Source organism: Deltaproteobacteria bacterium (assembly GCA_019308905.1).
Classification (GTDB): domain Bacteria; phylum Desulfobacterota; class BSN033; order WVXP01; family WVXP01; genus JAFDHF01.
This window is the reverse complement of sequence record JAFDHF010000032.1, coordinates 1-57,671: the sequence shown is the minus strand read 5'-3', so window position 1 is coordinate 57,671 and position 57,671 is coordinate 1. Positions and strand designations below refer to the sequence as shown.

The 57,671-nt window shown below is 56.8% G+C and carries 47 protein-coding genes, 1 other RNA gene and 1 pseudogene (1 of these 49 running past the window's edge); 30 read left to right on the top strand and 19 right to left on the bottom strand.

All coding sequences use genetic code 11. From position 1 onward, the window contains the following. From JRJ26_11685 to JRJ26_11670, 4 genes are all read left to right on the top strand, one after another. Nucleotides 1-281: part of a hypothetical protein coding region (locus JRJ26_11685; protein MBW2058145.1), annotated on the top strand (this coding region is incomplete at its 5' end). Its footprint begins 34 nt before the window's first position; the window shows 281 of its 315 annotated nt. Between the two features lie 5 nt (nt 282-286). Further along, on the top strand, nt 287-820 hold the full coding sequence (locus JRJ26_11680; GenBank protein ID MBW2058144.1) for a hypothetical protein: 534 nt from the start codon (nt 287-289) through the stop codon (nt 818-820). 407 nt (nt 821-1,227) lie between these two features. Then, complete coding sequence (locus tag JRJ26_11675; protein MBW2058143.1) at nt 1,228-3,972, top strand: PAS domain S-box protein; 2,745 nt, start codon at nt 1,228-1,230, stop codon at nt 3,970-3,972. Further along, nucleotides 3,969-4,964, top strand: coding sequence for an ADP-ribosylglycohydrolase family protein (locus JRJ26_11670; GenBank protein MBW2058142.1), 996 nt, complete (start codon nt 3,969-3,971; stop codon nt 4,962-4,964). Before JRJ26_11675 ends, JRJ26_11670 begins: the two co-directional genes overlap by 4 nt. Here JRJ26_11670 and JRJ26_11665 read toward each other — a convergent pair. From JRJ26_11665 to JRJ26_11620, 10 genes and pseudogenes are all read right to left on the bottom strand, one after another. After that, nucleotides 4,954-5,583, bottom strand: coding sequence for a DUF3786 domain-containing protein (locus tag JRJ26_11665; GenBank protein MBW2058141.1), 630 nt, complete (start codon nt 5,581-5,583; stop codon nt 4,954-4,956). The genes JRJ26_11670 and JRJ26_11665 overlap by 11 nt on opposite strands. A gap of 94 nt (nt 5,584-5,677) precedes the next feature. Beyond that, nucleotides 5,678-6,226, bottom strand: a complete 549-nt coding sequence (locus JRJ26_11660; GenBank protein MBW2058140.1) for a cytochrome c3 family protein — start codon at nt 6,224-6,226, stop codon at nt 5,678-5,680. Between the two features lie 798 nt (nt 6,227-7,024). Then, nucleotides 7,025-7,846 (bottom strand): TIM barrel protein, encoded by an 822-nt coding sequence (locus tag JRJ26_11655; protein MBW2058139.1) that lies wholly within the window; start codon nt 7,844-7,846, stop codon nt 7,025-7,027. Between the two features lie 136 nt (nt 7,847-7,982). Continuing rightward, complete coding sequence (locus JRJ26_11650) at nt 7,983-9,017, bottom strand: LacI family DNA-binding transcriptional regulator (GenBank protein ID MBW2058138.1); 1,035 nt, start codon at nt 9,015-9,017, stop codon at nt 7,983-7,985. Nucleotides 9,018-9,119: 102 nt separating this feature from the next. Further along, on the bottom strand, nt 9,120-9,527 hold the full coding sequence (locus tag JRJ26_11645; protein ID MBW2058137.1) for a cupin domain-containing protein: 408 nt from the start codon (nt 9,525-9,527) through the stop codon (nt 9,120-9,122). Between the two features lie 57 nt (nt 9,528-9,584). After that, complete coding sequence (locus JRJ26_11640) at nt 9,585-10,520, bottom strand: beta-lactamase family protein (GenBank protein ID MBW2058136.1); 936 nt, start codon at nt 10,518-10,520, stop codon at nt 9,585-9,587. 218 nt (nt 10,521-10,738) lie between these two features. After that, nucleotides 10,739-11,146: a hypothetical protein gene (locus tag JRJ26_11635; GenBank protein ID MBW2058135.1), complete on the bottom strand. Its 408-nt coding sequence runs from the start codon at nt 11,144-11,146 to the stop codon at nt 10,739-10,741. A gap of 17 nt (nt 11,147-11,163) precedes the next feature. Beyond that, on the bottom strand, nt 11,164-12,072 hold the full coding sequence (locus JRJ26_11630; protein ID MBW2058134.1) for a sugar ABC transporter permease: 909 nt from the start codon (nt 12,070-12,072) through the stop codon (nt 11,164-11,166). 160 nt (nt 12,073-12,232) lie between these two features. Continuing rightward, complete coding sequence (locus tag JRJ26_11625) at nt 12,233-13,207, bottom strand: extracellular solute-binding protein (protein ID MBW2058133.1); 975 nt, start codon at nt 13,205-13,207, stop codon at nt 12,233-12,235. A gap of 875 nt (nt 13,208-14,082) precedes the next feature. After that, a pseudogene (locus tag JRJ26_11620) lies at nt 14,083-15,616 on the bottom strand (hypothetical protein). A 202-nt stretch (nt 15,617-15,818) separates the two neighbouring features. Here JRJ26_11620 and recC point away from each other — a divergent pair. The 3 genes from recC to recD are packed head-to-tail and all read left to right on the top strand — an operon-like array spanning nt 15,819 to nt 24,650. After that, the gene (gene recC, locus JRJ26_11615) at nt 15,819-19,085 is read left to right on the top strand and encodes an exodeoxyribonuclease V subunit gamma (protein MBW2058132.1); all 3,267 of its coding nucleotides are present in this window, start codon (nt 15,819-15,821) and stop codon (nt 19,083-19,085) included. Continuing rightward, nucleotides 19,072-22,764, top strand: coding sequence for an exodeoxyribonuclease V subunit beta (gene recB, locus JRJ26_11610; GenBank protein ID MBW2058131.1), 3,693 nt, complete (start codon nt 19,072-19,074; stop codon nt 22,762-22,764). The genes recC and recB overlap by 14 nt, the downstream gene beginning before the upstream one ends. A gap of 29 nt (nt 22,765-22,793) precedes the next feature. Beyond that, nucleotides 22,794-24,650, top strand: a complete 1,857-nt coding sequence (gene recD, locus JRJ26_11605) for an exodeoxyribonuclease V subunit alpha (protein MBW2058130.1) — start codon at nt 22,794-22,796, stop codon at nt 24,648-24,650. Between the two features lie 39 nt (nt 24,651-24,689). On the opposite strand, the gene JRJ26_11600 is transcribed toward recD, so the two are convergent. Beyond that, nucleotides 24,690-24,962, bottom strand: coding sequence for a hypothetical protein (locus tag JRJ26_11600; protein ID MBW2058129.1), 273 nt, complete (start codon nt 24,960-24,962; stop codon nt 24,690-24,692). Between the two features lie 271 nt (nt 24,963-25,233). Here JRJ26_11600 and JRJ26_11595 point away from each other — a divergent pair, with 271 nt between their 5' ends. The 3 genes from JRJ26_11595 to JRJ26_11585 all read left to right on the top strand — a co-directional run bounded on the left by JRJ26_11595 (nt 25,234) and on the right by JRJ26_11585 (nt 27,794). Further along, nucleotides 25,234-26,082: a transporter substrate-binding domain-containing protein gene (locus JRJ26_11595; protein ID MBW2058128.1), complete on the top strand. Its 849-nt coding sequence runs from the start codon at nt 25,234-25,236 to the stop codon at nt 26,080-26,082. A 4-nt stretch (nt 26,083-26,086) separates the two neighbouring features. Beyond that, complete coding sequence (locus tag JRJ26_11590) at nt 26,087-26,959, top strand: amino acid ABC transporter permease (protein MBW2058127.1); 873 nt, start codon at nt 26,087-26,089, stop codon at nt 26,957-26,959. 91 nt (nt 26,960-27,050) lie between these two features. Beyond that, nucleotides 27,051-27,794 carry an amino acid ABC transporter ATP-binding protein gene (locus JRJ26_11585; protein ID MBW2058126.1) on the top strand — a complete coding sequence of 248 codons (744 nt, stop codon included), beginning with the start codon at nt 27,051-27,053 and terminating at the stop codon, nt 27,792-27,794. Nucleotides 27,795-27,953: 159 nt separating this feature from the next. Here the strand turns inward: JRJ26_11585 and JRJ26_11580 are convergent, their stop codons facing one another. From JRJ26_11580 to JRJ26_11550, 7 genes are all read right to left on the bottom strand, one after another. Continuing rightward, nucleotides 27,954-28,715 carry an amino acid ABC transporter ATP-binding protein gene (locus JRJ26_11580; GenBank protein MBW2058125.1) on the bottom strand — a complete coding sequence of 254 codons (762 nt, stop codon included), beginning with the start codon at nt 28,713-28,715 and terminating at the stop codon, nt 27,954-27,956. After that, the gene (locus JRJ26_11575) at nt 28,684-29,385 is read right to left on the bottom strand and encodes an amino acid ABC transporter permease (protein MBW2058124.1); all 702 of its coding nucleotides are present in this window, start codon (nt 29,383-29,385) and stop codon (nt 28,684-28,686) included. Before JRJ26_11575 ends, JRJ26_11580 begins: the two co-directional genes overlap by 32 nt. A 153-nt stretch (nt 29,386-29,538) precedes the next feature. Beyond that, nucleotides 29,539-30,384: a transporter substrate-binding domain-containing protein gene (locus JRJ26_11570; protein ID MBW2058123.1), complete on the bottom strand. Its 846-nt coding sequence runs from the start codon at nt 30,382-30,384 to the stop codon at nt 29,539-29,541. Nucleotides 30,385-31,061: 677 nt separating this feature from the next. Beyond that, nucleotides 31,062-32,354 (bottom strand): IMP cyclohydrolase, encoded by a 1,293-nt coding sequence (locus JRJ26_11565; protein ID MBW2058122.1) that lies wholly within the window; start codon nt 32,352-32,354, stop codon nt 31,062-31,064. 13 nt (nt 32,355-32,367) lie between these two features. Next, entirely contained in the window at nt 32,368-32,931 is a 564-nt protein-coding gene (locus JRJ26_11560; GenBank protein MBW2058121.1) for a LemA family protein, read from the bottom strand. A gap of 3 nt (nt 32,932-32,934) precedes the next feature. Continuing rightward, nucleotides 32,935-33,678, bottom strand: a complete 744-nt coding sequence (locus tag JRJ26_11555) for a hypothetical protein (GenBank protein ID MBW2058120.1) — start codon at nt 33,676-33,678, stop codon at nt 32,935-32,937. A gap of 143 nt (nt 33,679-33,821) precedes the next feature. Then, complete coding sequence (locus JRJ26_11550) at nt 33,822-34,577, bottom strand: TPM domain-containing protein (GenBank protein MBW2058119.1); 756 nt, start codon at nt 34,575-34,577, stop codon at nt 33,822-33,824. Between the two features lie 445 nt (nt 34,578-35,022). Here JRJ26_11550 and JRJ26_11545 point away from each other — a divergent pair, with 445 nt between their 5' ends. The 11 genes from JRJ26_11545 (at nt 35,023) to JRJ26_11495 (ending at nt 47,843) form a co-directional block, all read left to right on the top strand. Then, nucleotides 35,023-37,218 (top strand): ATP-dependent RecD-like DNA helicase, encoded by a 2,196-nt coding sequence (locus JRJ26_11545; GenBank protein MBW2058118.1) that lies wholly within the window; start codon nt 35,023-35,025, stop codon nt 37,216-37,218. A 138-nt stretch (nt 37,219-37,356) separates the two neighbouring features. Beyond that, a complete protein-coding gene (locus tag JRJ26_11540; GenBank protein ID MBW2058117.1) occupies nt 37,357-37,989 on the top strand; it encodes a nucleotidyltransferase family protein in 633 nt (210 codons plus the stop codon). Continuing rightward, the gene (locus tag JRJ26_11535) at nt 37,970-38,995 is read left to right on the top strand and encodes a molybdopterin-binding protein (protein ID MBW2058116.1); all 1,026 of its coding nucleotides are present in this window, start codon (nt 37,970-37,972) and stop codon (nt 38,993-38,995) included. Before JRJ26_11540 ends, JRJ26_11535 begins: the two co-directional genes overlap by 20 nt. Before the next feature lie 46 nt (nt 38,996-39,041). Continuing rightward, on the top strand, nt 39,042-39,851 hold the full coding sequence (locus tag JRJ26_11530) for an EF2563 family selenium-dependent molybdenum hydroxylase system protein (protein MBW2058115.1): 810 nt from the start codon (nt 39,042-39,044) through the stop codon (nt 39,849-39,851). Between the two features lie 18 nt (nt 39,852-39,869). Continuing rightward, the gene (locus JRJ26_11525; protein MBW2058114.1) at nt 39,870-41,153 is read left to right on the top strand and encodes a bifunctional folylpolyglutamate synthase/dihydrofolate synthase; all 1,284 of its coding nucleotides are present in this window, start codon (nt 39,870-39,872) and stop codon (nt 41,151-41,153) included. 46 nt (nt 41,154-41,199) lie between these two features. Further along, nucleotides 41,200-43,320: an LPS-assembly protein LptD gene (locus JRJ26_11520; protein MBW2058113.1), complete on the top strand. Its 2,121-nt coding sequence runs from the start codon at nt 41,200-41,202 to the stop codon at nt 43,318-43,320. Between the two features lie 49 nt (nt 43,321-43,369). After that, nucleotides 43,370-44,098: an NTP transferase domain-containing protein gene (locus JRJ26_11515; protein ID MBW2058112.1), complete on the top strand. Its 729-nt coding sequence runs from the start codon at nt 43,370-43,372 to the stop codon at nt 44,096-44,098. 87 nt (nt 44,099-44,185) lie between these two features. After that, nucleotides 44,186-44,641, top strand: a complete 456-nt coding sequence (locus JRJ26_11510) for a dTDP-4-dehydrorhamnose 3,5-epimerase family protein (protein ID MBW2058111.1) — start codon at nt 44,186-44,188, stop codon at nt 44,639-44,641. Nucleotides 44,642-44,743: 102 nt separating this feature from the next. Further along, a complete protein-coding gene (rfbB, locus tag JRJ26_11505; GenBank protein MBW2058110.1) occupies nt 44,744-45,751 on the top strand; it encodes a dTDP-glucose 4,6-dehydratase in 1,008 nt (335 codons plus the stop codon). A gap of 62 nt (nt 45,752-45,813) precedes the next feature. Beyond that, nucleotides 45,814-47,112 (top strand): UDP-glucose/GDP-mannose dehydrogenase family protein, encoded by a 1,299-nt coding sequence (locus JRJ26_11500; GenBank protein MBW2058109.1) that lies wholly within the window; start codon nt 45,814-45,816, stop codon nt 47,110-47,112. Further along, nucleotides 47,112-47,843 carry a UDP-2,3-diacylglucosamine diphosphatase gene (locus JRJ26_11495; protein ID MBW2058108.1) on the top strand — a complete coding sequence of 244 codons (732 nt, stop codon included), beginning with the start codon at nt 47,112-47,114 and terminating at the stop codon, nt 47,841-47,843. The genes JRJ26_11500 and JRJ26_11495 overlap by 1 nt, the downstream gene beginning before the upstream one ends. On the opposite strand, the gene JRJ26_11490 is transcribed toward JRJ26_11495, so the two are convergent. Beyond that, nucleotides 47,840-48,451: a YihA family ribosome biogenesis GTP-binding protein gene (locus JRJ26_11490; GenBank protein ID MBW2058107.1), complete on the bottom strand. Its 612-nt coding sequence runs from the start codon at nt 48,449-48,451 to the stop codon at nt 47,840-47,842. The genes JRJ26_11495 and JRJ26_11490 overlap by 4 nt on opposite strands. Before the next feature lie 214 nt (nt 48,452-48,665). Here JRJ26_11490 and JRJ26_11485 point away from each other — a divergent pair, with 214 nt between their 5' ends. The 9 genes from JRJ26_11485 to JRJ26_11445 all read left to right on the top strand — a co-directional run. Next, the gene (locus JRJ26_11485; GenBank protein MBW2058106.1) at nt 48,666-49,409 is read left to right on the top strand and encodes a DUF481 domain-containing protein; all 744 of its coding nucleotides are present in this window, start codon (nt 48,666-48,668) and stop codon (nt 49,407-49,409) included. A 50-nt stretch (nt 49,410-49,459) separates the two neighbouring features. Beyond that, an RNA gene (rnpB, locus tag JRJ26_11480) (RNase P RNA component class A) lies at nt 49,460-49,848 on the top strand. Between the two features lie 261 nt (nt 49,849-50,109). After that, complete coding sequence (locus tag JRJ26_11475) at nt 50,110-51,039, top strand: UDP-3-O-acyl-N-acetylglucosamine deacetylase (GenBank protein MBW2058105.1); 930 nt, start codon at nt 50,110-50,112, stop codon at nt 51,037-51,039. A 135-nt stretch (nt 51,040-51,174) separates the two neighbouring features. Then, nucleotides 51,175-51,777, top strand: a complete 603-nt coding sequence (locus JRJ26_11470) for a DUF4390 domain-containing protein (GenBank protein MBW2058104.1) — start codon at nt 51,175-51,177, stop codon at nt 51,775-51,777. Beyond that, nucleotides 51,774-54,008, top strand: coding sequence for a PAS domain S-box protein (locus JRJ26_11465; protein ID MBW2058103.1), 2,235 nt, complete (start codon nt 51,774-51,776; stop codon nt 54,006-54,008). The genes JRJ26_11470 and JRJ26_11465 overlap by 4 nt, the downstream gene beginning before the upstream one ends. 16 nt (nt 54,009-54,024) lie before the next feature. Then, entirely contained in the window at nt 54,025-55,404 is a 1,380-nt protein-coding gene (locus JRJ26_11460) for a sigma-54-dependent Fis family transcriptional regulator (GenBank protein MBW2058102.1), read from the top strand. A gap of 5 nt (nt 55,405-55,409) precedes the next feature. Continuing rightward, entirely contained in the window at nt 55,410-55,862 is a 453-nt protein-coding gene (smpB, locus tag JRJ26_11455) for an SsrA-binding protein SmpB (GenBank protein MBW2058101.1), read from the top strand. Between the two features lie 306 nt (nt 55,863-56,168). Continuing rightward, nucleotides 56,169-56,930, top strand: a complete 762-nt coding sequence (locus JRJ26_11450; GenBank protein ID MBW2058100.1) for an HD domain-containing protein — start codon at nt 56,169-56,171, stop codon at nt 56,928-56,930. A 39-nt stretch (nt 56,931-56,969) separates the two neighbouring features. Then, nucleotides 56,970-57,671 (top strand): 4Fe-4S binding protein (locus JRJ26_11445; protein MBW2058099.1); only part of this gene is annotated, 702 nt, incomplete at its 3' end.

The window sequence follows — 57,671 nt, the reverse complement described above, 5'->3', positions numbered from 1 at the left end:
TTTGCGCGGCCATCGTCGTGCCGCTGATGATGAATGCCAGGGCGGTTACAGGGAAGTTGGATATCAGCAAGAAGACGGTAAGTGCACGGATCTTGATCGAATCCATCCTTTTCGATAAGACGGTGAATCTGGGCGGAGGTGAGAAAGGGGCTTTCAGGCTGCTGAGGAGAATCATAAAGGTCTACCACCCTTTTGTTTTTTTCTTTCTCCTTGCCTTGTCAGGAGAAAGACGGTCGCCAGGGATCTCTCCAAGGAGATATTCGTATTTTCCTTTATCATAGCATATATGAGTGTCATCGGATTGATGATGTGGTCGAGCCAGAGATACCTCTTTTTCCCGATCTTCCTCTCCTATCTGTGGGCCGGTGTGGGAGTGGTGGAGATTCAGGAGAGAGTGACGAGGCGTTTGAATCTCTCTCCGCAGAGAGTGGCTCTTGGGCTGTTCGTTCTGATTTTCATGGTGTTTCTGCCTGTTCTTTTGAGGCCTCAGCGGGTGGAAAAGCTGGAGCGGAAGGTCATCGGCCTCTGGATAAGGAGCCGGGAGATCGGGGTGCCTCTGATCCTGACCGACTCGCCCCGGGTGGCCTACTACGCCGGGGGGGATCTCTTGATCTTGGATCCGGGCAGGTATGAACGGGATATTTCCAGAGCTTCACAAAAGGGGATCGACTATATTGTGGTGAAGGAGAAAGATGTCGCCGAGAAGTATCCCCGCTTGATGGAACTTGCCAGGGATCATTTCCTTCTCCAGAAGATACCTCAAACCGAGGGGAGAAAAGAGGGAAAGTACCTGGTGTTTGGATCGAGGGGGCGGGAATGAACCTGGTGGTATTTCGCGGTAGTCTTTTCTGCACGCGCAACGCCTCAACCTTTCCGGCATAGCTTCGCATCCTGTCCGGTTGGTAGGAGCGGCTTCCGGTTTGAGCCGGGAGCCGCTTTTGCACTTGGGGTCCGAGTGGCAGGCGCAGTCCCCCATCAGCCGGTCCTGTTTTCCGAGGTGGTGTGGCCGGAAGCACTGTTTGACAAGGTAGTGTGTTTGCTATAATTTCATAATCGAGTAGGCCTCGATTTGTAGAGAAAGATGGTAAGGAGTGGGGTTTTGTCCGGCCTTGTTCTGAGACTGCGGGCAACCGGTACGAGCCCGGAGGAAGAAGCAGGTGCTTTTTGCGTCATCGGCACGCACGGCAGAGAGAGGTTCGTGAAGACTGCCGGCGAGGGAATGACTCCATGAGTGCACCGGGTAAACCCATGGATCGGGACATATCCTGTATCAATTTTGCGGCTCTCATCGACTATGTTTCTGCCAGGTTGGGCAGGGATGCCGTAGATTCGCTTCTCCATGGGCTTGTCGATGGCGACGAGTTCCTCATAGAAGACAAGTATGAACCTGGAAGGATCGTCCCTGTCGGTCTGGAGCATCTGCAAGATCCCGACTACTGGGTCTCCAATGAGTTCTCCATCAGGTTCTTCCAAAACGCCTCGAGGATTCTCCCTGGAAATCGGCCTCTCTACCGGGCGGGCATAGAGACCGTGTTGCAGCACGCCTCCCTGAAGAAGTTCTCGGCACTGGCTAGGATTCTGCCGGCCGATCGGCTCCTGGCACGTGTTCCAAGGGAGAACCGGAAGTACAACCGTACCAAGACGGTGAGGATCGTCGAGCAAGGTCGAGGCCGCGCGGTATTTGAACTTCGCTACCGGCCGGGCAAAGAACCGACAAAGGAGATCTGTGAGTGGAACCTCGGGATCTATGCGGGTTACGGCTTGGTCAGCGGGGCAAAGAACATTCGTCTCACCGAGACGAACTGCGTCACAGAGGGAGCGCCGGCATGTATCTTTGAGGCCGTATGGACCGGGCTTCCACTGATAAAGAGGATTCAGGGCTTCTTCTTCTATGTGATGGGACCGGATTTTGTGGAGGCATACGAAAAGGAGCGCCTTGAAAAGGAGGATCTCGTCTTCAACCTGGAGCAGAAGATCGAGGAGCGGACAGAGGACCTGAGAAAATCCGAGGAGAGGTACCGGTCGCTCGCCGCCAACCTCGAGAGGATAGTCGAGTCACGAACCAAGGCGTTGAGGGATTCGGAGGAGAGGTATCGAACCCTGATCGAGAACTCCGAGGATGTCATCTTGGTCCTTCAGGATTGGCAGATCAGATTTGCCAATGCCAAGGCTTTTCAACTGCTCGGTTACTCAGGGGAAGAGATCGTGGGGAAAAAGCTGGCCGGTCTGGTTTTGCCGGAGGACAGGGGAGTAATCGACCGGCTCCGGCGTGACAACAGATCCGGAAGGAGGCTTGGAAACGTCTATGACTTCAGACTGGTCGGAAAGGACGGTAGTACTCATCGAGCCGAGATGACCGTCGTCGGGTGCGAGTGGGAGGGGAGTCCGGCCGTTCTCAGCTTTCTTCGCGATGTGACCGAGAAAAGGGAATTGGAGGAGAAGGTCAGAGAGTCTGAGGCTCTCTATAGGAGCCTGGTGGAAGGTTCGGGTGATATCATAGTCCAGCTGGATTACAACCGGGTATTCACCTTTGTCAATCCATCGGGGCTTGCATTCTTCGGGAAGAGGCAGGAGGACCTGGTGGGAAGGTGTCTCGACGACCACGTCGTGGCCGATGATCTAAGAAAGACCCGGCGTCAGATTAACATGGTCTTTCACGGCAAGAACCTCGTCAGCTTTGAAAATCGTCTCTTGAACGCCAAGGGCGAGATTCGCCATGTAAGCTGGACAATGAATTCCGTTAGGGGAGCAGACGGGCAGGTAACGGGTGTACAGGCCGTTGCGCGGGATGTCACCGAGGCCAAGAGGCGGGAGGAGCAAGCCATCCAGATGGAGAAACTCACGGCTCTGGGAGAGATGGCAGGAGGCGTTGCCCACGACTTCAACAATATTCTGGCGGCGATCCTTGGACGGGCCCAATTGCTGAAACTCTACCTCGAGCGGCAGGCCGCCGACCGGGGAGTGGAACCCGATGTCCAAATAGCCGAAGGGTTGGACATCATCGAGACGGCTGCTTCGGATGCGGCCGAAACCGTTCGAAGAATCCAGGAATTCACAAGGGTTCGTTCTGACAGGAGCTTCGTCAATGTCAACCTCCATGAAGTGGTCAAAGATGTCATCGAGCTGACCCGGCCCCGGTGGAAAGACCAGGCAGAGTCAAGAGGAGTGAAAATAACCGTAAGCGAGAGCCTGGGCGAGGTCCATCCTGTTTTGGGAAATCCCTCAGAACTGAGGGAGGTCCTTATCAACCTGGTGGTCAATGCCGTCAACGCCATGCCCGAGGGAGGGGATATTCTCATAGAAACCGGAACCGAAGACGATACCAGTTGGGTCTCTGTGACAGATACCGGGGTTGGGATGAGCAGGGAGGTCCAGAAGCGGGTCTTTGATCCTTTCTTCACCACCAGGGGGCCCCAAAGCTCTGGCTTAGGACTCAGCGTCTCCTATGGGATTGCCAAGCGACACGGAGGAGAGATCTTGATCAAGAGTAAGAGACACAAAGGAACGACCTTTACCCTCAAACTCCCGGCGGCCATGGGAGGATCTCCCGTTGAGGAGAGGGAGGCCCGCGATAGAACCGTGGTGCCCGCCTCGATCCTGGTGGTGGATGACGAGGAGGCGATTCGGAAAAACCTGTATGACATTCTCACTCTTGAGGGCCATCGAGTGACCCTGGCCTCAGGAGGGGAAGAGGGAATAAAGATCTTCAAGGAGGGAGAGTTCGATCTGGTTTTCACCGATCTCGGAATGCCCGAGATTTCCGGGTGGCAGGTGGCAAAGGCGATAAAGGAGATCAATTCCAAGACACCCGTGATCATAATCACGGGGTGGGGGGCGACCCTGGACAAGCAGAAGGTAAGGGAGAGCGGGATAGATCTTCAGATTTCCAAACCCTTCCGGATCCATCAACTGCTGGAGCTGGTTTCGGAGGGTCTGGAACTGAGAAAGAGGATGGAAGAGGGAGGGCCGTGACTCCGGAGCAGAGGAAAGCCGGCAGCCCCGGAGTTCTGGAGCATTTGAAGGCGCGGTTCAAGGGATCGGCTCTCGGCACTTTTGTGGGAGACGCTCTCGGCCGGCCGGTCGAAGGCTGGAGCTCCCAGATGATCCGGGCGGCCTATGGGCTTCTCGGCAGGATGAAAGAAGGTGTTTACACGGACGACACGGAGATGATGATAGGCATCATGGAGAGCCTGGTGGAATCTCCGCGGTTTGATCCGGAGTTGACAAGCAGGAGGTTTCTGGCCAACTTCGATCCGCATCGGGGCTATGGGGGGCGGATCTTCGGAGTTATGGAGCGGCTGCGTTGCGGTGTAGCATGGAATGAGGCAGGCACGGACAGCTGGGGCAACGGGGGGGCCATGCGGATTGCCCCGATCGGGTTTTTCTACTACGATCTTCCAGGCCGATTGCGAGAAGCGGCGCACGCCTGTACCTGGATTACTCACCAGCATCCCCTGGGGCTCGCAGGTGGGCTCGCCCAGGCAAAGGCCGTGGCTCTGGCGACACTGAAGGGGATCTCGCGGGAGGCGCTCGAAAGAGCGGAATTTGTCGATACCCTTTCGGAGACGGTACGTTCCGTAAGCGAGGATATGGCCAGGGCCATTGAAAGGGTGAAGGAGATTCGCCGGGGGCGGGATCTGAGGGAGACGATTGAGAGGATCGCATCACGCTTTCCTTGCGATATAAGTGCCCTTGGCGCGGTTCCACCGGCATTGGCCTCGTTTCTTCTCGCCGAAAGCTTCAGAGATACTCTGGTCGTGGCTGTGAACTGCGGCGGGGATACAGATACCATCGGGGCCATGGCAGGTGCTCTTGCCGGGGCGTATTACGGATACGGCGAGATCCCCTGTGAGTGGCTTGGCTCACTTGAGAACGGTCCCAAGGGGAGGGATTACGTCGCTTCTCTGGCGGAAAAGTTGGCAGAGATCAAGAGCCGGGAAGCCGGGCAAGAGGCTAGATCTTGAGACTCACCAGGCGGCGGTTGACCTCCGAGACGGCACACCAGATGACATCCAGGGGGAAGTGCTCCTGGATGGTCTGGTCGAAGAGTACCTGCACCCGCGAGGAGAATTCCTCATCACCCTTCCACAGGATGTAGACGAGCAGTATCTTGGGGAAGACGTCCAGTCCAAAGGCCATGTCCCCGTAAAGCATCTTCACACCGCCCAGCCGCTTGCCCGCCTCAAGAAAAGCCTCCGGATCGTCCCCGTATTTCTCGGTTACCTCCGTTAGCGGCAAGGCATGAGGGCCGCGGAAGAACATTTCGCCGCCTCTCAGATCCTTTTCGCTGATCCAACGCCTTGCGGGCTGCACCTTTTTTGCGTCCGTGAGATAGAATAGAGACATGAGATAGAAGCCCATACTCACGGGCTCACTCTCCAAGGTCTCGTCGGGTCTGATCCTCATGATCTTCCGCTGGTTGGGAATGACGAGGTATCGTTGATTGAGAAAGGGCAGAAAGTATCCGTTCTTGTCATAGCGATAGACGGCTTCCGTCCTTTCGCACACCTCGATGGGGTGGAGTCCCTCGAGTTTGTCCCAGTAAGCGGCAAAGGTCTGCTCCAGGTTTTTCTCGTCTGTCATGAGAATGGTTCCTCTTTTTCGGGTGCAGAAGGAAGAGGGGACTTGTTGTCGGTCTTTCCCAGGGTGTCGCCTGGGTGGCGGTGCGGTACGCTTCTCACGAGGCCTTTTTGATGTGGCACTCCCTGCACTTGACCGGTCCTGTGTCTTTGCCTTGGGCCTTGAGTTTCTTATGGCATCCCAAGCAGTTCTTGTGGAGGGCTTTCTTGGGAGGCTCATGGCAGTTGATACACTTGGTCATCCCGCCTTCCAGGTCTTCGTGATGGCAGTCGCCACAGTCGAGTCCGTAGTCCTCGAAATGCATCGTATGGGTGAAGATCACCCGGCCGTAGCTGGGTGTAAACTCGACCGTTTCCGGTGGTTCTTCCGATTCGGGCTCCTTGATTGCCGGTTTTGGTTTCTCCTCTGATGGTTTTTCTTTTTCGGCGGGGGGCTGGGTCTCTCCTTTGGGTACCTCGGCCTCTTCCTTTTCAGGGGCCTTTACAGCAACGGCGACGGGCGCCGCCCTTTGCGGGACAGCAGCCACCGGTTCAAAGAGGCCCGAGGTGGTTCCTGAGGGTCCCGCCTTGGGGATTTCCGCTATCATGAAGACGATTCCAACGACAAAAAGAACACAGATGATAGCTCCGAGACTCCGCCCGTTCATCTCTTCCAGCCCCTTTCCCTGCTGAGCTCACAAATGAAAGTTTTCACGAGGATTTCAATATATCCCAAGACCACCCCGGAAGTCAACAGCCCTGACCGGGCCGTGGAAGGAGAGAAAGGACCGGCAGGGGCTGGGTTTTCTCTCGACCAGCCGTGGCGAGGGCTCAGCCCTTGGGCGAGATGCTTTGGAAAATCTCCGTGATCACTCTGCCTTGCCAGATCTTCTGTATAGGAAGCCGGAGCAGCTTGGCGACCGTTGGAGCCGTGTCGCAGATGTTGACATCCTCCTTTATCTCGTATCCCCTCCTGATTCAAGGACCTGAGACCATCCATGGAATGGTCAGTTCGTCAGCTGTCTCCATCACGTGGTCGTTGCCGGCGCCGCCATGATCTGCCAAAACGACGAAATAGTAATGATCCGGGCCGTGTTCGTGATTCGTGAGTCGTGTTCCTGGGGAAGGGGCAGGAACTGTCCACCCGCGAACCTTGATAGGTTCACCGCGTGAGCTCAGGAGCGAGGGAACAAGGGTGTTCTCCTGCCAAAACAGAAAAAATCGTGAAGTCATATACTTGTAAGGATCCTCGGCCGAAAATTCGGGAAACTCCACTTTTTTGGCAGGTCGTCCAGGGATCGTGAATATGACTCTCAATTGGAGAGAGACTGACGGTTCCGGCGAACAGTCCCGGCTCCACCCTTCGCGACGGCGCGAGGGCATTTCTGTCGGTAAAGTTGATTTGAGACGGTGACCAAGGGAGAGACAGGTCCTGTCCTGTCAAGATTCTGAAAGGGGGAAAGAGGTCACAGGAGATTGGCTCTTGCATATCGAAGGCTCTTGGCGACACACTCCTCTTCCCAGTGTCTGGTAGCCCTCTCGTTTTCTTTCCTGTCCACGTAGAGTTCTATGTGAACACTCGGATCCAACCCGCTCTCCTTGAGGATCCTCATGATCTGTGGAAAGTCGACAAGCCCTTCACCCAGGGGAACACCCACGATCCTGTAGTACCCCGGTTGCTTCTCGATCTTGAAGTCCTTTAGGTGTACGGTGACGGCGTGAGGAGCAAGCGCTCGAGCAGTCTGGAGGGGATGCTCCATCAATGCAACGGAGTTCATGGTGTCCAGGCAGACCTTTAGGAAACCGCTGCCGATGGATCGTACGATGGCGAGGATCTCTTCGGATGATAGGGTTGCATGGTTTTCTAATGCTAACCTGATGTCGAGATCCTCGGCCAGGTTCAGTACTTCTCCGATTTCTCGGACAAGGGTGTCGATCTGCTTTGCCACGTATTCTTTGCCGCCCTTACGATCGATCTCCGCAACAACCCTCAGTATCTTGGATCCGAGCTGGTTCGACAGGTTGAGCATCTTCCTCAGATACTGGGGCTTGGAACCCCTGGCCCCTGTTTCGATGAACATCCCCCTGGTTTCGATTTTTCTTCTGATCTCTCGGATCTCAACCGGAGAGAGGTTTTGATACCTCAAATTGTCGCAGATCTGGACCCCGCTTACGTTAAGATCGATCGCACGATCGACAAATTGATGAACGTCCATGGGACTCGAGGGAAGAGAACTCCCTACGCCGATGCTCCAACGGTATGCGTAACTACTCAACCCCAATTTCATCGTGCCCCCGGGACCTCCGGTAGGTTTCCAGCCGCGAGCGGCATTGAGAAGATTTGGAGAAGCAGGGGCAGGTCCCTTACACACCCGCAGCCTCCCGGCTCCATTTGTTGTCCCTGGGATTCGGCGGGCAAGGAGCTCAGTCGGATTGTGAATGCAGGCGTTTCACGGATTTCCGAACAACAAGCTCTGTGGGTATGGTTCGAAGACGCCCGGGCCCTGCGTAGCCTCCATGAATTCGATCAAAAAGCAGACCGGCGGCGGTCTTGCAAAAGCTCTCAGTGTCGGGTCTTATGGCGGTTAAGGGGGGATCGACGAATGAACTCCATTCCGTATCGTCAAAACAAATCAAGGAAACCTCCTCCGGTATGCGGATATTCTTCTCCTTGAGGGCCCTCAGGGTCCCTAGCAACTGGAAGTTGCTGCCCACGAAGATGGCTGACGGTGGACTGGCCAGGTTCAGCAGCCTGTTCGTTATGTTGTAGCCGCTGTCGAGATTGAGCTCGCCCATGTGGACCAGCTCACGGTCGTAGGGAATCTTGAATTCCTCCAAGGCTTGCAAGTATCCTTCGATTCGCTCGGGACCTGCTGAGGTCTGTATGGAACTGGAGATCATCCCTATTGCCCTGTGGCCACTCTCTATCAGGTGTCGGGTAGCCTGATAGGCTCCGGCTCTGTTTTCAAGCTGGACCGTATCGAGATCGGTATTCGGAAGCCTCCTGGCGATCAGAACGACCGGTATGTTCAGGGCGTGATAGGTTTCAATTTCCCCCCTGATCTTTGGCTCCTGCATCCTGCCGACAGAAGCCAGGATGAGCCCGTCAACCCGCATATTGGCAAAGGTCCTCAGACAGTTCAGCTCTCTTTCGAGATCGTCTTCCGTGTTGCCGAGAATGAGCGTATAGTTCCAATTGTGGACCTCTTTCTCTATCAATTCTATGACCTGGACATAGAAGGTATTTATGATCCTGGGGATAATCAGGCCGATGGTCAGCGTTCTCCTGATTTTCATTCCTCTTGCCAGGGCACTCGGCCGGTAGTTGAGTTTTTCGATAACCGCCTGGACTCTGAAACGAAGGTCTTCCCCAACATTCTCGGGGCTGTTCAGCACCTTGGAAACCGTACCGACTGAGACACCGGCGTAGTGCGCTATATCCTTGATGGTCACCGACATACAGCCTTCCAATTCAGCTCAAGGCATTTGACCAGCAATCCTCATCGAGCTCCGAGCCGCTTTCAAAAACCGGGGCGGCTCCCGAATGTGGGACGCCTTTTGCTAGGCTTCTTGAATCCTGTCTTTGGCCCGTTTGAAGTATTCTTCCCGGCTCACATGCTCCGGCAGGGGCGGGCAATAGACGAACACGAACTTGAGAGGTCCCTTACCCGTATTGCGAATACTGTGTCTTGTCCCGGGTGGAGCCAACATGACCGAATCGGGGAGGATCTCGTAGTCCACACCGTCTATGGTGGCAACGCCGGTCCCTTCGTAGAAGAACATCGCCTCCTGTTCATTTTCATGGGTATGCTCGGGCGCTCCACCGCCCGGATCCATGGTATGGCAACCCACAATGAAGTTCTTCGCTCCCATGTCTTGTGGGGTGACAATCAGAGTGGAATGGCGGCCATTGGTCTTATGAACAACATACTTCATGTCTTTTGCATACGCAAACAGTTCTTTCTCCATTCTTTTCCCCCTTGGGTCGTATTCTCTTTTTTTCCGGATTGTCTCCTGTTTCTTCATTCATGTGACCAGAGCGGCCAGCACGGAGTCTACGAATCCCCGGCTTTCATCACTGAGGCGCGTATCACCGCTCTGGATGCTCACGAATCCCGTACCGCCGCGAACAGCCACGAGTTCAAGGCTTGGGACGACGAGGATAAATGTTCTAGAGGCACCGATTGCCATGAAGGCATCGGCCGGGACACGGGGTGTGAAAATCGGGTTGATTTTGAAACCGTAACGGTCATAAGGTTCGGGCTGGCCGTGGGAGTTTACCCACCAGAGATAGCCGTAGGCTTTCATCAGATCGGGATTGGAAGCGCGGGTAGCCAGATTGGCATTGGCCTCAGAGAATAGCCTTTCACCGTCCCAGTCCCCCTTACGGAGCCAAAGACGGCCGTAGCGAGCCATGTCCCGGACCGTCATGTGGAGCCCGGCGCTGAATCTCCCATCCCAAAGCCAATCATCGGCTTCGATGGGTGCCAGAATACGATCTCTCAGCAGAACCCCGATATCCTCCACTCCGAATGCGTCGATGATAACATCCCGCAAGATGTTCGTCCCGCCATCGCTGTATGCGAAGTCGGCTCCGGGCTGGAAAAGGAGTTCTGCATCGCAGGTGATATCGCTTGGCTTAGGGAAGCCTGCGGTCATGGAAGCCAGATGGTGGACGGTCATATCCGTCCTGCCGCAGACATTGTCGGCAAGTCTTATCGCACCGCTGTCCAAGGCGAGCACAAGAAGAGCCGCACCGAAGGACTTGGTCGTAGAGTATGTATTCCATTTCGTGGTTTCAGATGATGCTGAATAGCGTTCGAGCAGGACCCGGTCGTGACTCAGTAGGAGGAGGCCGTTCTCATGGGAAAGAGAGTCCGAATACGCGATAAGATCTCCGAGACCCGCCGGGGAGATCCCGAGGCTCTCGGGTTCAGCGTTCTCAAAGATGAAGGTTTTCATAGGCACCTGCTTCCGGCGATTCCTTGATTCTATCACTACGGAACATGCACAAGGGCGGCTTGATTCCTTTTTCCGGCCAAGGCAGCATTCGGATCTGCCCGGGAAGAATTCCGCCTTCTCTGTTTTCTCTTCCTAGATTCGTAATCCCCTGACCACGTACTTTTGACCGAACAGCGTGACCACCAGGGCGGGTATCATGGCCATGACCGCCGTGGCACTCATAAGGTGCCATTCGATGCCCAACTCGTGAACAAACTGTGCCGGGGTAGCACCCAGGTGATGTAAGGGACGGTGCGGAAAAGATAGAGTACGACAAAGACGGTCTTGCTCGCCGCCCCCCTGAAGCGGGAAAGCATATAGCCGCTCATTACGGTCACCTGAATGGAGAAAATTGTGGCCAGTGTGGCGACAACCGCGCTGTTGATGAAAGACTCCTGTATCATCGGATAGCGCCAAGCTTCCCAAAAATTCGCCAGGGTAATGTGGGTTCCTCTGTGTACATAGAATACCTCGGACTCCGGGCGGAGAGCAGTCAATGTCATCCAAAAGACCGGGAAGACAATCAGCGAACAGATTGCAACCATGGTGAGCCCGAAAAAGACCCTTTCCCATCCCCTGGCAAGCATAGGATCACCCCTTTGTTCTACAATTCTGAAAGGTAGTAGAGTCCGAAATAGAGAACTACACCTATAACCATGATGATAAGTGCTCCGATGATCGAAGAAGCCGCTCCAACTCCGAAATCCAAAAACACGAATGATTCCTTGTAAGAATAGATGCTAAAGACCTCTGTCATTCGCCCCGGTTCCCCCCTTGTAATGGTCCAGACAACATCGAAGACACGGAAGGCGTCGATGGAACGAATAACAATGGCAACGAGGAGCACTGGGCGCAAAAGCGGAAGCGTAACACTCCTGAAAACCTGCCATTCGTTGGCTCCGTCTATTCTTGCCGCTTCATGGGGTTCCGGAGGAATGTTCTGAAGGGCGGCAAGTATCAGCAGGACGTACCATGGGGTCCAGAGCCAGATATCGGTGAGGATGACGATGGACATACTGGACCATCGATTAACGAGCCAGACCACCGGTTCAAACCCCAGCGCCCTCATAATCACGTTGACGATTCCGAACTGGTCGTTGAAGATCCAGGCGACCATGGTCGCGGCTACCACCGGTGCCACCATCATCGGGAAGACGATCACCGTACGGACGACATTCTGCCCTCGGAATTTTCGGTTCAAGAGCACAGCCAACCCCAGGCCGAGGAGAAGCCCTCCTGACACGGAGGCAAACATGAAGAGAAAGGTGTTGAACAGGACCACACCGTAGAACTGCGCATCGGTAATGACTTTGATGTAGTTCTTGAGTCCGATAAATGGATGTTGCAGATCGGTCAGGATAAACCGGCGGAGGCTGGCATCGATTCCCATGAAAATGGGGAGAATTTCAAAGGCAAGCAGAACAAAGACTGCCGGTGCTATCAAAAAGAACATGAACCGCCGCCGTGCGGCGGCGTGTGAAGGCACTTTCGTTGAGATTGCAGGCTGAGCCATCGGCTTCTCCATCCATGCGAGGAGTGGCGGATTGATCAGCGGAGGACTATACTGTTTTTCTCTTGGCGTGCTGGGCCGGCCTCACACCTGGTTCTCCTGCGGATCTGGGATGAAAGACAAAAAAGGGGAGACATCAACCGAATTCTGGTTCATTTTTCGGCTACTCAGTCATGATCGAGGTAATCTTCTTTGCTCCGTCATTCAAGACCTTGCCGATGTCGCTTCTTTTCCCAACCAGAGCCTTGGTCACAACGTCTGAGAGAGTTGCATTGACCCTTGGCCACTGCTTGAAGAAGTAACATGGAGTCATGACGTAGTCCACGTTGATTACGGAAGACCTCAGGTCCCTGAATAGTGGGTCCTCTTTTGCAAGTTTCTCTTGCACTTTGAGAACCGGAGGAATGCCGCCAACCGATGTCCACAGGTCTCTTTGGACTTCTTCTGTTTCACCCATCCATGTGAGCAACTGTTTGGCGAGTTTCTTCTGTGCAGGAGAACATGCTTTTGGGATTGCCCAGAACCATGCAGCCCTCCAGGCTATCGACTTATGCGGAGAGCTGGGACCCATGATAAAGGGTCCCATTGCCACTTTCCCGGCGATTTTCGACTTCTTGGGGTCGTTGTACTTGCCGTAAAGTGTCGTATCGTTCTCTTCCACCAGGGCTTTGCCTGCCATGAAGATGCCGTCAGCCTCTGTCGCCGTGTATCCAACTTGCCCCGGCGGGCAGATCTTGTGAACATGGATATTGTCCCACCAAAACTCGATGGTTTCACGAAAGCACGGCTCGGGGAGCATGGTTCTCCAGCCGTTCTTTGCCAGAACGTCGTTGTTTCGCTCGTTGAACGGGTAGAATATGTCGCAGCCATTGCTCCAGAGGGACCAGAGGATCGTATTGTAGGTATTTGGGTACTTCATACCACCAACAAGGCCCCATTCGATCTTGCCTTCTTTCTGCAATCTCTTGGAAGTTTCCACGAGTTCGCCCCAGGTCCTCGGGTATTCATCGCGCGATATCAGATCCTTACGGTAGAAGAAGATGCCGAGGGTTTCCGTCAGGGGGAATGCCGTTGCGTGCATCCTTCCGTCCGGCCCTGGCCAGAGCATGCCCGGATCGATGAGCGCTTTCTTGTCCATTGCATAAATGGGCTTTACGTCGTCCAGAGGCTCCAGAAAGGCCCCCGAGGAGCTGACCCCAGTCATCGTTGTGGAAGATGATGTCGAATTCCTGTGGCCCCGATATCAGGCTCGCGGTTATCTTTTCGAGGTAAACCGTGTAGGGGATCGGCGTTCCTTTGACCGTCACCCCGTTCATTTCTCCCCATTTCTTGAACCATTTTACCTGCTGTGCATGAACGGGATAGTTCATGTACGCCACATTGAGCTCCCTTTTGCCTGCAGCCGAGCCCGGGTCCAGGGGACCCACTAGAAGAAAGGCTAAGCCGAGAGTCGCGGTTAATGCCAGTACCTTCGCAAGTAGAGATTTCATCATCGCACCCCTCCTTTGCTTGTAATCCGGTTGGAAAGTCCCCCCTTTCCCTTATGGGTAAGGCTCTTTCTGCCTGTTGCCCCCTTGTTTGTCGTGGGTGAGCCGGTGACTCCCTGATCCTCTTGGTGAGTCATTGGATTCCTTGGGGTGATTTTCTCCATGGAGATTGCCTCAAGTTATCCATGGCCAGTGACAAGAAAGATGAATGTGCCGGTGTTATGAAACGATTCATCTGCCTGCCATGTCTGGAGCCCTGCGCCCTGCTTCAATTCAATTAAATACCCATCGGAGGCCGGGTTGCCTAAAGGAATTAGAAAAAATCCGATCGGATGAAACGATTCATTCACGTTTTTTTCTTATAATCCTTCTCCTTCCCCGTTGTCAAGCTTTTTTTTGACAGGTCTTCCAGGGAGCGGGCACTTCCGCCCGAAAAGACTCAAAACGAGACTTGACCCCTGCTCCCGTGAAGTGAGGCTGAGCAGAGGGCTGCAAGAGGCAACCGGATGCGGAGTTTGATAGAAGCCTATCGGGGATATATGAGTTCCCAGGGACTCGCCTCGGAGTCTCTTTCAACAGGTACTTCGATAAGGGAAGGGGCATCGCTTGCAAGGGCTCTTTCCAGGGCGGTTTTGAGTTCCTTGGGTGTGCCGGCCCGGTACGCCGCCGCTCCAAAGGATTCCCCGAGACGTACGAAGTCGGGGTTCAGCAGTTCAGAGGAGATCAGACGGCCGCCGAACCTCTTTTTCTGATCGCGCCTGACATTGCCGTAGCCGCCGTTGTTGAAGACGATCGTTACGACCCCGATATTGTACTGGACGGCTGTTGCAAGTTCGTGCATCCCGAACATGAAGCCCCCGTCTCCGGTGACGGAGACCACGGCCTTGCCGGGGTTTGCCACCTTCACCCCAAGAGCGGTGGGGAATCCAAAGCCGAGGGTTTGCTGATACCCGCAGGTCACAAAGGTCCGGGGTTCATAGACGGGAAAGCCGAACCACGAGGCAAAACCAACCTGGCAGATCTCTTCGACAAAGAAGCCGTCCGGTGGAAGTACCTCGCGGATGACTTCGAGGAAAGACATCTGCGGCTGGACCTTCTGTATGTCACGGGCGGCTTTGGCTTTTGCTTCACGAATCTCCTCTTTGCGGGAGGATCGGACACGGTGGACTCTTTGGACGGCCCCAATCAGCTCCCGAACGACGGTCCTGGAATCCCCGACGATCCCCACATCGGGCTTGAGCCTGACCATTTCTACCGGATCGATGTCAATCCGAATAAGCTTGAGATCCTTGGACCTGCGGGGCCAATCCCAGGTCGTGCCGATCACTCACGATCCCCCGGCCCCTTCGAAAAGATACTACCGGGGCCTGGAGGGTCTGCGCAAGTTCAAGGATTTCTTGCCTCGCTCCAAGGGCACCGCCACCAACCACTATCATGGGTTTCTCGGCTCCCGCGACCATCTCGGCTGCTCGTTCGATCTGTTCAAGGTCAGGAGGAACAGGCGGTTCGCCCGGACCAGGCCCGGCTATCTCGACTTCCGCCTCCATGTCCATGATATCCCAGCACATTTCCAGCTCCACCGGTCCTGGCCGGCCCGAGTTCATTTGCCTGAAAGCCTCCGCTACCAGGCTGGGAACCCGCGCGGGATGATCGATCCGGGCCGCCCATTTGGTGAGGGTGCGCATGGTAGCCAGTTGATCCGGCAGTTCATGGAGATGGCCTTGCCCTCTTCCCAGATAAGCCGAAGGAACCTGCCCCGTGATACACAAAACCGGAGTATTCGAGCCATAGGCCGTGCACAGGGCGGCGGTCGTGTTGAGCACGCCGGGGCCCGGTACAACCGCATAGGTACCCACCTGGCCGGTTGAAGCCGCATAGCCGAAGGCCATATAGGCCGCCCCCTGCTCATGGCGGGTCCCGATCACGCCGATCCTGTCCCGAGCCTCATACAGGGCGTCGAAAAGGCTGTAGATCTGTACCCCGGGCAACCCGAAGATCCGGTCAACACCGTGGGAGACCAGAGATTGGACGATCGCGGCCCCCCCTGACATGCGCGTCATGTTTGAACCCCCTTGATCGTGCTCGTCTTTCCTCCTGAATCTGCCGTGCCTGCAATAATACCAGAAGCACGGCGAGAGTTTAATACTTTTCCCTTCGGATCGGAGAAGGGGATGGACCGGCTTGAACGTGGGGACCTTTAAGGATTATTCTTAGAAGACTATCGGTGGTTTCGCAATTCGGACAGCTCCAAGGCAAAGCTCTATGGCTTTCCTGAGACTCTATACCGGCAACCGCCTGGAGATCCTCGTTGAAGCGCTGGCAGATGTACTCAGGAAACCTCTGAGCTCGCCCCTGGCCAAGGAGATCATCGTGGTCCAGAGCAAGGGCATGGAGCGCTGGGTCTCCATGGAACTTGCCAGGCGCCACGGGGTCTGTGCCAACTGTAGTTTCCCCTTCCCGAACCGCTTTGTCTATGACATCTCCCGGAGAGTGGTCCCGTCTCTACCCGAGCGTTCGCCCTTTGACCCGCGGGTGATGAGATGGAAGATCATGAAGCTGCTACCCTCCTGCATCACCAGGGACGGCTTTGAGAGTCTCAGGAGCTATCTGGAAGGGGGCCGGGAAGACCTCAAGCGCTTCCAGCTTTCGGTGCAGATCGCCGACATGTTTGACCAGTACCTGCTCTTCCGGCCGGAGATGATTCTCGGGTGGGAAAAGGGCAGAGAGGACCACTGGCAGGCGGTGCTCTGGAGAGAACTGGCCAAAGGCGAGGAGGACAGACACCGGGCGGCCATCGGGGAAGCCCTTTTCTCTGCCCTTGAGAGGCCTTCCCTTGAGATAGAGGGCCTGCCGGAGAGGGTTTCCGTGTTTGGGATCTCAGCCCTCCCGCGGTTTCACATGCAGGTCTTTGCCGCGATATCGAGGTTCAGCGAAGTGAACCTCTTTCTCATGAACCCCTGCGGCGAGTACTGGGGCGACATCCTCTCCGACCGGGAGATGAGAAAAAACACGGGCAGACAGGCCGGTCGGGGTCTTTCTCGAGATGACCTCCATCTGGAAAGGGGAAACGGCCTGCTTGCCTCAATGGGCAGGCAGGGGAGGGATTTCTTTGATCTGGTGACCGGGTTTGACTGTGACGAGATTCGGGCGTTCGTGGATCCGGGCGAGGGGGATCTACTTTCCTGCATCCAGTCCGACATTCTCAACCTCAGAGACCGAAACGGAGCAAGAGAGGGCAAGAAACGGATTGCAGAGAGCGACAGGTCGATCCAGATCCACTCGTGCCACAGTCCCATGCGGGAGATCGAGGTCCTCCACGACAGCCTTCTCGATCTGTTTGAGAAAGATCCGACCCTGATGCCGAGAGACATTCTGGTCATGACACCGGATATTGAATCATATGCGCCTTATATTCAGGCCGTCTTCGATCGCCGGAGAGACGATCCGAGATGGATTCCCTTCAGCATTGCTGACCGGAGTATCAGGAAGGAGAGCGGTATTGTTGAGACCTTCCTGGCGATTCTTGAGCTCTGGGGTGGGCGGTTCGGAGTCTCACAGGTCCTGGCCCTGCTGGAGACGCAGGCAGTGCAGCGGAGGTTCGGTCTGTCAGAGCGTGATCTCGACCTGATTCTGAGATGGGTGGACGAGACACGGATCAGGTGGGGAATCGACGGAAAGAGCCGGAGCGAGCTGGGGCTGCCGGAATTTCAGGAAAACACCTGGAGGGCCGGCCTGGACAGGCTCCTTCTCGGCTATGCAATGCCCGGGGGGGAGGAGAAGATGTTCCGCGGCGTCCTCCCCTATGACCACGTAGAGGGGAGCGAGACCTCGGTGCTCGGGGCGTTTGTCCATTTCGCGGAGGAGCTTTTTTCTCACACCAGGTCTCTTGGTAGGCCGCAGACCCTGGATGAATGGGCGGTCACCCTGAGGGAGGTTCTTGATGCCTTCTTCCAACCCGATGACGAGGCAGAGAGGGAAGTGCAGGCAATACGGGCGGCCCTGGCCGAACTCTCGGCCATGGGCGGGGTGTTCGACCAAGAGATCGGAATCAATGTCATCAAGTGGCATCTGGAGACCCAGTTGCAGGGTGAGGGCTTCGGCTTTGGATTCATCACCGGGAGAACGACTTTCTGCGCCATGCTCCCCATGCGAAGCATCCCCTTCAGGGTGATCTGCCTTGTGGGCATGAATGGGGACGCCTATCCCAGGCAGTCAAGGCCGCTCGGTTTCGACCTGATGGCAAAGGACCCGCGGCCCGGTGACCGGTCCCTCCGGGATGAGGACCGGTATCTGTTTCTCGAGGCGATTCTCTCGGCTAGAGAGAGGCTCTACATCAGTTATGTGGGGCAGAGCATCCAGGACAACAGCCTCAGGCCGCCTTCGGTGCTTGTGAGTGAACTGGTGGACTACGTGGAACAGGGTTTTGAGATCCCGGGGAAGACAATGGTGGACCATCTCGTTACAAAGCACAGGCTTCAGGCTTTCAGCCCAGAGTATTTCAAGAAGGACGGCAGGCTCTTCAGCTACTCAAAGGAAAGCCTCCAGGCAGCCAGGGCCTTGCAGGAGGCCGGGGAGGCTGTTCCCTTTATTTCCAAAGGGCTTGCCGAGCCCGAAGAGGAATGGAAGACCCTTGAGGTGGGTGATCTTTGCGGCTTTCTCGCAAACCCGGCAAGGTTCCTGCTCAACAGGCGGTTGGGGGTCTATCTTGAGCAGGAAGCGCAGGTTCTCGCTGAGAGAGAATCCTTCGAGCTGAAGGGTCTGGAAAGGTATCTCTTGGAGCAGGATCTGGTGGAAAGGGGATTTGCGGGGCGAGACCTCGGGGACTTTCTGCAGCCGGTCAAGGCCTCGGGTCGCCTTCCCCATGGGACTGCGGGGGAGTGCCTGTACGAACGGCTCAGTCAGGGCGTTCAGGCTTTTGTCGAGAAGACCCGGGACTGCCTGCGAGATAGGACCCCCGAGCCTGTCGAGGTCGACCTGAGAGTTTCGGGCTTCAGGCTGACTGGGAGAATCGACAATATCTATGGAGGGAGGCTGGTGGAGTACCGCTATGCCCGGGTGAGGCCCAAGGACCGGTTGAAGATATGGGTCTATCACCTGGTTCTCAACAGCGCCGGGGCCGCCGGCTGTCCCCGGACCAGCATCCTGGTGGGGCTGGACAGACAGAGGGGTAAGGATCCGGTGTGGGCTGCCTGGGAATACAGCCCTGTTGAGAACAGCCGGGAAATTCTTGGAAAGCTCCTTGGGAGGTATTGGGAGGGATTGACGAGGCCGCTCTGTTTCTTCCCGGAGTCTTCGTGGCTGTATGCAGATGGGGTCAAGAGGAGGGGCAGATCCCAGGCCGAATCGCTCCAGAAAGCCCGCCGGCAGTGGACTGGGAGCGATTGGGTACGGGGTGAAAAGGAAGATCCGTACTATCGGCTCTGTTTTTCCGGTGTTGATCCACTGGAGGCTGCATTCTGCGAGATCGCCCTGGAGGTGTTCGAACCCCTCCTGGAACACGAGGCAGATAGAAGAGATGGCAGGATTTGAGCATTTCGATCTCTTGAAGAGCCCCCTTGAAGGTACAAACCTCATCGAGGCCAGTGCCGGGACAGGGAAGACACACGCTGTCACGGGGCTGTTTCTCAGGCTCGTCCTGGAGAAGGAGCTGTCCGTAAAGGAGATATTGGTTGTCACTTTTACCGAGGCCGCCACGGAGGAGTTGAGAGACAGGATCCGGGCAACGCTGAGGGAAGCCGCTCTTGCGTTCTCTGCCGGGGGCAGTGGAGACCGGCTTCTCGACGGTCTGGTAAAGAACCACGCCGATGCGGTGCAGGCACAGGAGGTCCTCAAAGAGGCGCTGAGGGATTTCGACCAGGCCGCGGTATTCACCATCCATGGGTTCTGCCGGGCAGTGCTCCGCGAGAACGCCTTTGAAAGCGGCAGCCTCTTCGATACCGAGCTGGTGACCTATGAGGAAGATATCAAACGGGAGGTCGTGGAGGATTTCTGGCGCCGCCACCTCTATCGTGCCACCCCGGTGTTCGCGAACTATGCGATGAACAGGAAATTCACCCCGGATGGTCTCCTCTCCCTGGTGGGTGGTCGTGTGGGCCGGCCTTATGTGAAGGTAATCCCAGAGGTTGACATTCCGGATACCTCCGGCCAGGAAAGCGCGTTTCAGAGCTGTTTCGACGAGGTTCGCAGGGCCTGGCCCTCGGTACGGGAGGAGATCGAAGGTATTCTTACCTCTCATCCAGGCCTCAAGAAATCGGTATACAGACCTGCCGCGGTCTCCGGCTGGATCCGGAGCATGGACGCCTGGTTGGCATCAGGCAGAAGCAATCCGGAACTCTTCGAGGGCTTCGGGAAGTTTACCTCGAGTGTGCTCAGGGAGTCGGCAAAGCAGGGTTCTGCTGTTCCGGCGCATCCCTTCTTCGATCTCTGTGAAGACCTCGCCAAGAAGAAGAGGGATCTTGATGAGGTCTTGGGCCGGCGTCTCCTGGGTTTGAAGGCCGAACTGTTCCGGTACGTCGGCGAGGAGCTCGCAAAGAGGAAAAGGGAGAGAAATGTTCAGTCCTTCGACGATCTCCTCCTGAACCTGCACCGCGCCCTTGAGGGGCCGAGCGGGCAGGATCTTGCCAGGGCGGTTCGCAGGAAATTCAAGGCGGCTCTCATCGACGAGTTCCAGGATACGGATCCGATCCAGTATGGGATCTTCAGGAGAGTCTTTGAGGGCGGCAACAGCATCCTCTTTCTGATTGGCGACCCAAAACAGGCCATATACGGCTTCCGTGGTGCCGATGTCTTCGCGTACATGGAGGCTTCAAGAGATGTGAAGAGACGATACACCCTCCGCGAGAACTGGCGATCAGAACCTGCCCTGGTGACCGCGGTGAACACGATTTTCACGAATCCGGAGCGTCCCTTTGTGTACGATGAGATCCGCTTCCAACCGGCCAGACCGGCACCCGGGCAGGACAGGGATCTGCTGGTGATAGACGGTAAGAGCGAGCCCCCTTTTCGGCTGTTGTTGCTCAATGCGGACAAGGTCACGGACAGGGGAAAGCCTGTGACCAAAACGGAGGGCAGGGAGCTTATCCAGAGGGCCGTAGCAGCGGAGATCTCGCGTCTTCTCCAACTCGGTAGAGACAAGAGGGCTCTCTTGGGGGAGATGCCGCTGGGCGAGAGGGATATCGCCGTTCTGGTTCGTAGAAACGAGGAGGCCCGCCAGATGCAGAAGGCTCTCCTGGGGCTTCGAATCCGAAGCGTTCTTTACAGCACGGCAAACCTGTTCGACTCGGACGAGGCCCTTGAGATGGAGAGGATCCTGGCGGCAATGGTCGAGCCGAAGAACGAAAGACGCCTCAAGGCTGCCCTGGCCACAGATATGATGGGGGTGAGGGGAGAAGAGCTGGAGAATCGGCCGGAGAATCAAGCCGCACTGGAGGGATGGCTGGGCAGGTTCAAGGAGTATCACGACCAGTGGAGGCAGAGGGGTTTTGCCAGGATGTTCCGGCGTTTTATGTGGGAACAAGGGGTTCTCGGCCGGCTCATGGCTTTTCCCGACGGGGAGCGCCGGAGCACGAACATCCTCCACCTCGTCGAGGTGCTTCAACAGGTATCGGCGGAGAGAAGACTCGGCATGGCCGGGCTCCTGAAATGGCTTTCGGAGCAGAGGGATTCGAGCACTCCGCGGCTGGAGGAACATCAGCTCCGTCTGGAAAGCGATGAGAATGCCGTGAAACTCGTGACCATCCACAAGAGCAAAGGCCTCCAGTACCCCGTTGTGTTCTGCCCCTTTTGCTGGGAAGGGTCGAGGGTCAGAAACACGGGCGGGCCTTTTGCCTTCCATGATGAGCGGGAAAACATGAGGCTGACCCTCGATCTCGGGTCTGAGACGATCGAAGAGCACCGGAGGCTTGCCGAAAAGGAACTGCTGGCAGAGAACCTCCGGCTCCTCTATGTGGCCCTGACCAGGGCAAGGAACCGTTGTTACCTCGTCTGGGGAAGGTTCAACGAGGCGGAGACTTCCGCCCTGGCTTACCTTTTTCATCAACCAGGCCCGGGGAAGGCGGAGGAGATCGTGGAGGCGACGGCAGAGAGGTTTGCGACCCTGGATGAGGGAGATGTCTACCGGGAATTGAAAGCCATCCAGGATAATGCCCGTGGAACCATCAGGCTCTCCGAGATGGAGAGGGAAGAGGGGAGAGAGTATCGGGTATCGCCCGCCGGCAGATTCGAACTCACCTGCCGGGAATTCGCCGGAAGGATAGATCGAAACTGGGGGATTTCGAGTTTCTCCTCCCTGTTGTCGGGCTTCGACCAGCCGCACACTGCGGAACTGGCGGATCGTGATGCAGTCCGTCCGGTTGATGGGGAGGATCTGGCGGCCATTGGAGGGCCGGCCATCGAGGAGGAACCCTCAGGGATCTTTTCTTTTCCCAGAGGAGCGAGGGCAGGCACGCTTCTTCACGATCTGCTCGAGCATCTGGATTTTACGGAGCAAGACGGCTCTGCCGTAAGGAGACTCGTTGCCGACAAGCTCACCGAATACGGGTTTGGATCATTTTGGGAGGAAACCCTCTGCGATATGATCCGGAAGGTGATTTCCACGCCCCTCGAGCCGGGACAGGAAGGCCTTACCCTATCCCGCGTCGAGAATAAGGATCGGCTCAACGAACTCGAGTTCTATTTCCCACTGAAATCCGTCTCTCCGGATATTCTGAAAGGGGTTTTTCGGGAGTACGCCGGATCCGATCTCCCGGCAGAATTGCCGGAGTTTGAGGGGAGGCTTAGATTCTCCCCTGTCAGGGGATTCATGAAGGGATTCATGGATATGGTCTTCCGGTTCGAGGAGCGGTTCTACCTGGTCGATTGGAAGTCGAACTTCCTCGGTGCCAGGGTGGAAGACTACGGCCGGGAACGCCTGGCCAGGGCCATGAGGGAGGAACTCTACACACTCCAGTACTGGATATACACCGTGGCGCTGAACGAGTACCTGGGCCTCCGCATGCCCGGCTATGACTATGAAAGGCACTTTGGAGGGGTGTATTACGTCTTCCTCCGTGGTGTGGATCCGGAAAGGGGGCCGGGCTTCGGGATTTACAGGGACAGGCCGTCAGGAGCACTGGTAAAGGCACTCTGCGAGACCCTGATAGATCGCCTCCAGCGACCGGGAGGGGGCTTTACGGCTCCACGAGTCCCTTCGGAAGAGTCGGGATCTTGAAACAAGGTGGCATCTTGGAAAAAGACGCTCTGTGCCGTCTTTACCAAAGCGGGGTGTTCTCTCATCTGGACATCTATTTTGCCCGCTTCACGGCGAGACTTGCAGGCCGGGATGTGCCTGAGGTCTCTCTTGCTGCGGCTCTGGTGAGCAGGTACACCAGAAAGGGCCATGTCTGCCTCGATCTCTCTGCCCTTGAGGGCAAACCCTTTCCAGAGCAGGGAGAGGAAGCTTTGCTCTGCCCTAGGCTGGCCGACTGGTGCAGGAAGCTGAGAGAGTCGCCGGTGGTGGGCGCACCGGGGGAATACAACCCCCTGGTCCTTGATGAGCACTCGAGGCTCTATCTGTACCGCTACTGGGATTATCAGGAGAGACTGGCGGATCAGATCCGGAAACGTGTCGGCAGGGATTACGTGAACACCGATCCGGAGCTTCTCGGACAGGGATTGACACGCTTCTTCCCAAGGAGCGAAACCCGCGGGATCGACTGGCAGAGAGTGGCTGCCTTCAGTGCCCTGACGAGCAGGTTTTCCGTCATTTCCGGGGGGCCCGGCACGGGCAAGACCACCACTGTTGGGAAGATACTCGCACTGCTTATCGAGCAGGCCGAGCCGGACAGGCTCCGGATCGCCCTTGTTGCCCCGACCGGCAAGGCTGCGGCCAGGTTGCACCAGGCGATCGAGCAGGTAAGGGAGACGCTCGATTGTCCTGAAGGGGTCAAGGAGGCAATCCCGCGGGAGGCCTCAACCATACACAGGCTGCTCGGAAGCGTTTCAGGCTCTCCCTATTTCCGGCATCATGCCGGAAACCCCCTGCCCCACGACGTGGTGGTGGTTGATGAGGCTTCCATGGGAGACCTGGCCCTCATGTCGAAACTCGTCCAGGCGCTTCACCCCCGAGCCCGGCTGATACTCCTGGGAGACAGGGATCAGCTCGCTTCCGTAGAGGCAGGCTCGGTTCTCGGCGACATCTGTGATACCGGGACCTTCCACGGTTTTTCAAGGGGCTTTTCCGATGAGCTCAAAAGGGTCGGAGGTTGCGAGATCGACATACCCTTCGTGGATGAGGACGGGGCAGCGATTCAGGACTGTATTGTTGAACTTCAGGAGAGCTATCGCTTTGGGAGGGATAGCGGTATCGGGGCGCTCAGCCGGGCAGTGAACAGCGGGGACAGTGATCGAGCGACAAGACTCCTTGCAGGCAGCAGATATGGAGATATTGGGTGGAGAGAGCTGCCGAGGCCCGAAGCTCTGCCCGGTGCCCTCAGGGAACCGGTAGTAGAGGGGTTTCACGACTACTTGAAAACCGATGAACCCTGGGAGGCCTTTCGGCGATTCGATGGGTTTCGGATTCTCTGTGCCCTTAGGGAAGGGCCTTACGGTGTCGCTGCAATCAACTCCTTGGTGGAGCGGATCCTCAAGAGGGAAAGGATCATCGAGGCTGACCAGGAGTGGTACCTCGGCCGCCCGGTTCTGATTACCAGAAACGACTATGACCTCCAGCTCTTCAACGGCGACGTCGGAATCATGCTGCCTGATGGTGAGGCGGGCGGCGAGCTCCGCGTATTCTTTCCCGCTCCGGACCGAAAACTGAAGAGGGCGAACCCGGTCAGGCTGCCGGAAAGTGAAACCGCCTATGCAATGACCGTTCACAAAAGCCAGGGATCAGAATTCGATAGGGTGCTCTTCCTCCTTCCGGACAGGGACTCTCCGGTACTTACACGGGAGCTTCTTTACACGGGCATCACCCGCGCCAGGGAGAGTGTGGAGGTGTGGGGCCCGGAGAGTGTTTTCCGTGGTGCCGTCTCTCGCCGGACCGAACGAACCTCCGGCCTCCGGGACGCCCTGTGGGAGTGCGTCACGGGTCCATCCGATCCCTTCTCCCCTTGAGGGAACGCATCGGACGAGCAGCCTGGTCTCGGCGGCTCCTCATGCGGTGCTGTCTCTCCCGGCCACCGTGTTGTAAAGCCAGCCGAAGAACCATCCGCAGACCGCGCCGTCGACCAGCGCGTACAAGATCCCCACAACCAGGTCGCCGACTGAACCCGTGGCGTGATAGCCCGGGTAGACCGAAGCCAGGAATTTCAAGTACTCCGTGCCGTATCCCGGCCAGATCAGATTTGGAACCCCAACGAGAAGTGTTGCCAGTGCCCAGAGAATGCCCCCGGTCAAGGCCAGGGCCTTCGGGTTCAGTTTCATCATCTCCTCCTTCCTGAATCCCCTAGGAATTCAGCTATGCCCGGATCCATTCCGACCATTCCTAAGGTCTTGTTACCTCGAACGCGATGGGAATGTCAATGACCGGGATGATGCGGGGTCTTTCCCGGGAGTTTTCCGAAAATCCTTGATCGGGGAGGTCAGGAAACTCCAGGCCACTTTCTCCTTGACAAGGAAGACCGCTTTGGCTGAGAATGGGGAGGTCGATGGGGATTGTGGGCCTGTGGTAAACAAATCCAGGTAAAGGAGGAAGGCGATGAAGCGGCGGCGTATCTCTGCATGGGTGTTTTTGTGGGCTCTTGGTTTGTCATGGATGGCGGCGTCGGCATCCGCCGGGGTTCTTGACGACATAAGGTCGAAAGGGGTCCTGGTGGTCTCCACGGACGCCAACTACGCGCCCCAGAGCTTTCTGAACGACAAGGGAGAGCTTGTCGGCTTCGATATCGATGTGGCCAGAGAGGTGGCAAGGCGGCTCGGGGTGAAGGTGAAGTTCGTCACCCCTGACTGGGACCTGATTGTGGCCGGCAAATGGGGGGGACGATGGGATCTGAGCATCGGGAGCATGACCATCACGGCGGAGAGAGCGAGGGTGGTGGATTTCTCGACCCCCTACTACTACACTCCCGCTCAGTTCGCCGTGTACAGGACGAACAGGACGATCATCGTTCTGAGTGATTTCAGGGGGAAGACCGTCGGCGTTGGAAGCGGGACCACCTACGAATCCTACCTGGATCCGAACCAGACCCTGACCATCGGGGGTGGGGAGAAGATCATCTACCAGGTGAAAGGCGCTAAGGTGAGACCGTACTCCACAGACATGGAGGCGGTTCAGGACCTGGCACTGGGGGATGGAGTCAGGCTCGACGGGGTTCTGACTTCGGGTTATGTCGTCACCGAGGCGATCAAGAAGGGAATGCCCATCAGACCAGTTGGAAATCCCGTCTACTACGAGCCTCTTGCCGCGGCCTCGGACAAGGCGCGGCCGGGGAGCGCAGAACTCATCGAGAAGGTGAGCCAGATCTTCCGGGCCATGCACGAGGATGGGACCCTGACGAAATTGTCCATGAAGTGGTACGGGATGGATGTGACCAAGAAGGCCCGGTAGAATCGTGTTTCGGCCCTGCGCGGGAGGGAGGACGGCACCTATCGGTGATGCTCAGTCGCGCCCTGAAGGCGTAGCAGTCGCTCAAACAAAACTCAAACATATCGAAGAGGCCAAGCGGGCACGCAAGGTGTTCCTCGTGCAGGTCTCCTTGGTGTGGGTGGGTATATTCGCCGGCCTGCTCTTCGTCTTCTACCACTTCAACCTCGATTTCGCATTCATGGTCAAGTACCTCCCCTTTATCATGAGAGGGGTGGGAATGACCGTCTATGTCTCTGTTCTTTCGATCATCGCCGCCTCTGTTCTCGCCCTTTTCGGCTCCATAGCGAGGTTATCCAAGAACCCTGTTTTCTACGGTATTTCGACTTTCTATGTCTCCATAATCCGGGGCACACCGCTTATTGTCCAGATATTCGTGATCTATCTGGGCCTCCCCCAGATGGGTATTGTCCTCGGAGCGGTCCCCGCGGGGATTATCGCCCTTGGTGTCAACTACGGGGCTTACATGACGGAGATATTCAGGGCCGGGATCCAGTCTATCGGCCGGGGGCAGATCGAGGCGGCCTATTCAATCGGAATGACTTACAGCCAGATGATGAGGCGGGTGGTGCTTCCCCAGGCCCTTCGCCTCATCATCCCGCCCACGGGCAACGAGTTCATCGCCATGCTCAAGGATTCGGCTCTTGTGGCTTTTCTCGGCGTGTGGGAGCTCTTTTTCAGGGCGACGAAAGTCGGGAGGCAGAATTTCCGTAATATGGAGACCCTGATAATAGCCGCACTCTTTTACTGGATGGTGACCATCATCTTCCAGTACTTCCAGTCCCGGCTGGAGACCCACCTGGCCAAGGGGACGAGAAGAATAACGGGGATGACCCACTAGCCCTGCGGCGCGAGAGTGAGCCTGGTGGCTCAAACCGAGCAGGAGAGGGGAAACTGGAGGGTCTCACGGAGAGAATCCCTTGCCCGAGCCTATCATAGTCATAAAGGATCTTGTGAAGTATTTTCACCACCTCTATGTCTTGAAGGGGATCACCACCGAGGTGGTTCGAGGAGAGGTGGTTGTCATCATCGGGCGGAGCGGTTCGGGGAAGAGCACTTTTTTGAGATGTCTGAACATGCTCGAGGAACCCCAGTCCGGCCATGTCGAGATCGACGGGATCGAACTTCCCATCGGGCAGAAGAGGACGGCCGATGTCAGAAGAAGGATCATCGAGATCCGCACCCGGATGGGAATGGTTTTCCAGGAGTTCAATCTCTTCCCTCATCGCACTATCATCGAGAACATCATCGAGGGGCCTGTCATCGTGAAGGGGGAGGATCACAAGAGGGCCGTTGCCAGGGGAGAGGAGCTCCTGCAGTGGGTCGGCTTGAGTGAAAAAAGGGACAGCTATCCGGACCAACTGTCCGGAGGGCAGAAACAGCGGGTGGCGATCGCCCGCGCCCTGGCTATGGAGCCTAAGATCATGCTGTTCGACGAGCCCACCTCGGCCCTGGATCCCGAACTGATCGGTGAAGTGCTCAGCGTGATGAAAAGGCTCGCGGAGCAGGGGATGACCATGCTCGTGGTGACTCATGAGATGGGTTTTGCCAGGGAGGTGTCGGACCGGATCATCTTTCTGGATCAAGGGGAGATCATCGAGGAGGGCCCTCCGGACAAGATCATGAAGGATCCATCCCACGAGAGTACCCGCCTTTTTCTCAGCCATATTCTTTGATTCTCGTGGAGGCTCAGGCTGATTCTTCCATTGACGAAGTGAACTCAAGGCCTCAGAGGCCCTGCGCTCCGGCCTCGATCGGGGAGTGCTTAAGAAAACCGGCAAGTGGAAGGCACGGTGGAGGCCGGGCCCGGCTCCTCCAGGGGATCCGATCCTCCCTCACAGGATCTGGCTAAGGAAGAGCTTGGTCCTCTCATGGATGGGATTGGTGAAGAAGTGCTCTGCCGTACCTTCCTCCACGATCTGGCCTGCATCCATGAAGACGACCCGGTCGGAGACCTCTCTGGCGAACCCCATTTCGTGGGTTACCACCACCATGGTCATCCCCTCACGGGCCAGGGTTTTCATCACGTCCAGGACTTCGCCGATCATCTCCGGGTCGAGCGCGGATGTGGCCTCGTCGAACATCATGATCTTGGGGTGCATGGCCAGGGCACGGGCGATCGCCACTCGCTGCTGCTGGCCTCCTGAAAGCTGGGAGGGATAGGCGTTCTCCTTTTCCAGGATTCCCACCTTGTGGAGTAACTGCCGGGCAATTTCGGTCGCCTCTTCTCTGGTGCGTTTCCGAACCACCTGCTGGGCCAGGGTCACGTTTTCCAGGACTGTTTTGTGTGGAAAGAGATTGAAGAGCTGGAAGACCATGCCGATCTCTTCCCGGATCTTGTTCATGTTGACGTCCTTGTCGTATATGTTGACGCCGTCGATTATGATCTCCCCGCTGTCGAGTTCTTCGAGACGGTTGAGACACCTGAGGAGAGTGCTCTTACCGGAACCACTGGGGCCGATGATGACCACCACCTCCCCCTTGTTTATGTGGGTGGAAAAGTCGACAAGAGCCTTCACCTCCTTGCGGTCCGGAGTCCTGAAGGTCTTGTAGGCATGGCGAACCTCAATCACTGATCGCAAGCCTCCTTTCAACATACTGGGTGGCCATGGAGAGGGTAAAGGTCATGATGAGATAGAGGAAGGCCACGGTAAAGTATATCTCAAAAGCATCGTAAGTTCTCGCAACGGCCTGCTGTCCCTGAAACATGAGATCGGCCAGGGCGATGACCGAGACCAGGGAAGAGTCCTTTATGAGTGAGATGAATTGCCCTGCCAGGGGCGGAATGATCCTCTTGAAAGCCTGGGGAAGAATCACGTGCCGCATGGCCTGGCCGTAAGTCATGCCCAGGGACCGTGCGGCCTCGATCTGTCCCTTGTGAATCGACTGAATACCGGCCCGCACGATCTCTCCCACGTAGGCACCCGCAAAGATGGAGAGGGCAGCCGTGCCGGCGGTAAAGGCGGAGAGCCTGAGCATGGAGCCCACGAAAAAGTATATTATATAGATCTGCACCAGAAGGGGGGTGTTGCGGATGAGTTCGACGTATGCCGCTGCAATCCCCCTGGTCACGGGTTCGTGGGAGAGTCTGCATATCCCCACGATCGTCCCGATGATGATCGCAAACACAATCGATATGATCGAGATCTTGAGGGTTAGCACGAACCCGATCATCAGAACGCCCAGATGGAGCCCGGGAGCAGAGTCGGTGGCGGATTTGGTGCCGTAGTAAAAGAGCATCTTGGGGATCTCTCCCCAATGCCACATGTAGGTGATCCCCTTTTTCGTGAAAAAGTAGTAGACCGAAGCAACGACTATTGCCAGAACCGCAAGGGTTATGATCGATCGTTTGTTGAAACCCAAAGTCAGTCTCCCCTCTTTAAGTAACGGGGGGGATGCATCGGCATCCCCCCCTTCGGCTTATCTCTTTTTCTTGGCTACTTCCCCCAAGTAGTCCACGAACCATTTCTGTTTGAATTTCTCCCAGCGCCCGTCTCCGCGGACCTGCCTCAGGAAGTTATTGAGCCAGTTGAGGAAGTCAGGATCACCTTTACGGATTGCCCATGCCAGGGGCTCATAGGTGATGGGCTCGAAGAGTCCCATGGTTTTGTCCTTGTACATGGCGGCAAAGACCCTGACTTGTGGTTCGTCATAGATGAAGGCATCGGCAAGGCCGTTTGCGACCTGTAGGCCGGCTTCTGCCTCTGTCTTGAAGAGTCGCAGGGTCGCCTTGGGCATCATCTTCTCTGCCGTGAAGGCGCCGGTAACCCCCAGCTTGCTGGTGATGATGACCCCTTCCTTGTTGAGGTCCTTGTAGCTCTTGTACTTGTCCTTGTCCTTCTTGTTGATCAGCAGGCACTGGCCGATGTAGTAGTAGGGCTCGCAGAAGTTTACCTTTAGATTGCGGCTCTGGAGAATCGTCATTCCTGACATGATGATGTCGAATTTGTGAGTCATCAGGGCAGGAATGATACCTTCCCAGGCAGTGTTGATCAGTTTGACCTTTTTTTCTCCCCCTTCGCCGAAAATGGCCTTGCCCATCTCATAGGCCATGTCCACATCGAAGCCGACGATGTTTCCCTTCTCGTCCTGCATTTCGAAAGGTTGGTATCCTGCTTCCAGGCCCACCAGAAGCTCACCTCGCTTCAGGATCTCCTCGAGGGTGGAAGCCCTGGCGATCTCCTCGGTGGTGATGGCCATGGCCGAGCCCACGACAAAGGAGCCCAGAAAGAGGACAGCCAAAGCTAGAAAGAACACCCTTTTCATGCTAAACCTCCTTTTTCTTATTCTCCAAGAAAAGACCGTCCAGAGACCGGAACCCCTGGACCTCCCCCTTTGTTTTTTTCTCCTCACCTCCTTTCTATGCCCTTATCCGGTAAATCAGGCCTGTCCCGAAGTTTCCCACCTCCCTCCGCGAGAACCAGACAACCATGACAGGGCCGTCCCTTTCTCCGCTTCCCCGAAAAGGTTCCCAGATCTTCCCTCTCCTTTATAAAGGATCTGGAAATAATGTCAACCGATTTGTCTGCCTGGTTTTCCCTCGCTTTCCCCTGCAGGTATTCTCCAACTATTTGAAACAACCAGGAAGTCTGATCACGGAAAGAGAAAACGGCCCTTGGAGCCTCCCCGCGACAGCAGGAGGGAACGTATAGGGGGGTTCCTCCGGGAAAGGAGGAAACCCCGGGTATGGTCGGTCGTCACTCGAGAATCGCTCTGGAGCGAAGGCTGCGAGGTGTCCGGGTACCCCTCCCGCCGAGCCGCCCGTCGTGCGAAGGGACGAGCCCCCACTCTGCGAGGCCGCGGGGCCGGGATCAGGAGGTCGAGCAGAACCGAGATTGGAATTGGTTGGAAAAATCGTTCAGAGGAAGGAACCGCGCTCTTTCGGTTACGGCCCACAAACAAGGTGCAGGAACCCTTGATCGAGAGGTGATGAACATGTCTTTCTAATGTTTGAAGGCTCGCTGGCCAGTGAATACCATGGTGACCTTCGGGGTCGCTTCATTGCAGGCCTCGATCACCTCGTAGTCCCTTTCCGACCCGCCCGGCTGGATGACCCCGGTTATCCCTTCCCGGATCGCCACATCCACACCGTCCCGGAAGGGGAAAAAGGCATCCGAGACCATGACGGAGCCCTTGAGGCCACCCCGGATCTCTCGAACCCGGGCATCGATCTCTTCCTTGTCCCGGGCGGGGCGGTCTCCCCGGTCGATCTCGGCCTCCAGGGTCTTGTAAGGGACGCCGTGGGCCTTGAAACAGATAGCATCGGCACATTTGGTATATGCCTTGAAAATCGCTATCTCGGCGACTCCCACCCTATCCTGTTCCCCTGTTCCGATTCCCACGGTGACGCCGTCTTTGACGTATATCACGGAGTTGGAGGTGACACCCTGTTCCACACTCCAGCCGAAGAGCATGTCCCTCGCCTCTTGAGGCGTCGGCGGGCGCTCGATCCTGTATTCCTTGCCCTGGTGTGCGGCCTTCGCAGGAAGAAAGTCCTCCGGCCGGGTGATCCGGTTGAGGGCTGAACGCTGGACTATGATTCCTCCGTCGATGAGAGACTTGAAATCGACAAAGGGAAGCTGGCGGAACTGCTCGAGGCGGTCGATCCGCCTGATTCGAACGATCCTCAGGTTCTTTCTTTTCCTTAGGATGTCGACCGTCCCGTCCTCAAACTCGGGAGCCACCACGACTTCGAGATAGTTCTCTTTGATCATCTCCGCGGTTGTCCTGTCCAGTGTCCTGTTGAAGGCCGCACATCCACCGAAGGCGGCGATTCGATCGGCCATGTTGGCCCTCGAGTACGCCTCGGCAAGAGTGTCCCCATAGGCCACACCGCTGGGGTTGTTGTGCTTCATTATGGCGGCAGCGGGCCTGTCGGTGAGAAACTTCAGGATGTTGAGAGCATTGTCCATGTCCGTGAGATTGATTTTTCCAGGGTGCTTGCCGAACTGGAGCATGTCGTCTTCGGTGAGAGAACTCACGAGGCCCAGGCCGGGCTCGACAAAGGCGCACTCCCCCAGGACCAGGTTGCCGTGGACCAACTCGTAGAGGGCCGCCTCCTGATCCGGGTTCTCTCCGTAACGGAGCCCCTTTTCAACCAGCCTGCCGGTCTTTTCATCCGGGATCTTCCAGGTTCGTTTCCTGTAAAGGAGGCGTTGGGTACCGAAGGTGATGGTCATCTCCTCGGGGAAATGGTCATCCGCCATCCGCCTGTACATCTGTTTCAGCTCTGCCATCTGCTCATCCTTGCTAGAAGGTCACCTTTGGAGGTGTCTTTGCCTGTTCCGGAGCCTTGAAGAGTTCTGCCCTCTGGAAACCGAACATTCGAGCGAGGATGTTGGTGGGAAAACTCCGTATGGCCGTGTTGTATCGCCTTACCGCCTCGTTGTAACGGCGCCGCTCCACGGCGATTCGATTCTCTGTCCCCGCCAGCTCGTCTTGGAGCCGAAGGAAGTTTTGGTTGGCCTTAAGATCCGGATAGCGCTCCACCACGACGAGCAGCCGGGCCAGGGCTGAACTGAGTTCGTTGTTGGCACCGATCTTACCCTCAATGGATCTTGCCCCGGCCACCTTGGCCCGGGCCTCGGTCACCTCTGTGAGCACCTCCTTTTCGTGCTTGGCATATCCTTTGACGGTTTCAACGTAGTTGGGGATCAAATCGAGGCGGCGCTGGAGCTGGTTCTCCACCTGAGACCATGCGGTCTTTACGTTTTCATCGAGAGCAACAAGCCGGTTGTACGTACTCTTCACCGAGAGGAAGAAGATCAGGACAACCAGCAGGATGACACCGATGACAATCAGGGATCTCTTCATGATTTAGCCCTCCTCGACTTCAAGTTGATCCACCTTCTTCCAGAGTTCCCGGATCGCCCGGAGGTAGCGCTCCATGAGCCGCTCCATTTCACCCCTGGGGGGGAGCTTTGCCTTTCCCTCTTTCAGCCTCAGGATTTCCTGGAAAGGGCTCTCATCGAACCCGACTTCCCTTGAGGCGGTCGATATGAGATCCCTGTTCCGGCTGGGGATCGCCTTGTCCTTCAGGAAGAGCAATCCCCTAAACTGGGAGAGAAAGGCCGTGAGAGAGGCAGAGGCGGTCTGTGCGAGTCCTTTTCTTTTCCCCTCTGAATCGAGGTAGGCCTGCCGGAGGAGGAGGAGTTTCCCCTTGACCTCTCGCTCGCACTGGAGCCTGATATTTCTCTTTTCAAAAGAGAGGCCCTCGAGGACGTTCTTGCCGAAAACGAGGACATAGCTCTCCCGGAGGTTCAAAAACTCCACTGGAAAGGAGTCCAGGGAAGAAGCGATATACTCCTCTGTGAGGAAAAGGGGAGTATTCACCCGTCGCTTCCGCCACTTCCCTATCAGACCAAAGGCCTCCCTGAGGCGGTCCATTGCCTGTTCTGTGAGGATGACAAGGAAGTTGAGATCCGATTTCTTGGGGATGTACTCCCCCCTGGCTCCGCTTCCGTAAAGTATGATCGATATCAGGTCCTCCCCAAAGGCCCCCTGGTAGTCCCGGGTGAACTCGTCAAAGATCTCTTCAGGTGTTTTAGGTATTTTCGCCATGTTTTTCACTCCAGCCTCGGGAAGCTGCTACGTCGATCCTCGCCGTTTAGGCTTCCTCCTAGGGCATGATGAACGATTTCAAATGTCAAAATCCAAATGTAGAATGAATTCCAAATGCCTGAATCTCAAAAGGGCCTCCAACTCTAGAAGCCTCGCCCCGCTCCCCCTCCTCCGCTCATGCCGCCGCCGAATCCTCCGAATCCCCCGCCAAACCCTCCGAATCCGCCGCCGAATCCTCCTCTCCCTCCCATGGAGCTCAACAGCAACAACGGGAGGATGCCACCCCTGCCCCTCCGCAGGAAAGATAGTATGATGAGGATGATAAAGATAAGGGGGAAGATGCCGATCCGGCCTGCGCGGCGGGGTGAGGTCCGATAGATCTTGACCTCCCCTGTCAGCTCGACATGGGCGTCCTTTGCGATCACCACGCTCACTGCGGCAAGGCCGTTGTAAAGCCCCTTTCCATACTCGCCCTTCTTGAGTAGGGGAACAACGTATTTGTCCAGGATCTCGCCTACCAGCCCATCGGGAAGGATCCCTTCGACCCCGTAGCCAGTCTCGATTCGTACCCTCCGTTCCTTGAGCGCCAGGAGTATTAGAACCCCTTTGTCCTCCCCTTTTTTCCCGATCCCCCAGGCCTGGTATAGTTCGTTGGCATAGGTGGCGGCATCCGAATCGCCGATGGTCGGTACGGCGGCCACCACGACCGACGTTCCGGTCTTCTGGAGGACCTCGGTGGCCAGGATCTCCATCTTCCGCCTATCACCTTCAGGAATAACTCCCGCAAAATCGTTGACGAGCCCTACAGGTTTGGGGAACTTCTCGACACCCGGTGCAGCCCGGCCGGAGACGACAAGGAAAGTGAAAACCACCAACCAGAGTGAGATCATTCTCTTCATAGCGATAGAGTTTAACTTTTCTGCAATCAAAAAGTCAAACACCAGTGAGCGGAGTTCCCTCGGTTTTCGATCAAGGATTCTTACAGCCCGCTGAGCTTTCCCTGTTTGACAGGGGAACCCCCTTATCCCCTTCCTCCCGGGCTCGCAGTGACCCATTTGGGGTTTGGGACCGGCGGATTCTTGCCCATTCGCCACGAACACGACTCACGAACCACGAACACGAACCACGAACACGAACACGAACCACGAACACGAACCACGAACACGAACCACGAACACGACCTATCCCCTTCCCACTCATTCCCGGCAGGCACCCAACCGCTTGGGCAATGTCGCTCGAGGACAAGGGTTTTCCTCCAGAAGTCGGGAAACTGCACGCGAGGGGGCCTTGACCCTCTCCGCGCTGCTTGTTAATCTCAGACAGCGACGGGCCGGATGAGGCGTTATGGAGCTTGAGGAAACGACCCTCGAAGGGACGGTCGAGAGGATCGTGTATGCAAACCCCGAAACCGGGTATGCCGTGGTGAGGCTTAGGGAAAAGGACAAGATGCGGCTTACCACGGCGGTGGGGAATCTGGGGGCTGTTGGTCCCGGAGAGATGGTGCGGCTGAGGGGCCAGTGGATCTCGGATAAGCGTTACGGCCTCCAGTTCAGGGTTGAGAGCTATCTTGCCATGGTGCCGGCGACTCTGGAGGGAATTGAACGGTATCTGGGGTCGGGAATGATCAAGGGGATCGGTCCTGTTTTCGCCCACCGTCTGGTGGAGGAATTCGGCGCGGACACCCTCGATGTCATTGAGAACCGGCCCGAGAGAATCAGCGAGGTGGAAGGGATAGGTCCTCTTCGAGCCGAGCAGATTATCCGTGCCTGGGAGGAACAGAAGCGGATCAGGGACGTGATGATCTTCCTGCAGAGTTACGGGGTGAGTTCGACCTATTCGATAAAGATCTTCAAGCAGTACGGTGAAAGGACCGTTTCTCTGGTTAAGGAGAACCCCTACCGCCTTGCCACCGATATCTACGGCATCGGATTTCGCAAAGCAGACCAGATAGCACAGAACCTGGGGATCGATCCCAACTCCCCCATGCGGGCCGAGGCGGGAATACTCCATGTTCTCGGTCAGCTAGTGGAAGAGGGACACTGCTTTTATCCCAGGGGAGGCTTGACCCAGAAGGCCCAGGAGATTCTGGGAATTGATCCTGGGATCCTCGACAGGGCCCTCGATTCACTGGCGGAATCGGGGAGAATCGTGATCGACACGAGACCCGACCAGCCGGTCTATCTCGCCGATCTCTTTGTAGCCGAGACAGGGGTCGCAAGGGTACTGGCAGAGCTGGCGTCGAGGCCTGTGCCGCCTCCCGGGATCTCACCCGGGGAGGCCGTCGCAAAGGTCGAATCGACCGGAGCGATTCGACTGGCACCTGGGCAGAGGGAGGCCCTGAAAAAATCCCTCACCTGCCGGGTCCTGGTCATCACGGGGGGGCCCGGTACCGGGAAGACGACGGTGGTGAGGAGCATTTCCCGGGTCTACGAGACTCTGGGGGTTAAGGTCATGCTGGGGGCCCCCACCGGGAGGGCTGCGAAGAGACTCTCCGAGGCGACGGGTCAGGAGGCAAAAACGATTCACCGGCTCCTCGAATACAGTCCGAGAGAGGGAAGGTTCCAGCGTGACCAGACCCACCCCCTGCCGCCGGGCCTCGTCATCATCGACGAGGCCTCCATGATCGATATCCTCCTGATGCACCACCTTGCTCAGGCCCTTCCCCGGGAGGGCCGTTTGATTCTGGTAGGTGACGTGGACCAGCTCCCATCTGTGGGGCCGGGCAGTGTCCTCCGCGACATTATCGATTCGGGCCGGGTCGAGGTGGTGCGATTGACCGAGATCTTTCGCCAGGCAAGAAAGAGCCTCATCGTGGTGAACGCCCACAGGGTGAACAAGGGGGATTTCCCCTATCTCAAGGCATCGGGCCAGAGTGATTTCTATTTCCTCGACAGAGAGGAGCCCGAAGACGCCCTGGAGACGATCAAGTATCTCTGCTCCGAGAGGATTCCCCGGGGATTCGGGTTTCACCCGCTGAAGGATATCCAGGTTCTGAGCCCAATGCACAGGGGGCTTCTGGGTGTCTCGAACCTCAACCGGGAGCTTCAGGCCCTTTTGAACCCGGGGGGTGAAGCCCTGCAGCGGGGGGGAGTCGTCTTTCGTTTGGGAGACAAGGTCATGCAGATCAGGAACAACTACGACCGGGAGGTGTTCAACGGGGACGTGGGGAGAATCGTTTCCCTCGACCGCCGGAACAGGGAGATGACGGTTCGGTTCGAGAACCGTTCGGTCGTCTATCCCTTTGCCGATCTGGATGAGATCGTTTTGGCCTATGCCACGTCGGTCCACAAATCCCAGGGAAGCGAATATCCTGCCGTGGTTCTTCCCGTCCTCACCCAGCATTTCGTGATGCTCCAGAGAAACCTGCTGTACACGGCCATCACCCGTGCCCGGCGACTGGTGGTCCTGGTAGGGACAAAGAAGGCCCTCTCCATTGCGGTGAAAAACGACAGGATTCAGCGGCGCTACGGTCTTCTCAGGGAGCGCCTGAGAGAGGGGAAGGCGAGGGCGGGACCCGGAGAGTCGGCCGGGCTCTTCTAGCCGATCCCGGGTTTTCAGCTTCGCGGCTCCGGCGGCACGTAACGTGTTCCTGGGAGCCTCGATTCCACCGCCCACTGGAAGAAACACGGGGGGTTCTATTTCCCGGAGTTGTCCGACGGGACAGCCGGGGTAGGAGAGATGAGGATTTCCGCTATTGTCCTGGCTGCAGGCCGGTCGACAAGAATGGGTACGAACAAGCTTCTCCTTGAACTCGAAGGGGAGACCCTGGTGGAACGGATCGTAGATGTGCTGCTGAGGTGCCGGCTCGACAGGATCACGGTGGTGACCGGGTTTGAGTCTGAGAGGATACGAGAGAGGCTGAAGAGAAGAGAAGTCGATCTCGCCCACAACCCCAGGTTCCATGAAGGCATGGCCACGTCGATCAGGGTGGGGCTCCGGCAGATCGGTCCGGATACCGGGGCGGTTCTGATCGCCCTTGCCGACCATCCCCTGCTCACGCCGGAGCTGGTCGACCGGCTCATCGAGGCTTACCGGCGGTCCGACAAGGGGATCGTCTGCCCGAGGTTTAGAGGAAAACGGGGTCATCCCGTGATCTTCGACCTGGCCAGGTACAGGGAGGCCCTTGTCCGGCTCGAGGGGGACATAGGGGGGAGGGAGGTGGTGGAGGCCCACAGGGATGACCTCCTGGAGTTTGATGTTGACTCGCCGGCCGTGATCAGAGATATTGATTCCCTGGAGGATTACGAAGAATGCCGCAGGCTCCTGGGGAGACAGGCTGAGAGGGAAGGCCGTGAAAAAGATAAGGGTTGAAGATGCGGTGGGAATGGTTCTCGGCCATGACGTGACGAAGATCGTACCCGGCGAGTTCAAAGGCCCTCGCTTCAGGAAGGGACATATCATCAGGAAGGAAGACATTGCCGAGTTCCTCAACCTGGGCAAGGGGAGTATCTACGTGCTTGAGCTCAAGAGTGGGGAGATCCATGAGAACGAGGCGGCGGAGAGGTTGGCCAGAGCCTTCTCAGGGCCCGGTGTCGAGGCCACCGGACCTTCTGAGGGGAAGATGAGCCTCGTGGCAAAACACGATGGCCTCTTGTCAATCGATGTATCGCTCCTGGAAAGGGTCAACTCCCGGCAGGGGATCGCGCTGTCGACCCTCCATGACAAGACCCCGTGCAGGAAGGGGATGGTGGTGGCCGCCACGCGAGTCATTCCTCTTACCATCAAGGAGGGGAAGATCCGCAGCATCGAATCCCTGTGCGAACACGGGGGGGAGAGAATCGTCTCGGTTTTTCCTTATCAGGAAAGGAAGGTGGGTGTGCTCGTCACGGGGAGTGAGATCTACCGCGGAAGGATTCAGGACCGGTTCGACGAGTCTGTGGGCAAGAAGATAAGCCTCTACGGGTCCGTCGTGGTGAGGAAGATCATCGCTCCTGACGATGAGGCCTTCATCTCCCGGTCTCTAAGGGAACTGGTCGAGAGCGGATCGGATCTTATCCTCGTTACGGCTGGCCTCTCCGTGGATCCTGATGACGTCACCGTGGCCGGCATAAAGAGAGCGGGGGCCCGTATTGAGGTTTATGGATCTCCCGTGATGCCGGGATCGATGTTTCTCTATGCCCACCTGGACCGGGTCCCGGTGCTCGGACTTCCGGCCTGCGTTTTCTACCATAAGACGACCGTTTTTGACCTGGTCTTTCCCCGGATCCTGGCAGGTCACGAGATCACTCGAAGGGAGATCGTCCGCCTCGGGCATGGAGGTCTCTGCCTTGCATGCAGTCCCTGCAGATATCCGGTCTGCCCCTTCGGCAAGAACTAGCCTGGAGGACCGATCCACAAGGGGAGATAGAAGAGGGTAAGAATCTATGGAAGCACCGAGACTCAACGAACTGGTTGTTCTGGTCCGGGGTGCCGGAGAGATGGCCACGGGCGTGGCCCACAGGCTCTGGCGCGCCCATTTCCTTGTCTGCATGACAGAGACGGCCGAACCTCTGGCCATTCGCCGGGAGGTGTCCTTCTGTGAAGCCATCCATGACGGCGAGAAGACTGTGGAAGGGGTAACGGCAAAGCGGGTTATCGACGTGGAGGCTGTAAGGGCCACCTGGGAGAGGGGGAAGATCCCGGTTCTCGTAGATCCAGGGGCGGTGGTAAAGGGTTTTCTCAAACCCCACGTTCTGGTGGATGCGATTCTTGCCAAGAGAAACCTCGGGACTGCCATGACCGATGCCGCGCTGGTCATCGGTCTGGGCCCGGGGTTTGTGGGCGGGGAAGACGTCCATCTCGTCATAGAAACCAACCGGGGCCACAATCTGGGCCGGTTGATCTGGGAGGGATCGGCCGAAGCGGACACGGGGATACCGGGAAATGTTGGGGGGTACACCGCAGAGAGGGTTCTCAGAGCTCCGAGGGCCGGCAGATTCGAAGCCCTGATTAAGATCGGGGATCTTGTGGAGGAGAACGAGCCGGTGGCCGAGGTCGATGGTGCTCCCATGCGATCCAGGATTGCAGGCGTGCTCCGGGGCATTCTCCGGGACGGGACAAGTGTGGAAAAGGGCATGAAGTCAGGTGATGTGGACCCGCGGGGCAAGCGAGAGGCCTGCTTTACGATATCCGACAAGGCAAGAGCCATCGGCGGGTCTGTCCTGGAAGGAATTCTTGCCACATTCAACCGCTGAGCGAGTTTGACCTGTTCTATGGAAAGCAGCGACTTTGTCGAATCCTTGGCGTATCTCTACGGCCTCCAGCGGTTCGGCATGGTTTTCGGCCTCTCCAACATCGAGAACATCCTGCGTGCCCTTGGAAACCCCCATGAGACCCTTAAGGTCGTCCATGTCGGAGGCACGAACGGCAAGGGATCCACGGCCGCGATAATAGCCTCCGTCTTACGGGAAAACGGCCATCGGGTAGGGCTTTACACCTCTCCTCACGTTCTCTCCTTTACCGAGAGGATCCAGATCGACGGGCGGCCCATCAGCGAGTCCGAGGTGGCTCGACTCACCTGGAGAATGAAAGGGGAGATCGAAAGGGCCCGGGTGCCCGAACGGTTCACCTTCTTCGACTTCACCACGGCCATGGCCTTTCTCTATTTTGCAGAGTCAGAGGTCGATCTTGCCGTTGTAGAGGTCGGCCTTGGGGGGAGGCTCGATTCGACCAATGTGGTATCCCCCTTGATCGCGGTGATCACAAACATCTCCCGTGAACATCAGGAGGTCTTGGGCAACAGCCTGAGGGAGATCGCCGGGGAGAAGGGTGGCATCATCAAGGCCGGTGTTCCCCTGGTGACCGGGGTGGCAGGGGAGGAGACTCTCCCCGTCCTCGAGGAGATCTGCAGCGAGAAGGACGCCCCCCTTTATCGGGCGGGAAGGGATTTCCGCGGGGAGAGGGTAGGGGCAGGGATATTCCACTTCCATGGTAGACACTGGGAACTCTCAGAGTTGAAGCTCAATCTGCTGGGGGAGCATCAGATCGACAATGCGACCCTGGCCTTGGCGACCCTGGAGAGGATGGAAGGAGGCGGTCTTTCCATTACCCGCGAATCGATCTATCGTGGATTGGAACGGGTCAATTGGCCCGGCAGGCTTGAGGTTGCCCGGGAAAAGCCATGGGTGGTCCTGGACGGGGCCCACAACCCAGCGGCAGCCGTGGCGTTGCGCGATGCCTTGTCCCGGAACTTCTCATACCATCGATGCTATCTCCTTCTCGGGATAATGAAGGACAAGGAAGTCGAAAGGATAGTATCGATTCTCGCCCCTCTTTCAGACTTGACGGTGGTATGTAAGCCCAGGCAGGATCGAGCCGCAGCGCCGGAGCGTCTAATGAAGGCCCTGGAGACGGCCGGAGCCAAAGGGCAGATCGTTCCGGATGTGGCCGAAGGGCTCGATGCCCTCCTTTCCATGGCAGGCAGTGATGATCTGATCTGCGCGACAGGTTCGTTCTACACCATTGGAGAGGCAAAGGCCCACCTTTCGGGAGGCTGATAGGACAGGCCTGGCGGGTGGGGTGGAGGGAGCCGAGAGCCCTGAGATGACGGTGAGACCTTGCTCCATATGGATCGTGCTGCTTTCTGTTCTCTTCACCTCTTTGTCTTGGGCCGAGAACCTGGGAGAACGGGTAGTAGCTCCGGTGGGAGCGATCGGAATCGAGGCTGACCGGGTGATTTACCGGCGCGAACAGAATCTTTACGAGGCCAGGGGTGACGTTGAGATCAAAATGGGGGATGTGCGGCTCAGGGCGGATGAGGTGGACTTCTTCGCCGATACGGGGGTCGCAGAGGCAAGGGGGCATGTCGAGCTGACCGACGGCATAGACGTGCTTCGATGTGACAGGATGAGGGTCAATCTGAAGACTCAGAAGGGGGTAGTTGAAGAGGCCAGGCTGGTTACCCGGGAGAATTTCCACATCACCGCGGAAAAGGTCGAGAAACTCGGGCCCAGGACGTACCGGATCCACAACGGGACCTTTACCACGTGCGGTGGTGAGCGTCCGGATTGGAGTTTCAAGGCAAAGAGAGTTGACGTTACCCTGGAGCGGTATGCCGTGGGGCGCCACGCGTTTTTCAGGGTGAAGAACCTTCCCGTTTTCTATTTGCCCATCGGTGTGTACCCTCTCGAGACGAACAGACAGACGGGTTTTCTCATTCCCCGCTTCGGATACTCGAGCCGGTTCGGAACGAGGATCAGCCTGCCCTTTTACTGGGCCATCAGCCAGGATAAGGATGCCACCTTCTATTTCGACTGGTTGGGAGACCGGGGATTTCAGCAGGGAGCCGAGTTCAGATACGCCCTGGCCAAGAAAGCCAAGGGTCAGGCCAACTTCTACTTCCTGGACGACAAGGTGAAAGAGGAGAACCGTTGGGCCTTCTTTCTCCGTCATGACCAGCCGCACCTTCCCCTCGATTTCTATGCGAAGGCAAACATAAACCTTGTGAGTGACAATGACTACCCTTACGATTTCCAAGAGAATTTCCCCGGGGGCTATATCGCCCGAGCGCCGATCGATTTTCGGACGACACGACAACTCAAGTCGAACGTCTTCGGAGGGCGCAGGTGGCCCGAGTACAATCTGGTAGGAGAGTTCGCCTATTTCGACGATCTCGCCGTGGAGGACAACAGCAGGACCCTCCAGTTGCTTCCCGAGGTCACCCTGGCCGCTTTCGATCAACCCCTCTGGAATACACCCCTCTATGTGGGTGGAGATCTTTCCTACACTTACTTCTGGAGAGAGGAGGGAGAAAAGGTGAGCCGTCTCGACCTCTTCCCCCAGGTATCTCTCCCGATCAGGCCGTTCGGGTGGCTGAAGTTTCTTCCGGTAGCCGGTCTGAGAGAGACTCTCTACTGGCCGGAAAACGATCAACAAGAGGAGAAGGGCTTTGCCTCGAGAACCCTCCTTCCCACATTCGAGGCCACCCTTTTGACCACGATTTCGCGGGTGTTCGATGCCGGTTCGTGGGGGATGGAGAAGATAAAACACCGTATCAGGCCATTTGTAAGATATACCTATGTCCCCCCTGTCGATCAGGGTGACCTCCCCGATTTCGATGAAAAGGATCAGATCCCATACACTAACCTGATCACCTATGGTTTGACCAACTTTGTCGACACGCGAAAGGACCGGTCCCCTGATTCGGAGATCCGCCGCCTCCTCAAACTGGAATTGCTCCAGAGTTACAGCCTGGGAGATCCGCTCGTCTCCGAGGCCGATTCCCCGGAAGACCGGTTTTCCAACATAATGGGCAGGCTCTGGTTCTCGCCCGGCTCGTACTTCGACCTGCAGACCAGTGCACAATACAGTCTGTGGGAAGACCGGATCGTCCGTTTCAACACGCTCGCCCTCCTGTCGGATTCGAGAGGCGATTCCATGCGGTTGGAATATCAGTTCTCCAAGGACGAACTGGAGCAGATCAACCTCTTTTCCAGGGTTCGACTATGGGAGCCGATCGATCTGTTTGGTTCTTACAGGTACGATCTTCTCAATAATATGAGGACGGAGACCGAAGGTGGCTTGACATACAGGTCCCAGTGTTGGAATGTAACTTTTTCGGTGCTTGACATAGGCGCTTCCGCCGACGGAACCAAGGAGGAAGAGGTGAGATACAGGCTGCTCATCTCTCTTGTGGGGCTGGGCGCGGTGGGGCGGCTTTTTTGATGCTTCCACGGGGAGAGAAGGTTCGACAAATCAAGCGGGGAGGCTTCTCATGAAAGGTATCATTCTTGCAGGAGGTCTGGGTACTCGACTGTTGCCTCTGACAAAGGTCACCAACAAGCACCTACTTCCGGTTTACGACTCGCCTATGATCTACTATCCTCTCAGAACCCTGATCAATGCGGGCATAACGGACATTCTCATAGTGACGGGAGGGGCCAGCGCGGGGGATTTTCTGAAACTCCTGGGAAACGGAAAGGACTTCGGCCTCAGGCACATCAATTACACCTACCAGGAGGGTGAGGGGGGAATCGCCGCCGCACTGAGGTTGGCCGAGTTCTTTGCAGCAGGAGAAAAGATATGCGTGATCCTCGGGGACAACATAATCGAAAAGAACATTCGCCATGCCGTTGCGGCCTTTGAGCGGCAGAAGGACGGAGCTCAGATCCTCTTGAAGGAGGTTCCAGACCCCCAGAGGTTCGGAGTCCCCGTCTTCGAGGGTGAAAGGGTGGTACGGATAGAGGAGAAGCCCGAGCATCCAAAGTCGAAATACGCGGTCACCGGGATCTACATGTACGACAACACGGTTTTCGATATTATCAAGACTCTCAAACCGTCCAAGCGGGGGGAACTGGAGATTACCGACGTGAACAACGTCTATATCGAACGGAAGAACCTGACCTGGGATGTTCTGGACGGTTGGTGGACCGACGCCGGTACCTTCGACTCCCTCCTTGCGGCGAGCAGGCTGGTCGCCGAGACAGGGGCGAACAAGGTCTAGCCCGGAGGTGACCGGCCGGGTTCCCCGGCGCTTTTCCCGGATGGGTGCGAGGGGCCGGGCTCTTTGACGCAACTGGGGAGGCATGAGATGATTGAAGGTGTGGTTACCAAATCCCTGCGAGTCATACCGGATGAACGAGGGCGGCTCATGGAGATCCTCAGGACTGACGACCCCCTTTTTCGTGGATTCGGCCAGGTCTACATGACCACGACCTATCCGGGAGTCGTCAAGGCCTGGCACTACCACAAGAAGCAGACCGACAACGTCGCGGTGGTCCGGGGGATGATCAAGATAGCCCTGTACGATCCCAGGGAAGATTCTCCTACCCGGGGAGAGGTGAACGAGTTCTTTGTCGGGGAACATGCCCCGGCTTTGGTTCAGATTCCCCCACGGGTCTTTCACGGGTGGAAGTGCATCGGCGAGTATGAGGCGATCATCGTCAACATCCCGACTGAGGTCTACAACTACCAGGACCCAGACGAATTCAGAGTGCATCCCCATGAGAACGACATCCCGTACGACTGGAGCCGGCAGGACGGGTAGCAGGCAATGAGTAAAAGAGGCAAAGCAGGATGATAAAGCCAAGAGTCGAAACAAATGCGAAATGTCGGACAGGAAGTCGTCGGGACAATAAAGGATGATCCAGTGAAGATACTCGTAACCGGAGGATGCGGTTTCATAGGGAGCAATTTTGTTCGGTACATCTTGGAGAAGCACCCATCGGACGAGGTCGTCAATCTCGACAAGTTGACCTATGCCGGCAATCTGGAGAACCTCAGCGACGTGGCGGCCATATCGAGGTATCGATTCATCCGGGGTGACATCTGCGATCGGCCCCTTGTGGAGGAGATCCTCTCCTCAGGGGTCGACTGCGTGGTCAACTTTGCGGCTGAGTCCCACGTGGATCGATCCATACAGGACTCCGGTGCCTTTGTCAAGACAAACGTCATGGGGACCCACGTCCTGCTGGAGGCCTCACGGAGTCAAAGGGTCGCCAGGTTTATCCAGATATCGACCGATGAGGTCTATGGATCTCTGGGTGGGAAGGGGCATTTCACAGAGGAGAGCCGTCTGTCTCCCAACAGCCCGTATGCGGCGAGCAAGACGGCGGCGGACCTCCTGGTGAGAGCCTGCTGCCGGACCTATGGGTTTCCCGGGATAATCACGCGCTGTTCCAATAACTACGGCCCCTATCAATTCCCGGAGAAGCTCATCCCCCTGATGATCACGAACGCCATGGAGGGAAAGGAACTTCCCGTTTATGGAGACGGGCTCAACGTGAGGGACTGGATCCATGTGGAGGACCACTGCCGGGCCATCGATGTGGTGATCCGGAAGGGAAAAGACGGAGAGGTGTACAACATCGGGGGCTCTACCGAACGGACCAACATCGAGATCGTCAGGGAGATCCTTCGACTCATGGAAAGGCCGGAAGATATGATCCGGTTTGTCGCCGATCGGCCGGGCCATGACCGCCGGTATGCCATGGATTGTTCCAAACTCCAGCGGGAGCTCGGGTGGACCGCTCAGATCCCCTTTGAGAAAGGCCTGGCAGAAACGGTTCGATGGTACCAAGAGCGCTCCGACTGGTGGAAGAAGATAAAGACAGGGGAATACCTCAAATACTACGAGGTCACCTACGGCCGTCGGTGAAAGGGGCGGACAGACGGGGAGGTTAAAGTACTGGAGGACTTTTCGAGAAGGAGGGATCTTTGGTGAATATCTGTGTCATCGGTACGGGTTACGTGGGGTTGGTTACAGGCACATGTCTGGCCGAGTTCGGCATGAATCTCACCTGTGTCGACAACGACGAGGCAAAGATCCGGAACCTGAACCAGGGCCGGATCCCGATCTATGAGCCCGGACTGGAGGACCTGATCCGCAAGAACGTGGAGCAGGGGAGATTGAGGTTCACGACAGAGCTGGACAAGGCGGTTCCCAACAGCCTTGTAGTCTTCATCACTGTGGGAACACCACCCAATGACGACGGTTCGTCCGATCTGCGGCATGTGGAAAGTGTGGCCAAGGAGATCTCCAAATACATGAACGGCTACAAGGTCATCGTCCTGAAAAGTACGGTCCCCATAGGAACCTGCCGGTGGGTCAAAGAGATCATCCGGTCGAATCTCAAGGAGCCGTTCCATTTCGATATCGTGTCGAACCCGGAATTCCAGAGGGAGGGATCTGCCATAGAGGATTTTATGAGACCGGACCGGGTGACCATCGGGGCAGAGAGCGAGCAGGCAGTGGCGATCATGCAGGACATCTATAGTGCTCTCTACCTCAACGAGACGCCTTTCGTCATCACCAACCTCGAGACGGCGGAGATGATCAAGTACGCTTCCAACGCATTTCTCGCCACCAAGATATCATTTATCAATGAGATCGCCAATCTCTGTGAGAAGGTGGGTGCAGACGTCCATCACGTGGCAAGGGCCATGGGGCTCGACGGCAGGATCGGCCGGAAATTTCTCCATCCCGGGCCCGGCTTCGGGGGTTCGTGCTTCCCGAAGGATACCCGAGCCCTGGCGGCGATTGGCGAACAGAGAGGGGAGAAGCTCGGTGTCATTCAGGCGGTCATCGAGGCGAATGATCGGCAGAGGCAGAAGATGGTGGAGAAGATCAAGGCAATGGTGGGCGATCTGAAGGGAAAGACGATCGGAATCCTGGGGCTTTCCTTCAAGCCAAACACCGACGACATTCGGGAGTCTGCCTCCATTGCCATCATCAAGGGGCTCCAGAGGGAGGGCGCCAGCGTAAAGACCTATGACCCGGCCGCCATGGAGGCTGCCGGGTCGGTACTGGAGCAAGTGGAGTTCTGTCCCGATCCTTATCAGACAGCCCTCGACTGCGACGCCCTTGTTCTGGTGACGGAATGGAATGAATTCCGGCGCCTCGACCTGGCGCGGATCAAGAAGAGCCTGAAGCAGCCGATCTTTGTGGACCTCCGGAACGTGTACGAGACCTCACAGATGAAGGAGATGGGGTTCCTGTACTGCGGGGTTGGGAGGTAATGGCGGACTGGGTCTTCATGGCAGACGCCCATCTGCGGGAATGGGACTTCCATGGGCAGACGAGGATAGTTCGGTTTCTGGAAAGAGAGAAGAGAAATCTCGGCACCCTCGTCATACTGGGTGATCTCTTCGAATTCTGGTTCGGCTTCGAGCCCTTTGCCTTCGAGGGATACAGGCCCGTCCTCGACAAACTCAGGGAGCTGGCCGGGGCCGGGGTTCGTATCCGATATGTGGAGGGGAACCACGATTTCAATCTGGGAAGCTATGTAAGAGAGAGGTTGAAGGCGGAGGTCTGTCCGGAGCACTGTGTGGTCGATCTCGATGGAAAGCGGGTCTACATGGCGCACGGAGATCTGGTAAACGGGGACGAGAGGTTCTACCGTGTATTCCGGCGTATCTTGAGAAGCCCCTTCACCTATTGGCTCATCCAAAGGGCGGGTCCCCGGATCTGTAAGAGGGCGGCTTCCTTGCTCGGTTCAGTGAGCGGGGGGAAGGGAAGCAACAAGAATCCTGAAAGGATTGAGGCTCTTTTCCGGCGTTTTGCCGTGGAGAAACTCCGGGAAGGGTTTGACGTGGTCATCCTGGCCCACAATCATCTGCCCCAGGCATGCATGTTCGAGGTGGATGGGAGAGAGGCCCAGTACTTCAACGTGGGGGACTGGGTCAATCATTTCTCCTATGTCAGATATCGTCCGGGCCGGGGTTTCGCGATCGAGTACTGTCCGGGTTAGGGCGAGCGTCCGTCCTGCTGCGAGGCCGGCTCACAGGCCCGCGCGATCTGTTCCCAGATCGCGGTCTTCCCCTCTCCGGTCACGGCCGAAAACGGAATGATCCGGCAGTGGTACTGGCTGAGACCGGCTGATATCCTTTGGACATGAGCCATTCGTCTTGAGGGTGGGACCTTGTCGAGTTTTGTGGCCACGGCGAGAAAGGGGATGCGCCGCTTGTACATCCATTCGGCCAGTTGGATGTCCAGCCTGGAGGGTTCGTGTCTGGCATCGAGAAGGAGCACTACCAGCCTGAGTTCTTTTCGCCTGTCCAAATAGGTCTCCACCATGGGCCCCCAACTCCTACGGATCTTCTCCGGGACCTTCGCATACCCGTAGCCCGGGAGATCGACCAGGGAAAGGGCTGAATTTACCAGGTAGAAGTTCAATAGCCGGGTTTTGCCGGGGGCTGAACTGGTCTTGGCCAGGGTCCTTCGATGGACGAGGCGGTTGATCAGGGAAGACTTGCCCACGTTGGACCGGCCGGCAAAGGCAACCTCGGGGAGTCCGTGGTGGGGATAGTCCCTGGGAGCTGCGGCGCTTTTTACAAAGACGGCGTCTTTTATTTTCACGAGTATGTTTCTCTCCGGAACGAAAAAGCAGGATCAGAAAATACTATCGTATTCTGCGACCTCGGGGTCAAGCCAAGTTCCCGGGCTGTCGCTCGGGCCAGCCTGCGACCAGCCCGGATGGTGGAAGAGACAGGTCCCATGAGGGAGGGGCCGTTGCTCATATGGGGGGATTAGGTTCGACGAATCTGTTCGAGATAATGAGGGGAGGACCGAGATGAGAAGGATACAGGCATTGATTCTATTATTGGTCGTAGCTGCCGCCGCTGGGGAGGGGTACGCAGGCGGCAAAGACCCTGGGGCTGTGAAGAAATGGAAGGACGAGGCCGATCTCTCGTTTGTGAGCACCAGCGGAAATACGAGTGTTACGACCCTGGCGGGAAACAATCTCCTGTCATACCAGTTTACGGAGAAATCCAAGGGTTCGTGGAAGATCGGGGCCCTCTACGGAGAGGAAGACGGCGAGAAGACCGCGGAGAGGTACTACACGGATCTCCGTTTTGACCGTGTCATTTCCGGGCGCTTCTACGCTTACGGCCTCGGCCGTTGGTTGAGAGACACCTTTGCGGGTTTTCAAAACAGGTACTCCCTTGGCCCCGGTGTGGGGTACAGGTTTTTCGTCGGCCCGAAGCATTTCCTCCTCGGCGAGGCCGGGCTGAATTACACGGTTGAAGACTACACCGATGAGACGAGTGAGGATTTTGTGGAAGGCCGGGTCTTTGGTAAATACGAATACGCGTTTACAGACAGGAACAAGTTCTCGCAATCCCTGGAATTTCTCTACGATTTCGAGGAGAGTGACAACTACAAGATAGTCTCCGAGACTGCGTTCGTATCCGCGCTGAGTAACTATCTCTCCCTGAAAGTGGCCTACAAGGTAAGGTACAACAACAGGCCGAGGCCGTCGACCCTGGACAAGACCGATACGATCCTGGGAGCAGCCCTTGTGGTAACCTTCTGAGGCCCGGATGGTTGATCGAGGAGAGTCTTTTCTATAGAATATTATAGGCCAGAGCAGGCAGGATGGTCGCTCCTCCTGCGATCGGGAGGGGAGGAAAGTCCGAACTCCAGAGGGCAGGGTGGTTGCTAACGGCAACAGTCCCAGTACCTGGGATATGGAAAGTGCCACAGAAAGGAAACCGCCCCAGCGAGGGGTAAGGGTGAAAGGGCGAGTTAAGAGCTCACCAGTATCCCGGAAGACCGGGATAGCTTGGTAAACCCCACCCGGAGCAAGACGGAACAGGGACGGCGGGGGAGACCCCACCACTGGTTGCCCGCCAGATGTCCCGGGTCGCGTCGCTCGAGCCGTTCAGTGATGGACGGCCCAGATGAATGACCATCGTCCTCCACGGAGCAATCCGCGGGGGAGACAGAATTCGGCTTACATGCCTGCTCTGACCGTCCTTTTTTGGGCAAACCGGGCTTTTCCGCCTTCCAGTGTCTTCACGGGCGGTGTGACTCTTGCGTCACAGTGAGACGTTTTTATCACACCCCTGCTTCTCTCAGGGCGGGAGCAGTCGGGAATCGCTTTCTTGCCGTCAGGAGTAATTTATTGGAATTGTTATGTATTTTGAGTTTCACCAAGGTGGCCGAGGTTGGCACCCAAATTGCCTAAGGAAAAAAGAAAGCCTCTAAATCCTCAAAGCGAAAAGTGGGAGATCATGACCTATCAGACAACGTTGAAGACTGCGGTTTCTTGTACTGGAATAGGGCTTCATTCAGGCAGAGAGGTTTCCCTGACGTTGAGACCCGCGGATCCGGACACGGGTATCGTCTTTGTGAGGAAAGACCTGCCCGGGCCGGTGAGGATCAAAGCTGAGACAGCGGCGATTTCAGCCTCTGCGTATGCCACCAGTCTGGAGAAGGATGGGGTGTCTGTCGGCACGGTGGAGCATCTGCTCGCAGCCATATCCGGGCTTGATGTCGATAACGTCCTGGTTGAGCTTGACGCTCCTGAAGTCCCCATCATGGATGGAAGTGCCGCCCCGTTTGTCGCCCTGATTCGAGAAGGCGGCATTGTCGAACAGGATAGGCTCAAGAAGTACGTGTTCGTCCGTGAGATGGTGAGGATGGCCAGGGGTGACAGATGGATAGAACTCTGGCCTTCGAGGGGAAATCTTGAGATTTCTTATACAGTCGATTTTGAACATCCCCTGATTTCCAAGCAGTTCTACCATGTATCCTGCCCGGGCCGGGCTTTCGAAGTGGAGATCAGTCCGGCCAGAACCTTCGGCTTCTTGAGCGACGTCACCCAACTGAGGTTGCGAGGATTTGCGCGGGGTGGTTCGCTGGAGAATGCGATCGTTGTGGATGATTACGGAGTGTTGAACGAGGAAGGGCTTCGCTTCCCGGACGAGTTTGTCCGGCATAAGGTTCTGGACCTTATCGGCGATCTCTCCCTCCTGGGATATCCCCTCGTCTGCCACGTGGTGGCCTACAAATCCGGCCATACCATGAATCACAACCTGCTCCGGGAACTTCTGTCGCGGAAGGAATGCTGGGAGCTGGCGGAGTCGACCGGAAAGGGGGGCGAGGTCATACCGGCCGTGGAGGTGGCTCCCCGGGAATCCCGAGAGAGGCTGTCTGCCTGAGTCCCCGGCCGAGTCTCACCGGAAGAAATCCCACCCGGATCCAGCAGGGCTTGCCATTTTTGCCCAAATTCCCTAATATTTGCTGTATTAGCTAACCCTCCAACTATCCGGCTGCGAGACAACGGGAGATGTCCCATGAAGAGGCGGTTTGCCTGGTTCGTCCTCCTATTTCTCGCCTGCGGCCCGGCCGTCTCTCCGGTTCTTGCAAAGGAGAAGGCAAGGATCGAGAATCTGACCATCCATGTGGGCGAGGAGAGTCTGGCAGTAAGTTTCTCCGCACGAAACTGCTTCACCCCTAAGATCGAAGAAATCATCCAGAGTGGGATCCCTGCCACCCTGACCCTTTCGGTCAGGCTCTATCAAAAGAGGAGCTTCTGGAAAGACAAGCGGCTGGCGGCCTTCAAGCTTATCCGTACTATTCGCTACGATAACATCAAGAAACTCTACCAGGTGACCTTCAAAGAGGGCGAGCCCACGGTTGTGTTCGAAGACTTCGGGGAGCTGAAACGGAGAGTGACGCAGGTGGAGAACCTTAGAGTGATGCCCCAGGAGCAGCTCAGGGAAGGGGTGATCTACTATATCAGTGTCAAGGCCAGGCTTGAGCCCGTAAAGCTCCCGTTCCGCCTGGGGAATCTCTTCTTTCTCGCTTCGTCCCGGAAGACCCAGACAGACTGGCTGGTCCAGAAATTCAGGGTCGGAGTGTTTGTAGTACCTGAACGGGGAGACAAGGGCGAATGAGAGAGACTCTTCAGAGCACGAGGGAAGAGCGGCACGAAAGCCGAAAGAGGAGAAACGAGGTTCTCATAATAGGCATTACCGCGTTGATTCTGGCCGTGCTGTTCGTGTTCGAGTGGCATCTGCCACAGGTGAAGGGGAGGCTCTCTACGGGGAGGAACATCCTGTATTTGAGCCTGATCAATCTCAACGTCATTCTCCTCCTCCTCATGCTCTTCTTGATTATCCGCAACCTCGTCAAGCTCGTCTTCGAGCGCAAGAGGAGGATTCTCGGCTCAAAACTGAGAACCAAACTGGTGGCCGCCTTTCTCGGTTTTTCCCTCGTGACGGCTTTTGTCCTTTTCTTTGTTGCAGTGGGACTGATAACCAGCGCCGTGGAAAAATGGTTCAGCATCCAGGTTGAGAAGTCCCTGGAAGGATCCCTCGAGGTGGCACAGACGTATTATCGGGACTTTGCAAGAAACAGCGTCTTTCATGCCGTTGCCCTGGCGGAGCGGGTGTCAGAGCAGGGGCTGATGGATCCATCCAAGAATGACTCATTGGTAGAGCTGCTCGAAGCAAAACGCTCGGAATACAACCTGGGGGTCGTTGAGGTCTTTTCTCCTGACATGACGGTGCTTGCCTGTGTCACGGACAAAGAGATCCCGGGAAATCCGATACCTCCGGCTCCGGCCGAGATCCTGAAGGAATGCCTTGGCGGCAAGGAGGTGTCCAAGACGCAGGCCCTGGAGCAGGGGGAGCTTATCCGTACTCTTGCCCCTATCCGGGACAAGAAGAACCCGAAGGTTGTTCTCGGCGCCCTGGGAGCGAGCTACTATCTGCCTGAGAATCTCATGGCCAAGATGGCAAAGATTTCACAGGCCTATGTGGACTATACTCATTCCAAGATGTACAAGCAGACCATCAAGATGAACTACCTCATGTATATGCTCATGGTGACACTGCTGGTTATCTTTCTGGCCACGTGGGTCGGATTTTACCTCGCAAAGGGGATCACCGTACCGATCCAGCAACTGGCTGAGGCGACAGAGAGGGTGGCTCAAGGAGACCTCGATTTTCATATCAGCCTGGAAAGTACCGACGAGATGGGAACTCTTGTCGAGGCCTTCAACAGGATGACAAGCGACATGAGGCTCAGTAAGGCCGAGGTCGAGCGGAAGACAGTCGATCTGGAGAGGACGAATGTCGAACTCTTCCAGAGAAAGAAGTATATGGAGATCGTCCTGCAGAAGATCGCCACAGGGGTCGTCTCTCTGGACAAGAGCGGCCGTGTGAGCACCATGAACAAGTCGGCGGAGGAGATGCTCGGAATCACGAGTGAGCGGGTTTTGGGGCGGCATTACCGTGAAATACTGGGGCCGGAGTATTTGCGGACCGTCAGAGGCCTGATCAGGGAGGTGAGAGGTTCGCGGAACGAAACGATCGAGAAGCAAATCAATATCAGTATCCAGGGGAGGACTCTTACACTCCTGGTCCACTTGACTCCCCTGCGCGATGAAGAGGGCAGGAACATGGGAGTGGTGGCGGTATTCGACGACATGACCCAACTCATCAAGGCGCAGCGGATGGCGGCATGGAGAGAGGTGGCTCGGCGGATAGCCCATGAGATCAAGAACCCCCTCACCCCTATCCAGCTGTCGGCCGAGCGGATAAGGAGGCGTTACAGGGAACGTTTGCAGGACGACATTGATGTCTTTGATGAGTGTACGGAGACGATCATCAGGGAAGCGGACGGGTTGAAGAACATGGTGAACGAGTTCTCCAACTTCGCGCGGATGCCTGCGGCCAACCCGGTACCGAGTGATCTGAACAGCATCGTGCGGGAAGCCCTGGTGTGGTACCAGGAAGTGCACAAGGACATCCGTTTCGGATTCGACAGCGGCGAGGATATTCCCATGCTCGATCTGGACAGGGATCAAATGAGACGGGTCATGATCAATCTCTTTGAGAACGCCGTGGCGGCTATTGACAACGGCGGAGAGATCAAGGTGAAGACAGACTACGACAGAGACCTCAAGATGGTGAGTATATCGGTGAGTGACAACGGTGCGGGGATCCCTGAGGAAGCAAAGACCAGGCTTTTTGAACCCTACTTTTCCACCAAAGCCGGCGGAACAGGGCTTGGCCTCGCTATTGTGAGCTCCATCATCGCCGATCACAACGGCTACATCAGGGTGAGAGACAACGAGCCCAGGGGGACCAGGTTCATCATAGAACTGCCCGTGAGAGGATAGGGATTCAGGGGGAACAGTGGGTGTAACGGTTCTGGTCGTGGACGACGAGGAGAGTATCCGTAACTCCCTGAGCGGAGTGCTGATGGACGAGGGGTTTTCGGTCTTGAAGGCTGAAAACGGAACCAGGGCCCTTCAGATCGTCAAGCAGGAGACACCCGAGGTCGTTCTCCTCGATATCTGGATGCCGGGAATAGACGGGATCGAGATCCTGAACCGGATAAAGACCCGGTACCCGGAGATTCAGGTGATCATGATTTCCGGCCATGGAACCATCGAAACGGCCGTGAAAGCCACCAAGTTGGGGGCCTTCGACTTCATCGAGAAGCCCCTTTCCGCCGACAAGGTGATCCTTGCCATCAGTCACGCCCTCGATTTCAGACGCCTGGCAGAGGAGAATCTCCTGCTCCGGCAGGAGATCGACGAGCAGTACGAGATAATAGGGAGCAGCCCGGTAATCCAGGAGGTGAGAGAGCGCATTGCAAAGGTCGCTCCCACCGACAGTTGGGTCTTGATTACGGGAGAGAACGGGGTGGGCAAGGAGCTGGTGGCCCGGGCTATTCATCGTGAAAGCCGGCGAAGGCTCAAGCCCTTTGTCGGGGTCAACTGCGCGGCCATCCCGGAGCAGCTGATCGAGAGCGAGCTTTTCGGGCACGAAAAGGGGGCCTTTACCGGGGCCACCTCTCGGAAAAAGGGGAAGTTCGATCTGGCGGACAAGGGAACCCTCTTCCTGGATGAGATAGCCGATATGAGCCTCACCACCCAGTCGAAGATCTTGAGGATTCTTCAGGAACAGAAGTTTGAGCGGGTTGGAGGGGAAAGGACCATCGATGTAGACGTGAGGGTCATCGCGGCGACCAACAGGGACCTCGAGGAGGAGATCCGGTGGGGCAGGTTCAGGGAGGATCTCTACTACCGGCTCAATGTGATCCCCATCCACGTCCCGGCACTGAGAGAACGAAAGGACGACATCCCCGTGTTCACCGACTACTTTTTGCAGGTATTCTCGGTTCGGAGCGGCAAGGAGAAGAGGGAGATATCGCCCGATGCTCTCCATCTCCTGAGGGAACACAACTGGCCTGGAAACGTCCGGGAGCTGAAGAATCTCATCGAGAGGCTGGTGATTATGGCCCCCGGGAAAACGATCGAGGTCGAGGACCTTCCCGAGCCTATAAGGAGGGGAAGACATGCACCTGAGACGGGAGAGGTCCCTGCGGGCCGGGAGAGCCTGAGGGAAGCCACCATGAGGTTCGAGAGGGACTTCATCCTGAAGCGGCTGGCCCAGAACGAGGGTAACGTGGCCAAGACGGCCGAACAGATCGGAATCGCCCGGAGAAATCTCCACAGGAAGATCCGGCAACTCGGTATCCAGGTGGAGCGGCAAGGAGGGGCCCATTGAGTGAGATGATCATCAGCAAGAACAAGAGGGCCCGGTTCGACTTCTACATAGATGAGACCTATGAAGCGGGGATCGTCCTCACCGGTACTGAGGTGAAATCCCTGAGACAGGGTAAGGTCAGCCTCAAGGACAGCTACGCGAAGGTCAAGGACGGGGAGATATACCTGGTCGACGCCCACATCAGCCCTTACACCCACGGGAATCGGTTCAACCACGATCCGGATCGCCCCCGAAAACTGCTGATGCACAAAAGGGAGATCAGGAGACTCTATGGAAAGTCGAGGGAGAAGGGGTACTCGTTGATTCCCACGAAAATGTACTTCAAGAACGGCAAGGTCAAGGTCGAGATCGGACTGGGAAAGGGGAAACGGGCGTACGACAAGAGGGAACTCTTGAAGCAGAAGACCATGGAGCGTGAGGTGGAGAGGAGCTATCGGGGAGTGAAGATCAAGGTGTAAGATTCTGGAGGCTTCTCCCCACCAGGTCGCCGGAGCGTGAGATCTGTGGTTTAGGCCGCGGGGCCGTGGATGCGGGGCTCCTCTGTGAACCCGAACAGATGGCCGATGCCTGAGGAGGTCCTTCCTGGAAGAGGGGATGGCCCCTTGCCCATGACATGATGAAGGGTACCTTGGCCCGCTTTTTCCTCTCTTGACGCAAGTCAAAGCGGATTTCTCACCACCGGGTTATGCTGTATATCGAGGGGCCGTTGGGTCCCGGAAATTACTATGCAACTCCTCCTTGAGGGCGGGGGAAAGGGGTGGTCTATGAAGTGCCCGGGACAGGATACCCGCTACTGGAAGCCGGGGGCCATTTTCGAGGTGAAGTGCCCCAACTGCGGCCACAACGTGGAGTTTTTCAAAGACGAAACCACCAGGAGATGCAGGAACTGCGGCAGCAGGGTCGTCAATCCCAAGATGGATTTCGGTTGTGCTGCCTATTGCAGGTTCGCCGAGGAGTGCCTCGGAGAACTGCCGCCCGAGCTTCTGGCAAAAAGAGAGGACCTCTTGAAAGACAGGGTCGCCTTTGAGATGAAGCGCTATTTCAAACGGGATTTCAAGAGGATCGGCCACGCAATCAGGGTGGCCACTCACGCCGAGAGGATGGTGAGCCAAGAGGGAGGTGACCCGGCGGTCGTCCTGTCTGCGGCCTATCTCCACGAGGTGGGAGTCGGTGAGCCCGAAGTGGAAGACAAGGGCAGGGGATCCGACTCCGGATGGAGTGGAGGAGCCGTGCAGGCCCGTGAGATTCTCGCCCGGCTCGGAGCCAGGGATGACTTGATCGATGAGGTGTGCCGCATCGTCGGCCGCCTCAAGAGGCCCGGAGCCGGGGAGACGGTGAATTTCAGGATCGTCCACGATGCGGATCTGATCGCCCGCCTTGAGGAGGAACAGAAGAAAACCCCCGGGACGCGGGAGAAGCTTGCCATGTACGCGGAGAGTTCTTTCTTGACAGAGACCGGCCGCCGGATGGCAAGGCAGGTTTTCTTGAACGGGGTGAAGGAGAAGGAGGAGCCCCGCGGTGGGTGATGCTTGCCCGGCCTCCATTGTGAGGGAGAGGAGAAACTCATGAGAGGGATTCGGAGGATCATCGAAATCGATGAGGAGAGATGTGACGGGTGCGGCCAGTGTGTGCCCTCCTGTGCCGAGGGTGCGATCCAGGTCGTCGACGGAAAGGCCAGGCTGGTGGCTGAGAAGTACTGCGACGGTCTTGGAGCGTGTATCGGAGAATGTCCCCTCGGTGCCCTGAGGGTCATCGAGCGGGTGGCAGAGGATTTTGACGAAGAGGCTGTGGAAGAGTATCTGAAGACGAGTGAGAGCCCGAAGCGGGCCCTGGAGAGGCCATGCTTCCCCTGTTTCTCGGGGCAGATCCATGGTGGTCTTCGTTCAAGACCTGGCGAGGAGGCCGAGGAACCCATGGACCACGGTGAGACCGGATCCGCGCTGTCCCACTGGCCGGTGCAGATCCGGCTTGTTCCGGCAACAGCGCCGTTTCTGAGAGGGGCTCGGCTGCTGGTGCTGGCGGATTGCACACCAGTGGCCTATCCCCATCTCCACCGCCACCTTCTCAAGGGGAGGGCCGTGATGCTCGGGTGCCCGAAGTTCGACGAGACGGACGCCTATGTGGAGAAGTTTGCAGAGATCTTCGACAGGGCAGAGATCAAAGCCATTACGGTCGCCGTGATGGAGGTGCCATGCTGCCGGGGTCTGCCACTGATCATAAGAAAAGCTATGGATCTGGCCGGCAAGGAGATCCCTATGGAACAGGTG

What these genes read in the sequence shown, in the direction of transcription:
- JRJ26_11515 (MBW2058112.1), top strand. Translation starts at nt 43,370, where the DNA reads ATGAAAGGTATCATTCTTGCAGGAGGTCTGGGTACTCGACTGTTGCCT.
- JRJ26_11580 (MBW2058125.1), bottom strand. Translation starts at nt 28,715, where the DNA reads ATGTTGAAAGGAGGCTTGCGATCAGTGATTGAGGTTCGCCATGCCTAC.
- JRJ26_11555 (MBW2058120.1), bottom strand. Translation starts at nt 33,678, where the DNA reads ATGGCGAAAATACCTAAAACACCTGAAGAGATCTTTGACGAGTTCACC.
- JRJ26_11650 (MBW2058138.1), bottom strand. Translation starts at nt 9,017, where the DNA reads ATGTCGGTGACCATCAAGGATATAGCGCACTACGCCGGTGTCTCAGTC.
- JRJ26_11660 (MBW2058140.1), bottom strand. Translation starts at nt 6,226, where the DNA reads ATGAACGGGCGGAGTCTCGGAGCTATCATCTGTGTTCTTTTTGTCGTT.
- JRJ26_11640 (MBW2058136.1), bottom strand. Translation starts at nt 10,520, where the DNA reads ATGAAAACCTTCATCTTTGAGAACGCTGAACCCGAGAGCCTCGGGATC.
- JRJ26_11545 (MBW2058118.1), top strand. Translation starts at nt 35,023, where the DNA reads ATGGAGCTTGAGGAAACGACCCTCGAAGGGACGGTCGAGAGGATCGTG.
- JRJ26_11665 (MBW2058141.1), bottom strand. Translation starts at nt 5,583, where the DNA reads ATGACAGACGAGAAAAACCTGGAGCAGACCTTTGCCGCTTACTGGGAC.
- JRJ26_11565 (MBW2058122.1), bottom strand. Translation starts at nt 32,354, where the DNA reads ATGGCAGAGCTGAAACAGATGTACAGGCGGATGGCGGATGACCATTTC.
- recC (MBW2058132.1), top strand. Translation starts at nt 15,819, where the DNA reads ATGGCTTTCCTGAGACTCTATACCGGCAACCGCCTGGAGATCCTCGTT.
- JRJ26_11560 (MBW2058121.1), bottom strand. Translation starts at nt 32,931, where the DNA reads ATGAAGAGATCCCTGATTGTCATCGGTGTCATCCTGCTGGTTGTCCTG.
- JRJ26_11510 (MBW2058111.1), top strand. Translation starts at nt 44,186, where the DNA reads ATGATTGAAGGTGTGGTTACCAAATCCCTGCGAGTCATACCGGATGAA.
- JRJ26_11570 (MBW2058123.1), bottom strand. Translation starts at nt 30,384, where the DNA reads ATGAAAAGGGTGTTCTTTCTAGCTTTGGCTGTCCTCTTTCTGGGCTCC.
- smpB (MBW2058101.1), top strand. Translation starts at nt 55,410, where the DNA reads ATGATCATCAGCAAGAACAAGAGGGCCCGGTTCGACTTCTACATAGAT.
- JRJ26_11450 (MBW2058100.1), top strand. Translation starts at nt 56,169, where the DNA reads ATGAAGTGCCCGGGACAGGATACCCGCTACTGGAAGCCGGGGGCCATT.
- JRJ26_11470 (MBW2058104.1), top strand. Translation starts at nt 51,175, where the DNA reads ATGAAGAGGCGGTTTGCCTGGTTCGTCCTCCTATTTCTCGCCTGCGGC.
- JRJ26_11520 (MBW2058113.1), top strand. Translation starts at nt 41,200, where the DNA reads ATGACGGTGAGACCTTGCTCCATATGGATCGTGCTGCTTTCTGTTCTC.
- JRJ26_11525 (MBW2058114.1), top strand. Translation starts at nt 39,870, where the DNA reads ATGGAAAGCAGCGACTTTGTCGAATCCTTGGCGTATCTCTACGGCCTC.
- JRJ26_11635 (MBW2058135.1), bottom strand. Translation starts at nt 11,146, where the DNA reads ATGCTTGCCAGGGGATGGGAAAGGGTCTTTTTCGGGCTCACCATGGTT.
- JRJ26_11600 (MBW2058129.1), bottom strand. Translation starts at nt 24,962, where the DNA reads ATGATGAAACTGAACCCGAAGGCCCTGGCCTTGACCGGGGGCATTCTC.
- JRJ26_11675 (MBW2058143.1), top strand. Translation starts at nt 1,228, where the DNA reads ATGAGTGCACCGGGTAAACCCATGGATCGGGACATATCCTGTATCAAT.
- recB (MBW2058131.1), top strand. Translation starts at nt 19,072, where the DNA reads ATGGCAGGATTTGAGCATTTCGATCTCTTGAAGAGCCCCCTTGAAGGT.
- JRJ26_11475 (MBW2058105.1), top strand. Translation starts at nt 50,110, where the DNA reads ATGACCTATCAGACAACGTTGAAGACTGCGGTTTCTTGTACTGGAATA.
- JRJ26_11680 (MBW2058144.1), top strand. Translation starts at nt 287, where the DNA reads ATGAGTGTCATCGGATTGATGATGTGGTCGAGCCAGAGATACCTCTTT.
- JRJ26_11645 (MBW2058137.1), bottom strand. Translation starts at nt 9,527, where the DNA reads ATGGAGAAAGAACTGTTTGCGTATGCAAAAGACATGAAGTATGTTGTT.
- JRJ26_11495 (MBW2058108.1), top strand. Translation starts at nt 47,112, where the DNA reads ATGGCGGACTGGGTCTTCATGGCAGACGCCCATCTGCGGGAATGGGAC.
- JRJ26_11575 (MBW2058124.1), bottom strand. Translation starts at nt 29,385, where the DNA reads ATGTGGCATTGGGGAGAGATCCCCAAGATGCTCTTTTACTACGGCACC.
- JRJ26_11595 (MBW2058128.1), top strand. Translation starts at nt 25,234, where the DNA reads ATGAAGCGGCGGCGTATCTCTGCATGGGTGTTTTTGTGGGCTCTTGGT.
- JRJ26_11630 (MBW2058134.1), bottom strand. Translation starts at nt 12,072, where the DNA reads ATGGCTCAGCCTGCAATCTCAACGAAAGTGCCTTCACACGCCGCCGCA.
- JRJ26_11485 (MBW2058106.1), top strand. Translation starts at nt 48,666, where the DNA reads ATGAGAAGGATACAGGCATTGATTCTATTATTGGTCGTAGCTGCCGCC.
- JRJ26_11530 (MBW2058115.1), top strand. Translation starts at nt 39,042, where the DNA reads ATGGAAGCACCGAGACTCAACGAACTGGTTGTTCTGGTCCGGGGTGCC.
- JRJ26_11540 (MBW2058117.1), top strand. Translation starts at nt 37,357, where the DNA reads ATGAGGATTTCCGCTATTGTCCTGGCTGCAGGCCGGTCGACAAGAATG.
- JRJ26_11655 (MBW2058139.1), bottom strand. Translation starts at nt 7,846, where the DNA reads ATGAAATTGGGGTTGAGTAGTTACGCATACCGTTGGAGCATCGGCGTA.
- JRJ26_11465 (MBW2058103.1), top strand. Translation starts at nt 51,774, where the DNA reads ATGAGAGAGACTCTTCAGAGCACGAGGGAAGAGCGGCACGAAAGCCGA.
- JRJ26_11625 (MBW2058133.1), bottom strand. Translation starts at nt 13,207, where the DNA reads ATGGACAAGAAAGCGCTCATCGATCCGGGCATGCTCTGGCCAGGGCCG.
- JRJ26_11550 (MBW2058119.1), bottom strand. Translation starts at nt 34,577, where the DNA reads ATGAAGAGAATGATCTCACTCTGGTTGGTGGTTTTCACTTTCCTTGTC.